A 52,270-nucleotide genomic window follows, 5' to 3' on the forward strand; every position below is an offset into this window, starting at 1 on the left:
CCACAGGGGCCACCCGCCCCCGACGACGAAAGCCGCACCGGTGGTGCGGGTGGGAAACACCTGGCCGAAGGCGAAGCCGAGGCCGGCACGCCGCGCCCCCCGGGGGGCAACCGCATCCTCGGCCTCCTGCTCGGCCTGGCCGCAGGCGACGCCGCCGGCTGGCCCGCCGCCCGCCACAGAGCCGCCCGCATGCCCGACTGGACCCGCCGCCTCACCCGCGAACTGGACACCTTCGCCGAGCAGAACGCAACCACCACCCTCCCCGTCCCCATCGCCCTCAACCAACCCCCCGAACCCCTCCGCCTGGGCCCCTCCGACGACGCGGAATGGGCTGCCTTCGCCGCAGAGGCCGTACTCCGCGCCGGAGACGACTCCGCCCTCGGCGACCTGAGCCGAGAACGCCGCACCCGAACCGCGATCGACCTGACCTGGACCGCCGTGGCCGACGAAGTCGCCGCCGCGGCGGACCGCGCCCCCGAGGTCGAGTCGGCCATCCTCCCCCTGCGCGCCCGCATCTCCGTCCGCGCCGGCCTCGGCAACCTCGCGACCGGCCTGCGCCCACCCGCCACGGGCCACGACAACCCGCACTACTTCGATGACGCCGCCTGTGTAAGGGCCTGCGTCCTCGCCGTCGCCCACCCCGGCGACCCCAAAGGCGCCGCCGACCTCGCCGAGTTCGACGCCCGCTACACCCAGGACGGCGACGGCGTGCACGGCGCGCGGGCGATGGCGGCGGCCCTCGCCCTGGCCCTGACCGGCGCGAGCACCGAGGCCTGCGTGAGAGCCGCACTCACCGAGCTCCCCGAGGAGACGGAGATCGGCCGCAACGCCCGCCACGCACTGAAGCTCGCGCAGGCCGCGGACAGCGCCTTCGCGCTCATCCCCCTCCTCGAACATCAAATCGTCGACCACGTCTACAGCTACGGCATCGCCGCCGCCGAAACGGTCCCGGTCGCCCTGGCCCTCGCGGTCGCGGCAGAAGGCCGTATCGCCGAGGCGGTCCCCGCCGCCGCGTGCCTCTCCCGGGTCGCGGACTCGGCACCGGCCCTGGCCGGCGCCCTGACCGGCGCACTCGGCGGCGGTACGGCGATCCCGGCGTCCTGGCGCGACACCTGCCGCACCCTCTCCGGCTGCGTACTCCCCCGGCTCACCGGCACCGACCTGGTGGAACTCGCCGAACTCCTGGAAGCCACGCAACCGGCCCGACCAGGAGGATGATTCGGGGCATGACGCCCAAAGCAGAAGAAAGCAGTGGACCGCGTCTCGACGAGCGGATCACCGGCGCCCTGGTCGGCGCGGCGGTCGGCGACGCCCTCGGCGGGCCGGTGGAGGGTTACTCCCCCGACCAGATCCTTCAGCGCCACGGCGGCCGCGTCCACGGAATCGTCGGCCCCTGGAACGGCGACGCGTGGCGCACCGCCCGCCCCCTCGCGCCGTACCACAAGGGCGACGGGCACGTCACCGACGACACGTTGATGACGCACGCGCTGATCCGGGTCTATGCGCGGGTCTGCGATCACCTCGACGCGTACGCGATCGCCGACCACCTGGTCCCGGACCTGATGACGACCCCGCGCTGGATCCCGGAACTGGAGTCGGAGGCCCTCCCCCTCCACCGGATCTTCCTGGCGGAGAAGTGGCTGGTGGCGCGCCTCCACTACGGCCACGTGGACCCACGAGAAGCCGGCGTCGGCAACATCGTCAACTGCGGTGCCGCGATGTACATGGCCCCGGTCGGCCTGGTCAACGCGGCCGACCCCCGAGCCGCGTACACCGAGGCCCTGGACATCGCGGGCGCCCACCAGTCGTCGTACGGCCGCGAGGCGGCGGGCGTCTTCGCGGCGGCGGTGGCCGCGGCGTGCGCTCCCGGGGCGACACCGGACTCGATCGTCACGGCCTGCCTGACGCCGGCGAAGGACGGCACGAGGGCGGCGATCGAGAAGGTCTGCGAAGCGGCGAGCCACTACACGGACTTCGAGTCGGCCCTGACCCCGCTCCGGGAGGCGGTCACCCCGTACGACACGGTGGGCCCCGACTACCGACAGCCTTCCCTCGGCGCCCGCCGCCCCTCCCGCCTGCACGCGATCGAGGAACTCCCCATCGCACTCGGCATGTTGGTCGTGGCGAACGGCGACTACCGCCAAGCGGTCCTGGGCGCGGTGAACTACGGCCGCGACTGCGACTCGATCGCCACGATGGCGGGAGCCCTGGCCGGCGCCCTGGGCTCACCGGTCCCGGAGGACTGGTCGAAGACGGTGGCGGAGGCGAGCCGCCTGGACCTCTGGGAACCGCCCCGCACCCTCACCGAGGTCACGAGGGAGATCCACGCCCGGGACGTATACCGACGCCGAGCCCACGAAGCGGCCTTCACGGAACTGGAGGGCCGAGGATGCTCCGACTGACCTGGGTCCAGCCGGAGGACCTGATCGGCCATGAGCTGCGACAGGCGGCCCTGGACGGCCGGGAACCGTCGAGGGTCGCGGAGAGGTGGCAGGCGGCCGGCGGCAGGGAGGCTCCGCTGCGGGCCGGGGCGTCGACGGAGCCGGCGTCGAGGTATCTGCGGACCCTGGCAGAGGACTTGCTGGACGAACTCGCCGACCTGCCCAGCAGGTTGGAGGAGGACGAGCCGACGGACCTGGAGAAGATCAAGTCCCTGTGCCCGAACTGGCCGAGCGATTCCCGCACCTCCACACCGCCCCCTGCACCCACCCGCTACGAAGCCGCCTGGCTGGGCCGAGCCGTCGGCTGCCTCCTCGGCAAACCCGTGGAAAAGCTCCCCCTGGAAGCCATCCGCCAACTCGCCAAAGCCACCGGCAACTGGCCCCTGACCAGCTACTTCACCGCTCGCGGCGTCCCCGAGGACCTCCTCACCGCCCACCCCTGGAACCGCCGCTCGGCCACCACCTCCCTCGCCGAAAACATCGACGGCATGCCCGAGGACGACGACCTCAACTACCCCCTCCTCAACCTCCTCCTGCTCAGCCGCCACGGCCAAACCTTCACCACCACGGACGTAGCCCACCTCTGGCTGGACGAACTCCCACCCGGCCGCACCTTCACAGCCGAACGCATCGCCCACCGCAACCTCCTCCTCGGCATCGAACCCCCGCACACGGCCCGCCACCGCAACCCCTTCCGCGAATGGATCGGCGCCCACATCCGCGCGGACGTCCACGGCTGGACCAACCCCGGCAACCCGGCCGCCGCAGCCGAACAGGCCCACCGCGACGCCACCCTCACCCACACCGCCAACGGCGTCTACGCGGCGATGTTCACGGCGGCAGTCATCGCACAGGCAGCCACAGCGACCGGCCCCCACGCCATCCACACCTGTCTGAACACCGGCCTGACGGTGATCCCCCCGGACTCCCGCCTGTCCCAGGCCATCCACCACGCCATCCAACTGGCGCAGACCCACGACGATTTCGACAGGATCGTCGACGCACTCCACGCCACCTACTCCCCCACCCACCACTGGGTCCACGCCATCCCCAACACAGCCCTGATCACCGCCGCCCTCACCCACGCCAACGGCGACTTCACCGGCTCCATCTGCCGTGCCGTATCAGGAGGTTGGGACACCGATTCCAACGGCGCGACGACGGGCAGCATCGCCGCCCTCCTCACCGGCACCCCCGCCGCCCTCCCCGACCGCTGGACGGCCCCTCTCAAGAACCGCCTCGCCACCTCCGTCGCCGACTTCAACGGCACCGGCTTCGACGCCCTGGCCCAACTCACCTACGTACTCGCCCACGACCTCCCTCACTCCCTCACCCCCTTGGAGGCCACTCGCCCATGACCGACATCGTCGTGCTCGGCAGCACGAACATGGACCTCGTCACCGACGTCGAAAAGGCCCCGCAGCGCGGCGAGACCGTGACGGGCCGGGAGTTCCGTACGATCCCCGGCGGCAAGGGCGCCAACCAGGCGATCGCGGCGGCCCGCGCGGGCGGCACCGTCATGATGATCGGCGCCGTCGGCAACGACGCCTACGGCACCCGCCTGCGCACGGCCGAGGGCCCGTCCGGCACCGCGCCCATCGTCGTGGACGACGAAGGCGGCAACGCGATCGTCGTGATCCCCGGCGCGAACGGCACACCGGACCACCTGAGCCCCGGCGACGAGGGCGTCATCGCCTCCGCCGACACGCTGCTGCTCCAGCTGGAGATCCCGCTGGCCGCCGTCCTCGCCGACGCCCAGGCGACCCACCGCCACGGCGTCCGTACGATCCTCACCCCCGCGCCCGCCCAGCCGCTCCCCCGCGAACTCCTCGCCACCATCGACCTGTTGGTCCCCAACGAACACGAGGCCACCACCCTCACCGGCCGCACCGAACCCCGCGAGGCGGCCATCGCGCTGCTCGACCAGGTCCCCGAGGCCGTCGTCACCCTGGGCGCGACCGGCAGCCTGTACGCCACCCGCGGCGCAGACCCCGTGACCGTCCCGGCGCCGAAGGTCACCGCCGTCGACTCCACCGACGCCGGCGACACCTTCGTCGACGCCCTCGCGGATGGGGGTACCCCCGCTCGAGCGAAGCCGAGAGTGGGGGAACTCGGCGAGGGACGGCCGATGCGGGAGGCCCTGGCGTGGGCGGCGGAGGCCGCGGCACTGTCGGTGCAGCGGGAGGGCGCCTCGGCGTCGATGCCGTACCGCCCCGAGATCGACGTGCGGTTCGCCTCGTGAACGCGCCCGGCACCCAGCCCCGTACCGCCCCTGCCCCTCTCCGTACCGCCGCTGCCCCTCCCCTGACCGGTCTGCGCGTCCTCGATCTCGCCACCCTCTTCGCCGGCCCTCTCGCCGCCACGATGCTCGGCGACTTCGGCGCGGAGGTCATCAAGGTCGAGCACCCCGAGAAGCCGGACCCCTCCCGCGGCCACGGCCCGTCGAAGGACGGCGTGGGCCTGTGGTGGAAGGTCCTGGGCCGCAACAAGCGCACGATCACCCTGAACCTCTCCAAGCCCGGCGGCCGCGCCACGCTCCTCCGCCTGGCCGCGACCGCGGACGTCGTCATCGAGAACTTCCGCCCGGGCACCCTGGAGAAATGGGACCTCGGCTGGCCCGAACTCTCCGCCGCCAACCCCCGCCTGGTCCTCACCCGCATCACCGGCTTCGGCCAGTTCGGCCCCTACGCCCACCGCCCCGGCTTCGGCACCCTCGCCGAGGCGATGAGCGGCTTCGCCGCGCTCACCGGCGAACCGGACGCACCCCCGACGCTCCCACCCTTCGGCCTGGCCGACTCGATCGCCGGCCTCGCGACCGCGTACGCGGTGCTGACGGCACTGGCAGCCCGCGACCGCACCGGCGAGGGCCAGGTCGTCGACATGGCGCTCATCGAGCCGATGCTGATGGCCCTCGGCCCCCAGCCGACCTGGTACGACCAACTGGGCTACGTCCAGGAACGCACCGGCAACCGCTCCGCCAACAACGCCCCGCGCAACACCTACCGCACCGCGGACGGAGGCTGGGTCGCCGTCTCCACCTCCGCCCAGTCGATCGCCGAGCGGGTGATGCACCTGGTGGGGCGCCCCGAGCTGATCGACGAACCATGGTTCGCGACAGGCGCCGACCGGGCCCGCCACGCCGACGTCCTCGACCGCGCGGTCGGCGACTGGATCGCCCGCCACACCCGCGCCGACGTCCTCGCGGCCTTCGAGAAGGCGGAGGCCGCGGTGGCCCCGATCCAGGACGTACGGGACGTGATGACGGACCCCCAGTACGCGGCCCTCGACACCATCACCACCGTCGACGACCCCGACCTGGGCCCGCTGCGCATGCAGAACGTCCTCTTCCGCCTCTCCGCCACCCCCGGCACGATCCGCTGGCCGGGCCGCCCGCACGGCGCGGACACGGACGAGATCCTCACCGATCTGGGCCTGACCCCCACCGAACTGGCGGCCCTGCGCGAGGAGGGCGCCCTGTGACGGCCTGCCCCCTCACCTGGCTGTACGCGCCGGGCGACCGGCCCCGGGTGGTGGCGAAGGCGCTCGTCTCCGGAGCGGACGTCGTCGTGATCGACCTGGAGGACGCGGTCGCCCCCGACCGCAAGGCGTACGCCCGTGAGGCCACCGCCGAACTTCTCTCCCAGCCGCAACCGGTACCCGTCCACGTCCGCGTGAACGCCCTGGACAGTCCACTGGTACCGGCGGACCTGTGGGCGGTGGCACACCTGCCGGGCGTCTCCGGCCTCCGCCTGCCGAAGGTGACATCGGCCGAGCAGATCAGCCGTATCGCGGAGACCCTCGGCAGGACACCCCCGCTGTACGCCCTCCTCGAAACAGCCGTCGGCATCGAACACGCCTACGCGATCGCCTCCGCCCATCCCTCCCTGCGCGGCATCTCCCTGGGCGAGGCGGACCTACGGGCCGACCTGGGCGCCCGAGGCGACGCCGGCCTCGACTGGTCCCGCTCCCGCGTCATCGTGGCCGCGAGGGCAGCCGGCCTGCCGCCACCGGCCCAGTCGATCCACCCGGACATCCGCGACCTGGAGGGCCTGGCGGCGTCCTGCGCCCACGGCCGCGCCCTCGGCTTCCTGGGCCGAGCGGCCATTCACCCCCGCCAGCTCCCGGTGATCGAAAGCGCCTACCTGCCCACGGAGCAGGAACTGGAACAGGCGGAAACCATCATCAAGGCAGCGGCCACAGAACACGGCGCCCAGGCCCTGCAGGACGGAACCTTCATCGACGCGGCGGTGGTGACAGCCGCCCACAGAACCCTGTCGCTGGCCCGCCGACGCTGACCCCTTCTCTTATCGCTTTCTCTTGTCGCCCCACACACGACGAGGGCGCCCGGACAATTCCGAGCGCCCTCATCACCGTAGAACCAAGCCTCACGTCTTCTTCGTGGACCCGGCCTCGTCCTTGACGTCGTCCTTCACGTCGTTCTCGGCCTCACCGTCGGAAGCCTGGTCCTCACCGTCGGAAGCCTTGTCCTCGCCGGAAGCCTCGACCTCACCGTCGGCTTCATCACCGGAGGCACCTGGCTCGACCACGGCCTCCCGGCCGGGCCGCTTCTTCGCCGACAGCACGAAGTACGTCACCGCCAGCAGGAACACGATCAGCGCGGTCCAGACGTTCAGCCGTACGCCCAGGATGTGGTGGGCATCGTCGACACGCATGTACTCGATCCACGCGCGGCCCGCGCAGTACGCGGCGACGTACAGCGCGAACGCCCGCCCGTGCCCCAGCTTGAAGCGGCGGTCGGCCCAGATCACCAGCAGGGCGACGCCGATGCACCACAGGGACTCGTAGAGGAACGTGGGGTGGTAGGTGCCGGGCACTCGCCCGTCCGTCGAGGACGTGATCTCCAGGGCCCACGGGAGGTCGGTCCGCCGGCCGTACAGCTCTTGGTTGAACCAGTTGCCCCAGCGCCCGAGCGCCTGGGCGAAGGCGATCCCGGGGGCGATGGCGTCGGCGTAGGCGGGCAGCGGGATGCCCCGGCGGCGGCAGCCGATCCACGCGCCCAGCGCGCCGAGCGCGATCGCGCCCCAGATGCCGAGGCCGCCCTCCCAGATCTTGAAGGCGTCCACCCAGTCACGGCCCTCGCTGAAGTACAGCTCGTAGTCCGTGATCACGTGGTAGAGACGTCCGCCGACGAGGCCGAAGGGCACGGCCCAGACCGCGATGTCGGCCACCGTGCCGGCCCGCCCGCCCCGGGCGATCCAGCGTTTGTTGCCGAGCCAGACGGCTACGAAGACACCGATGATGATGCAGAAGGCGTAGCCGCGCAGCGGGATGGGGCCGAGGTACAGCACTCCGCGCGACGGGCTGGGAATGTAGGCAAGTTCCATGGCAAGGTCGACGCTACCCTGCCGGGCGGCAGCGATGGCAGGCAGCCCGGCTACGGGTCCATAACGGGCAGCGCCTCGATCAGGCCCTGCGCCGCGGGAGCTTCAGCCCTTGGCGGCCTCCTCCACCATCTGCTTCAGCTTCGTCGGCGTCATCGTCTGGTCCTGGTAGATGTTCTTGTCGTTCAGCAGCACCGTCGGCGTGCCGCTGAAGCCGCCCTTCTGGAACGCCTCGTTGGACTTGTTGACCCAGCTGTTGTGCGTGCCGTCCTCGACGCACTTGCGGAAGGCGGGCGTGTCCAGGCCCTTGACCTTCTTCGCGAGCTCGAACAGCTTGCTGTTCTTGGCGAAGGCGTCGTCGATCTCCTGCGGCTGATTCCGGTACAGCACGTCGTGGTACGGCGTGAACTTCCCGGAATCCTGGGCGCAGGCCGCGGCGTTGGCGGCGTTGCGGGAGCCGGTGCCGCCCATGTTGCCGTCGATGATCGTCGCCAGGTGGTAGTCGACCTTGAGCTTGCCGGACTCCGTCAGCTCGTGGATCGTCGATCTGTACGCGTCCTCGAAGGACTTGCAGGCCGGGCAGCGGAAGTCCTCCCACACGGTGAGCGTCGACTTGGCGCTCTTCTCGCCCACCGGGATCGCGAGCCCGTCCTTGCCCTGCGCCCCCGAGGGCCCGACCACCGGCCCCGCCGAGTCACTGCCGTCGTCCTTGCCGGCGTTCGCCGCGACGACTCCGATCACCGCCGCGAGTCCCAGGACGCAGACGACGCTCGCGCCGACGATCAGCGCACGGCGCCGCTTGTCGGCGGCCTTCTGCTTCTCCCGCTCGACCGCCAGCCGCTCCCGGGCGGTCCGCTTTCCCTCACGATTCTTTTCGCTCACACCCGCAGGAACGAACCGGGGAGGCGCAACGCGCCTCCCCGGCCTCAGGTCCACCCGTTCGAGCGACTCGTACGGAATGACCTTCTTCTGAAGATGTCTCCTACGTCCGCAGGACGCCTGGAGGACGTCTCCTACGCCTGCCCGCGCACGCCCTTCGCCAAATCACCGGCGAGCGTGCGCACGGCCTCGACGCCGGCCGCGTCGTCCGGCGCGTCCAGCATCCGCTTGACGAAGGCCGAGCCGACGATCACGCCGTCGGCGAAGCCGGCGACCTCGGCGGCCTGCTCGGCGTTGGAGACGCCGAGGCCGACGCAGACGGGCAGGTCGGTGCCGGTGGCCCGGGTGCGCTCGACCAGGTCCTGGGCCTGCGCGCCCACGGACTCACGGGTGCCCGTGACGCCCATCAGCGAAGCGGCGTAGACAAAGCCGCTGCCCGCCGCGGTGATCTGCGCGAGCCGCTCGTCCTTGCTGCTGGGCGCCACGACGAAGACCGTCGCGAGCCCGTGCTTCTCGGCGTGCTCCCTCCACAGCGCCGCCTCCTGAACGGGCAGGTCGGGCAGGATGCACCCGGCGCCGCCCGCCTCGGCGAGCTCGGCGGTGAAGCGCTCGACGCCGTAGCGGTCGATGGGGTTCCAGTACGTCATGACGAGGATCGGCTTCCCGGTGGCCGCGTGGGCCTCCCGGACCGTGCGCATGACGTCCGCGATCTTGACGCCGCCGCGCAGGGCGATGTCGTCGGCGGTCTGGATGACGGGGCCGTCGAGGACGGGGTCACTGTGCGGCAGACCCACCTCCGCGACGTCCGCGCCCCCGTCGAGTGCGGCCTTGATCGCCTCGATGCCGCCGTCCACGGTCGGGAATCCGGCCGGGAGGTAGGCGATGAGGGCGGAGCGGCCCTCGGCCTTGGCGGCGGCGAGGGTGTCGGACAGCAGCTGAATGTTCCCGCTCACTTGGCGTCCCCCTCGATCTCCGCGATGTCGCTGTCGGCGTCCGCGGCGACGGTCGCGTCGGCCTCGGTGTCGTACAGGCCGAAGTAACGGGCGGCCGTGTCCATGTCCTTGTCGCCGCGCCCGGACAGGTTGACCACGATCAGCCCGTCCTTGCCCAGCTCCTTGCCGACCTCCAGGGCACCGGCGAGGGCGTGGGCGCTCTCGATGGCCGGAATGATGCCCTCGGTCTGCGACAGCAGGCGCAGCGCCTGCATCGCCGCGTCGTCGGTGACGGCGCGGTACTCGGCGCGGCCGCTGTCCTTGAGGTAGGAGTGCTCGGGGCCGATGCCGGGGTAGTCCAGGCCGGCCGAGATCGAGTACGGCTCGGTGATCTGGCCCTCCTCGTCCTGCAGGACGTAGGAGCGGGAGCCGTGCAGGATGCCGGGCTCGCCGGCGGTCAGCGTGGCCGCGTGCTCACCGGTCTCGACGCCGTGCCCGGCGGGCTCGCAGCCGATGAGGCGTACGTCCGTGTCGGGGATGAAGGCGTGGAAGAGACCGATGGCGTTGGAGCCGCCGCCGACGCAGGCGACGGCGGCGTCGGGGAGGCGGCCGGCGCGCTCCAGGAGCTGGCGGCGCGCCTCGATGCCGATCACGCGGTGGAAGTCGCGGACCATGGCGGGGAAGGGGTGCGGGCCGGCGACCGTACCGAAGAGGTAGTGGGTGTGGTCGACGTTGGCGACCCAGTCGCGGAACGCCTCGTTGATGGCGTCCTTGAGGGTGCGCGAGCCCGACTTCACGGCGATGACCTCGGCGCCGAGCATGCGCATCCGGGCCACGTTGAGGGCCTGGCGCTTGGTGTCGATCTCGCCCATGTAGATCGTGCAGTCGAGGCCGAACAGCGCGCAGGCCGTCGCCGTCGCTACGCCGTGCTGGCCGGCGCCGGTCTCGGCGATGACGCGGGTCTTGCCCATGCGCTTGGTGAGCAGGGCCTGGCCGAGCACGTTGTTGATCTTGTGGGAGCCGGTGTGGTTGAGGTCCTCGCGCTTGAGGAACACGCGGCAGCCACCCGCTTCCGCGGCGAAACGGGGGACCTCGGTGAGCGCCGACGGGCGGCCGGTGTAGTTGACCAGCAGGTCGTCGAGCTCACGGGCGAACTCGGGGTCGTGCTTGGCCTTGTCGTACTCGACGGCCACCTCGTCCACGGCGGCTACGAGGGCCTCCGGGATGAACTTGCCGCCGAACGCGCCGAAGTAGCCTTCGGCGCTCGGGATCTGACCCTCGGGGTCAGGGATGAAGAACTCGCTGGGCATGCGGAAACCTCACGGTGAGTTTGCGTTGAGTGCACTAATCGCCGTGGGGGCGGGGCTTTGTCAGTCGGCTACCGGCCGGCTGTGGCTTGTCGCGCCCACGCGGCAGAGCCGCATATCGGGCACAGTCCCGCGCCCCTAGGGGGCGCGCTGCCATCGACGGCCGTTTACCTGTCCGGGTTCGTCACCGATGACGTAGCGGACCCTCCGCCCGTGCACCCGGCGCGCAGGCGCGCGGCAGCCTCGGGGCCGGCAGCCGCGCGCGAGGCGGGCGTACGGGTCCCGGGTCGTCAGGGTGATCGGGAGAGTCATCGGGGTCAAGCCTAGCGGGTGATCAGCTTCGGCCGTGCCGCAGTGCGGGGTGCTCGCCCGCCGCCACCAGGTCGGCGACCGCTGTCTTCGGGTCCTTGCCCGTGACCAGGGACTCGCCGACCAGGACCGCGTCGGCGCCGGCGTTGGCGTACGCGATGAGGTCGTGCGGGCCCCGGACGCCGGACTCGGCGACCTTGACGAGGCCGGCGGGGATCTCGGGCGCGATGCGCTCGAACGTCCCGCGGTCGACCTCCAGGGTCTTCAGGTTCCGCGCGTTGACGCCGATGATCTTCGCGCCCGCGTCCACGGCACGCTCGACCTCGTCCTCGTCGTGCACCTCGACCAGCGGGGTCAGGCCGATGGACACGGCACGCTCGATCAGCGACTCCAGCGCCGACTGGTCCAGGGCGGCGACGATCAGCAGCACGAGGTCGGCGCCGTAGGCCCGTGCCTCCCACAGCTGGTACGACGTGACGATGAAGTCCTTGCGCAGGACCGGGATGTCCACGCGCGCGCGGACCGCCTCCAGGTCGGCCAGGGAGCCGCCGAAGCGCCGCTGTTCCGTCAGGACGGAGATGACGGCCGCGCCGCCCGCCTCGTAGTCCGCGGCGAGCCCGGCCGGGTCGGCGATCGCGGCCAGCGCGCCCTTGGAGGGGCTGGAGCGCTTGACCTCACAGATGACCTTGACGCCGTCGCCGCGGAGGGCGGCCACGCCGTCCTTGGCCGCGGGAGCCTTCGCCGCGCGCTCCTTGAGCTCGTCGAGGCTGACGCGCGCCTGCCGCTCCGCGAGGTCGGCACGGACTCCGTCGATGATCTCGTCGAGCACACTCACGCGAGCGGCCCCCTTCCAAACGGTCGGTTGTGAAAGCGGTTCAAAACCTATGGTCACTGCGATGGTATCCGGAGGAGGGCGTAGGCCTCGCATCCGGTTGACGCCGGTCCCACTACCTGGGCGTTCCCCAGTTGATCAAGGGTGCAGCCAGCCACCGAAGGGCAGGTTCCGGACAACCGTGAAGACCAGCAGCAACGCGCCCGCGGCCCACAGCTGCACTGGTCCGGGATCGATCCTGAGCGGCCGCCCGCGCGCCGCACGGACCACCCAGACGGTCCACACCACGGCGAAGAGCGCATAGCCCACCACGGCGAGCGCGTTGTCCTGGAGCGCCGCCAGGAGGTCCCCGTGGACGACCGCGTGCGCGCTGCGGAGTCCGCCGCAGCCAGGGCAGTAGATGCCGGTGTACTGCAGGAGCGGGCAGGCGGGGTAGTGGCCGGGCTCGTTCGGGTCCACGGTGCCGACGTACGCGAAGGCCCCGCCGACGGCCGCGAGCACTCCTGCCGGTCCGGCCAGACGCCCCAGCACGGCACCGGACCGGGTCGGCATCGGGTTGTCGGCGTTCACGTGTTGCATTGTGCCCTCCGAACGCGCGTGAGGGGCGCCCCCTGGCACCGCATCGGTACCGGGTCGCCCCTCCACGAAGTCGTACGACTGCTCAGCCTTCGACGGCCGCCGTCTCGCGCTCCTGCGTCATGAGCAGCGCCTTGTGAGCGTCCTTCGGCTGGCCCATGCCCATCGCGCTCATGATCCAGCCGACGACGCCGCCGAGAACCACGACGCCCATGCCGGCCCAGAAGCCCGCGGGCTGGGCCATCACCATGAAGGCGCCCGAGACGCAGAAACCGATGAAGGCGATCGTGACACCGGTCCAGGCGGCCGGGGTGTGACCGTGGCTGCTGCCCGCCATTGCTTGCTCCTCGTTGCTGTGTACGTGTTGTACGTGGTTGAGCGGACGCTCGCTGTCATTGTCCCGCACGCGTGACCATGAGGTGATCGGGGGTAGCCCTCACGGGTCACGCCGGGGACTGCAACGCCCTAAGGGGCGCGGGGCTCTGTCCGATGTGCGGCTGCCGCCGCGCGGGCGCGCCCAGCCCCCACCGGCCCGCACATTTGATCCCGGCCTCCAAGCGGAGCGCTACGCGCCGGTCGGGTCCTCGCCCCGGTCGAGGGCCTTCCAGAGCTCCTCGGGCCGGTCGGGGTCGGCCGCCGCCGGGGCCTTGCGACGCGGCCGGGGCGTGCCGCCGCGCTCGTAGCGGCCGGACATCCCGGGCCACAGCCGGCCGTAGCGCAGGGCCAGGAGCCCGGCGAGCAGGATCAGGGCCCCGCCGATGGCCGCGACGTACGGCCAGGCGGTGTGGGTGAGGGCCTGGACGGTGGCCGAGGTGTCGCCGGAGGCCTGCGCGGCCTTCTCGTCGAGCGCGGAGCTGTCGGAGGCGCCGAGCACGGCCGCGGCGACGGTGCCGGCGCCGGAGAGCGCGAGCAGGGCGGCAACCATGAAGCGGCCGGCCCGGCGGACGGCGAAGACGGCGACGAGCGCGGCGAGCCCCACTATGGCCAGGGCCGCGGGGACGCCCGTGACGTCGCTGCCCTTGGCGATCAGCGGGTACGGGCCGCCGGCCACCGTCACGGTGCCCTCCGACCAGCGCTGCCGGGTGGCAAGCAGCGCCACGGCCGCGCCGAGCGCGCCGCACAGCAGGGCAACGGCGAGACTCATACGGCCGGCCCGGGCGGAACCGGGGGCTTCGGAACGGGGGTGCGGTACGGCAGTCACGTACTCCACTATCACCCGAACCCCGAACGATCAGTCACCCGGGGTTCATATGAGAGACCCACCTGGCGCTTCACACCCACCCGCCACGCGCATCCCACACGACCGCCACCGGGACCCACGACAGGCACCAGGGCCCCGCACGACGCGCACGCAGCTTCATGTACGGCCACCACCGGGGACACACGGCAGCTACCAGGGTGCTCCGCACGAGGGACATGCGGGCTTACACACGGCCACCATCACGAATCCCCGCACGGACGCCACAGGGTTCACACCCCGACCGCCACCGCGCATCCCACGCGACCGTCTCCCGGGACACACGGCAGGCACCAGAGCACCGCCCGACGGGCACACGGCTTCCCGTACGGCCGCCACCCGGGACACACGGACAGGCAGGGTGCCGACCGGACACGCGGCCGCCACCGGGGTTCACGTACGGCCGCCACCGGCGACACATGGCAGCTACCAGGGCTCCGCACAACGGGCACGCGGGCTCACACGCGGCCACCACCACGAATCCCGCACGGAGGCGCCCGGGGTTACGCCCGGGGTTCACCCCGACCGCCACAGCGGATCCCACACGACTGCCTTCAGGGACGCACGGCAGCCCCCAGGGCCCCGCACGACGCGCACGCGGCTTCACACGCGGCCGCCACCACCGATCCCGGGATTCGCACCCGACCGCCACCGCCGGTCCCGCACGGCCGCCGGCTCGGATCCCGCACCGGGCCGCCCGGGTTCACGTGAGTCGGTTCGCCGTGTGCACCGCGCGCAGTACTGCCGCCGCCTTGTTCCGGCACTCGGTGTCCTCGGCGACCGGGTCCGAGTCGGCGACGATGCCCGCGCCCGCCTGGACGAACGCCGTGCCGTCGCGCAGCAGGGCCGTGCGGATCGCGATGGCGGTGTCGGAGTCGCCCGCGAAGTCGAGGTAGCCGACGCAGCCGCCGTACAACCCGCGGCGGGACGGCTCGAGTTCGTCGATGATCTGCATCGCGCGGGGCTTGGGGGCGCCGGAGAGGGTGCCGGCCGGGAAGCAGGCCGTCAGGACGTCGAAGGCCGTGCGGCCGGGTGCCACGCGTCCTGTCACCGTCGAGACGATGTGCATCACGTGGGAGTACCGCTCGATGGACATGAAGTCGACGACCTCGACCGAACCCGGCTCGCAGACTCGCCCCAGGTCGTTGCGGCCGAGGTCGACCAGCATGAGGTGCTCGGCGCGCTCCTTGGGGTCGGCGAGGAGTTCGTCGGCGAGGGCCTGGTCCTCCTGCGGGGTGGCGCCGCGCCAGCGGGTGCCGGCGATGGGGTGGACCATGGCCTGCCCGTCCTCGACCTTCACCAGGGCTTCCGGCGAGGAGCCGACGACGTCGAAGCCGTCGAAGCGGAACAGGTACATGTACGGGGAGGGATTGGTCGCCCGCAGCACCCGGTAGACGTCCAACGCGCTTGCCGTGCACGGCGTTTCGAAGCGCTGGGAGGGGACCACCTGGAAGGCCTCGCCGGCCCGGATGCGCTCCTTGATGTCCTCCACGGCCTCCTGGAAGTCCTCACCGCCCCAGAGCGCGGTGTACTCCGGGAGTTCGGAGGGCGGCAGGACGGCGGGCGGCTGGGCGACCGGGCGCGACAGGTCGGCCTGCATGGCGTCGAGGCGGGCGACCGCGTCCGCGTAGGCCTCGTCGACGCCGGTGTCGAGGTCGTTGTGGTTGATCGCGTTGGCGATCAGCAGGACCGAGCCCTCCCAGTGGTCCATGACGGCGAGGTCACTGGTGAGCAGCATGGTCAGTTCGGGCAGCTTGAGGTCGTCCCGCTCGCCGGGGCCGATCTTCTCCAGGCGGCGCACGATGTCGTAGCCGAGGTAGCCGACCATGCCGCCGGTGAAGGGCGGCAGGTTCAGGTCGTGGGCGAGGTCGCGCGGGGTGTGCAGGGCTTCGATGGTGGCGCGCAGGGCGGCGAGCGGGTCGCCCTCGGCGGGGAGGCCGACGGGCTGGGCGCCGAGCCAGTGGGCCTGGCCGTCCCGCTCGGTGAGGGTCGCCGCGGAGCGTACGCCCACGAACGAATAGCGGGACCAGGAACGGCCGTTCTCCGCGGACTCCAGCAGGAAGGTGCCGGAGCGCTCGGCGGCCAGCTTGCGGTAGAGCGCGACCGGGGTGTCGCCGTCGGCGAGGAGCTTGCGGGTGACCGGAATGACGCGGCGGTCGGTGGCCAGCTTGCGGAACGTCTCGAGGTCCATGGCGGCTGACCTTACTGATCCGTTGCCGGTACGCCGGAATCGGCGCCCTCGGCTTCCTTGAGCAGCACATCCACGTCGAAGCAGGTACGCGCGCCGGTGTGGCAGGCGGCGCCGACCTGGTCGACCTTGACGAGCACGGTGTCGGCGTCGCAGTCCAGGGCCACGGACTTGACCCACTGGAAGTGGCCCGAGGTGTCGCCCTTGACCCAGTACTCCCGGCGGCTGCGCGACCAGTAGGTGCAGCGGCCGGTGGTGAGCGTGCGATGCAACGCCTCGTCGTCCATCCAGCCGAGCATCAGCACCTCTCCGGTGTCGTACTGCTGGGCGATGGCGGGCAGGAGCCCGTCCGCGCTGCGCTTGAGGCGCGCGGCGATCTCGGGGTCCAGCCGACTGGGCTGACGGGGCGTGCTCGTGGTCATGCCTGCCATTGTGCCGCCTGCCACTGACAGTGACGGCCCCATGTCCATTGGATGGATAGGGCGGCGCGCAGCGCCACGATGAGGGGCGGTGGCCGGGCGACGGGTGGGCGGACCAGTTACGTGGTCGTAGGCTGACTGCATGTCGACCTTCGCCAAGCGTGAACGACTTCTTCTGGCCGACCTCTTGGAGGCCGAGGGCCCGGACGCCCCCACTCTCTGCGAGGGCTGGACGACCCGTGATCTCGCCGCGCACGTGGTGGTGCGTGAGCGCCGCCCCGACGCTGCCGCCGGCATTCTGCTCAAGCAGCTCGCGCCACGCCTGGACAGGGCGATGGAGGAGTTCGCGGCGAAGCCGTACGAGGAGCTGATCCAGCTCATCCGCACCGGCCCGCCGCGCTTCTCGCCGTTCCAGCTCAAGCAGATCGACGAGTTGTCGAACACGGTCGAGTTCTACGTCCACACGGAGGACATCCGCCGCGCCCAGCCGGACTGGACGCCGCGAGAACTCGACCCGGTCTTCCAGGACGCCCTCTGGTCCCGTCTGGAGCGCTCCGCCCGCCTGATGGGCCGCGGCGCCCCCACGGGCCTGGTGCTGCGCCGCCCCGACGGCCAGACGGCGGTCGCCCACCGGGGCACGCCGGTCGTCACGGTGACCGGCGAGCCGTCGGAGCTGCTGCTGTTCTCCTACGGCCGTCAGAGCGCCGCCAAGGTCGAACTGGACGGCGACAAGGACGCGATCTCGAAGCTGCACGAGGGCAAGCAACTGGGGATCTGAGAGGTCACTTCGGGAGTTCGGCGCGGCGCAGGCCGGGCACGCACAGGGCGATCACTCCGCCCAGCCCGCACACCGCCGCGCTGACCACGAAGACCGGGCCGGTGCCCCAGGCACCGATGGCGGCGGCGGACAGGGGCATGCTGAGCGGCGCGAAACCGAGGCTGACCAGCCCGGAGACGGCGGTGACCCGGCCCAGGTAGGCGGCGTCGGCCTGGGTCTGCAGCAGGGCGCCGCACATGGCGCCGCTGAGCCCGGCGAGCAGCCCGATGAGCAGGGCGACCCCGACGGCCGCGGCCACGCCGGGCACGAAGGCGAGGGCGCCGATCGCGACCGACCCGGCGAGGATCGCGTACCCCGCCACCTGCCCGGCGTGCGGCAGGCGTCCGCGCATGGTCAGCAGCAGGGACGCGGCGCCCGCGCCGACGCCGAAACCGGCGAGTACCCAGCCCATTCCGGAGGCACCCCAGCCCCGCTCGTCGGCGAGCAGAGTGAGGCCGACGTTGAGCGGGCCGACGAAGCCGAGGTCGCCGAGGGCGATGGCCAGCATCAGCGGAGCGAGCACCCGGTGGCGGCGGATGTAGTCGAGGCCGGCCAGCAGGTCGCGCCAGGCGGTGCCGCCCTGTGCGGCCGCCTTGTCGTCGGCGGGCAGCTCCCGCACCCGCACGGAGACCAGCAGCGGCACCGACACCGCGATGAGCAGCCCGGCGAGGCCGAACGCGGCCGCCGCGCCCCCGACCGCGACCCCGAGACCGCCGAGCGGACCGCCGACGACGCTGGCGAAACGGATCCCGAGGCCCCGCATGCCCTGCACGCGCGCGAGCTGGTCGCGTGTCGTCACGCGCGCGGGGAGCGCGCCCACGGCCGGCATGAACACGGCGTCGACGGTGCCGAAGACCAGGGCGAGCGCGGCCAGCGGCCACAGGCCCGGGGTGGTGAAGAACAGCAGCCCCGCCACCGCGAGGACGGCCGCGCACCGCACCGCGTCGCTGCCGATGACGACCCTGCGCGGCCCGAGCCGGTCGGCGATCACTCCCCCGCCCAGCATCAGCAGGGCCCGCGGCAGGGCGCTCACCGCCATGACCACTCCGGCCTGGGACGGCGAACCGGCCTGGACGGCCGCCCAGGACAGGGCGATGTAGTAGACGCTGTCGCCGATCATGGAGGAGGTGTAGGCGGCGAGCCAGCGCAGGACGTTGGGGTCGCGGTGGGCGGGTCTGTCGACGACGTCGGTCGCGGCTATGAGCGTGGCGGTCACGGTAGGGGTTTCCTCTCTCAGACGCGGAACGGGAAGCCGTACAGGTGCAGGGCGACGTTCTCGCGCCCTTCGGTCTCGCCGGCGGCCTCACGGGCGCGCCCCTGCTCGTCGTACCTCTTGAGCACGTCGTGCAGGTCCTTCTTCAGCTCGGCCAGTTCGCCGGCCGTGAGTCGCAGCAGCGACTCGGAGTCGTATGCGGCCGCGCTCCACTCCGGGCCCCAGTGGGCGCGCTCGTCGAGGTAGGTGCGGTACATCTCGGAGCGCTGTTCCTGGAAGAGCCGCGACGCCGCGAGGTGGGCGGCCACCTTCTCGGGGGCGCCCTGGAAGTCCTTGTCGCGGACGGTGACGCCCTGCGAGGCCGGCTGCCACCAGCGCTCCCGGGCGTCGCCGCTGCGCGGTTCGGCCTCCTCGACGAGGCCGTGCTCGGCGAGCTTGCGCAGGTGGTAACTGACCAGGGACACGGCTTCGTCCACCTGCTCGGCGAGCTGCGAGGCGGTCGCCGCCTCGGCCACGAACAGCAGGCGGTAGAGCTTCATGCGCAGCGGGTGCGCCAGGGCTTTGAGCGTGCCCAGGTCGGTGATCTGGCGGTTCTCCTTGCTTGCCATGACCCCCACCGTAGATACGAAAGAAAACTTGCGCAATATATTTTGCGCAACTTCTCTTTCGTATCTGCACATGAGAAAGCCCCGGCCTGTTCGACCGGGGCTCGGCTCGGGCTCCTCCTCAGCGGACCCGGTGGCCCGCCTCCCGCAACGCCTGCTTCACCTCGCCGATCCGCAGATCCCCGAAGTGGAACACCGACGCCGCGAGCACCGCGTCCGCGCCCGCCTCGACGGCCGGCGCGAAGTCGGCGAGCTTGCCGGCGCCGCCGGAGGCGATGACGGGGACGGTCACGTGCTTGCGCACCGCCTCGATCATCTCGATGTCGTAGCCGTCTTTGGTGCCGTCCGCGTCCATCGAGTTGAGCAGGATCTCGCCCGCGCCCAGCTCGGCGGCCCGGTGCGCCCACTCGACGGCGTCGATGCCGGTGCCCTTGCGGCCGCCGTGGGTGGTGACCTCGAAGGTGCCCTCCGGAGTGCGCCGCGCGTCCACCGACAGCACCAGCACCTGCCGCCCGAAGCGCTCGGCGATCTCGCGGATCAGGTCCGGGCGGGCGATCGCGGCGGTGTTCACGCCCACCTTGTCGGCACCGGCCCGCAGCAGCTTGTCCACGTCCTCGGCCGTGCGGACGCCGCCGCCGACCGTCAGCGGGATGAACACCTGCTCGGCGGTCCGGCGCACCACGTCGTACGTGGTCTCGCGGTTGCCCGACGAAGCGGTGATGTCCAGGAACGTCAGCTCGTCGGCGCCCTCGGCGTCGTACACCTTGGCCATTTCGACGGGGTCGCCCGCGTCGCGCAGGTTCTGGAAGTTGACGCCCTTGACGACCCGGCCGTTGTCCACGTCCAGGCAGGGGATGACTCGGACCGCCAGGGTCATGAAACCGGCTCCTCTAACGTCCTCTGAATGCTTCTATTTCCACTTCGACCAGGATGCGCGAGTCCACGAAACCCTCCACGACGAGCAACGTCGTGACCGGGCGCACCGTGTCGAAGAACTCCTTGTGGGCCCGGCCCACGGCGTCCACGTCCCGCGCGTGGGTCAGGTACATCCTGGTACGGATCACGGACTCGACGCCGAGTCCGAACTCGCCGAGTGCCTCCACCGCGCTGGTGAAGGCCACCTTGGCCTGCTCGTACGGGTCGCCCTCGCCGTACAGGATGTCGCCCTTGAAGGAGGTCGTACCCCCCACCAGGACGCGGTCCCCCGCCGCGACGGCACGTGCGAAACCGAAGGACTCTTCCCAGGGACTTCCGCTCTGCACGCGCCGCACGGCATCGGACGTCATGACGACACAGCCTCCAAGGCCTCTTCCAGGGTGAACGCCTTCGCGTACAGGGCCTTCCCGACGATGGAGCCCTCGACACCGAGCGGCACCAGCTCGGCGATGGCCCGCAGGTCGTCCAGGGACGAGACACCGCCGGAGGCGACCACCGGGCGGTCCGTCGCCGCGCAGACGTTCTTCAGCAGCTCCAGGTTCGGGCCCTGGAGCGTGCCGTCCTTGGCGATGTCCGTGACGACGTAGCGGGCGCAGCCCTCGCTGTTGAGGCGCTCCAGGGTCTCGTAGAGGTCGCCGCCGTCGCGGGTCCAGCCGCGGCCGCGCAGGGTCGTGCCGCGTACGTCGAGGCCGACGGCGATCTTGTCGCCGTGCTCGGCGATGACCTTGGCGACCCACTCGGGGGTCTCCAGGGCGGCCGTACCGAGGTTCACGCGCGTGCAGCCGGTGGCGAGCGCGGCGGCCAGGGAGGCGTCGTCGCGGATGCCGCCGGACAGCTCCACCTTGATGTCCATCGCCTTCGCGACCTCGGCGATCAGCTCACGGTTGTCGCCGGTGCCGAAGGCGGCGTCCAGGTCGACCAGGTGCAGCCACTCGGCGCCGGACCGCTGCCAGGCGAGGGCGGCCTCCAGGGGGGAGCCGTACGACGTCTCCGTGCCGGACTCGCCGTGCACGAGGCGGACGGCCTGGCCGTCGCGGACGTCGACGGCGGGGAGGAGTTCGAGCTTGGCCATGTCTCTACAGGGTTCCGATCCAGTTGGTGAGCAGCTGCGCTCCGGCGTCGCCGGACTTCTCGGGGTGGAACTGCGTGGCCCACAGGGCGCCGTTCTCCACGGCGGCCACGAAGGGCTTGCCATGCGTCGACCAGGTGACCTTGGGAGCCTGCATCAGCGGGTTGTGCACCTCCAGGGCCCAGTCGTGGACCGCGTAGGAGTGCACGAAGTAGAAGCGCGCGTCCGCGTCCAGACCGGCGAACAGCTCGGTGCCGGCCGCCACGTCCACGGTGTTCCAGCCCATGTGGGGCACGATGTCGGCCTGCAGCGGCTCGACCGAGCCGGGCCACTCGCCGAGGCCCTCGGTCTCGACGCCGTGCTCGATGCCCCGCGCGAAGAGGATCTGCATGCCGACGCAGATGCCCATCACCGGGCGCCCGCCGGCCAGCCGCCGCTCGACGACCCAGTCGCCGCGCGCCTCCGTCAGACCCTGCATGCAGGCCGCGAAGGCACCGACGCCGGGCACCAGCAGGCCGTCGGCGTTCATGGCCTTGTCGAAGTCACGCGTGATCTCGACATCGGCTCCCGCGCGCGCGAGGGCGCGTTCGGCGGAGCGGACGTTGCCGAAGCCGTAGTCGAAGACCACGACCTTCTTCGAGACGGTGCTCATCAGTTCCACACCTCCAGCCTCAGGATGCCCGCGACGAGACACATCGCGGCGCCGATCGACAGCAGCACGATGAGGCTCCTCGGCATCTGCTGCTTGGCGAAGGAGATGATCCCGCCGACGAGGAAGAGACCCACGACGATCAGGACCGTGGACAGGCCGTTCACAGCGCGCCCTTCGTGGAGGGCAGGATGCCGGCCGCGCGCGGGTCGCGCTCGGAGGCGTACCGCAGGGCCCGGGCCAGCGCCTTGAACTGGCACTCCACGATGTGGTGGGCGTTGCGCCCGTACGGCACGTGCACGTGCAGCGCGATCTGGGCCTGGGCGACGAAGGACTCCAGGATGTGCCGGGTCATCGTGGTGTCGTACTCGCCGATCATCGGCGCCATGTTCTCGGGCTCGGTGTGCACGAGGTAGGGGCGGCCGGACAGGTCGACGGTGACCTGGGCGAGGGACTCGTCCAGCGGGACCGTGCAGTTGCCGAATCGATAAATCCCCACCTTGTCGCCGAGCGCCTGCTTGAAGGCGGCGCCCAGCGCGAGGGCGGTGTCCTCGATGGTGTGGTGCGAGTCGATGTGCAGGTCACCCTCGGTCTTCACGGTCAGGTCGAACAGACCGTGCCGGCCGAGCTGGTCGAGCATGTGGTCGTAGAAACCGACGCCGGTCGACACATCGACCTTGCCACTGCCGTCGAGATCGATCTCGACGAGCACCGAGGTCTCCTTGGTGACTCGCTCCACGCGTCCTACGCGGTTCATGCGCTCTGCTCCTTCTTCAGTTCACGTACCGCGTCGAGGAACGCGTCGTTCTCCTGCGGGGTTCCGGCACTGACCCGCAGCCACCCCGGAATGCCGTTGTCCCGGACCAGCACACCCCGGTCGAGGATCTTCTGCCAGGCGGTGTGGGAGTCCTCGAACAACCCGAACTGCACGAAGTTCGCGTCGGACTCCACGACCGCGTATCCGGCCGCCCGCAACTCGCTCACCAGCCGGTCCCGCTCCGACTTCAGCTGCTCGACGTACTTGAGCAGCGTGTCGGTGTGCTCCAGGGCGGCCAGGGCGGTCGCCTGGGTGACGGCCGACAGGTGGTACGGCAGCCGTACGAGCTGGACGGCGTCCACCACGGCCGGGTGCGCGGCGAGATAGCCGAGGCGCAGGCCGGCCGCGCCGAAGGCCTTCGACATCGTCCGGGAGACGACGAGATTCGGCCGACCTTCGAGCAGCGGCAGCAGCGAGTCGCCGTGGCTGAACTCGATGTACGCCTCGTCGACCACGACCATCGACGGCTTGGCCGCCTGCGCTGCCTCGTACAGCGCGAGGACCGTCTCGGGCGGAACCGCGTTGCCCGTGGGGTTGTTGGGCGTGGTGATGAACACGACGTCCGGCCGGTTCTCGGCGATCGCCTTCTCGGCGGCCACGAGGTCGATCGTGAAGTCCTCGTTGCGGGGACCGGAGATCCAGCCCGTGCCGGTGCCGCGCGAGATGAGCCCGTGCATCGAGTACGACGGCTCGAAGCCGATCGCCGTACGGCCCGGTCCGCCGAAGGTCTGCAGCAGCTGCTGGATGACCTCGTTGGAGCCGTTGGCCGCCCAGACGTTCGCGAGGCCCACCTCGTGACCGGACGTGTCCGTCAGGTACTTGGCGAGCTGGGTGCGCAGCTCGACCGCGTCCCGGTCGGGGTAGCGGTTGAGGTTGCGGGCCGCCTCGCGGACGCGCTCGGCGATGCGCTCGACCAGCGGCTCGGGCAGCGGGTAGGGGTTCTCGTTGGTGTTCAGCCGTACGGGGACGTCCAACTGGGGCGCGCCGTAGGGGGACTTTCCGCGCAGCTCGTCCCGTACGGGGAGATCGTCGATCCTCACGTCGCTCACTTGCTCTCGGGCACCTTCCAACCGAACCTCGCCTTGATCGCCGCGCCGTGCGCGGGCAGGTCCTCCGCCTCCGCCAGCGTGACCACGTGATGCGCGACGTCGGCCAGCGCGTCCTTCGTGTAGTCGACGATGTGGATGCCCCGGAGGAAGGACTGCACGGACAGCCCGGAGGAGTGGCAGGCGCAGCCGCCGGTCGGCAGCACGTGGTTGGACCCTGCGGCGTAGTCGCCGAGCGAGACCGGTGCCCAGGGGCCGATGAAGATCGCGCCGGCGTTGCGCACCCGGTCGGCCACGGCGGCCGCGTCGGCGGTCTGGATCTCCAGGTGCTCGGCGCCGTACGCGTCGACGACCCGCAGGCCCTCGTCGATGCCGTCGACGAGGACGATCGCGGACTGCTTGCCCTTGAGGGCCGGGACGATCCGGTCGTCGATGTGCTTGCTGGCCGCGACCTGCGGCTCCAGCTCCTTCTCCACCGCGTCCGCGAGCTCGACGGAGTCGGTGACGAGGACGGCGGCGGCGAGCGGGTCGTGCTCGGCCTGGCTGATCAGGTCGGAGGCGACGTGCACCGGGTCGGCGGTGGAGTCGGCCAGGATCGCGATCTCGGTCGGGCCCGCCTCGGCGTCGATGCCGATCTTGCCCGTGAAGTAGCGCTTGGCGGCGGCGACCCAGATGTTGCCGGGGCCGGTGACCATGTTGGTGGGCGCGCAGGACTCGGTGCCGTACGCGAACATCGCGACGGCCGTGGCGCCGCCGGCGGCGTACACCTCGTCGACGCCGAGCAGCGCGCACGCGGCGAGGATCGTCGGGTGCGGGAGGCCGCCGAAGTCGGCCTGCGCCGGGGAGGCGAGGGCGAGGGACTCGACGCCGGCCTCCTGGGCCGGGACGACGTTCATGATCACGGAGGACGGGTAGACGGCCCGCCCGCCGGGCGCGTACAGCCCGACCCGGTCGACCGGCACCCACTTCTCGGTGACCGAGCCGCCGGGCACGACCTGGGTGGTGTGCGTCGTACGGCGCTGTTCGCGGTGGACGAGACGCGCGCGCCGGATGGACTCCTCCAGGGCCGCGCGCACGGCCGGGTCGAGCTCCTCCAACGCGCGCGTGAGCGCCGCGGCCGGCACCCGCACCTGGTCGAGCCTGACCCCGTCGAACTTCTCGGCGAAGTCGATCAGCGCCGCGTCGCCCCGATGATGCACGGCCTCGCAGATCGGACGCACCTTCTCCAGGGCGGTCGATACGTCGAAGTCGGCTCGGGGCAGCAGGTCGCGCAGGGCGGGGCCCTCGGGAAGGGCGTCGCCGCGCAGATCGATTCGGGAGATCACGGGCTCAATTCTCTCAGACCCGGGTCGCGAGCCGTCCGCGCATTCCAATGGCTGATACGCGGCGCCGCAGGAACCCGGAAGATCCCCTTCACGTCTAGCGTTCGGGGCGTTACTCAGCGGGCATGAACGGTTGTACGAAGGCAAATGACCCGCGAGTAGCCGGGGAGGAAGGAAAAGTTGTGACCGAGGGGGCCGGCATCCCGGACGGGGACGGGGACCTGCCGGACGGACTGACCGCTGCCGAGGCAGGCATGTGGCAGGCCTTCCGCAACGGCAGCGTGTACGACCTGAGCAATGGCGACACGGTCGTCGACGATCCGCACGGCGGGCATCCGTGGGGAGAGGAGCGGACCGTACGCGCGCGGATCATCTGCTGGCTGCTGCTGGACGGACCGCCGGCCCTCGCGGGCCGGGTGTCCTCGCTGAAGCTGGTCGGCGTGCGGATCAGCGACACGATGGACCTCGCGGGCGGCACGGTGGTGCCGTACGTCGAGATGCGCGGCTGCCGCTTCGACCGGGAGATCCGGCTGCCGGAGGCCCACCTCACGACCGTACGGCTGGTGGACTGCTCGGTACCGCGCCTGGAGGCGGCCCGCGTGCACACCGAGGGCGACCTGCATCTGCCGCGCTGCCGCTTCCACAACGGCATCCGGCTCACCGACGCGCAGATCGGCACGGATCTGCTGCTCAACCAGGCGATCGTGTACCGCGACCGCAGCGGCCGCTCGATCGCCGCGGACGGCATCAGCGTCGGCCAGGACCTGCAGGCCGAGATGCTGGAGTCGCACGGCGAGCTGAGCCTGCGCGGCGCCAGCATCGGCGTGTCGCTCAGCCTGCGGGGCGCGCGGCTGGTCAACCCGTACACCCGGCTCGCGCTGAACGCCCCCCAGCTGACCGTCGGGCGCACGCTGTATCTGACCCCGGCGGGCGTCGGCAGTCCGCTGCTGAGCGGCCGCACCCCCGCGCGCGGGACGCGCATCCAGCGGTTCGCCTGCCAGGGCGGGGTGCGGCTGGACGACGGGCGGTTCGGGGACGCGGTCGACCTGGAGCGGGCCCGGTTCACCTTCAGTGACGAGCAGGGGCTGTCCCTGCGCCGCATCCAGACGCCCGAGCTGCGCTTCCTCGGGGAGCGGCCGGAGCGCGGCCGGGTGGTGCTGTCGGGGGCGCGGGTCGTCAACCTGATGGACCGGGCCGACGCCTGGCCGGGCCCGGGCCTGCTGCACATGGGCGGCTTCACCTACGAGAACCTCGTGCCGCGCGGCCCGTTCCCGCTGGAACGACGGCTGGAGTGGGTGGCCGCGGCGACCGCCGAGTACAACCCGGAGCCGTACGAGCTGCTGGCCACCGTCCTGCGCAACGGCGGTGAGGACGAGGACGCGCGCGAGGTGCTGCTCGCCAAGCAGCGCCGGCGCCGCGAGACGCTGCCGCCCGCGGCCAAGCTGTGGGGGTACGCGCAGGACTGGATGGTCGCCTACGGCTATCGGCCGGGCCGCGCCGCCGTGTGGATGGCGGTGCTGTGGGCGGCGAGTTCGGTGGCCTTCGTGTACGCCGACCCTCCGCCCCTGAAGGGCGGCGAGCATCCGACCTGGAGCCCGGCCCTGTTCGCCCTGGACCTGCTGCTGCCGGTCATCGACCTGGGCCAGGTCGGGTTCTGGCAGCTGAGCGGCGCCTGGCAGTGGCTGGCCGCGGCGATGATCCTGCTGGGCTGGATCCTGGCGACGACGGTGGCGGCGGGGGCGACACGCACGCTGCGGCGGAGCTGACACGGCTGAGGTGAATGCCGGACTGTTGTTGAACAGTTGACCTTTACCCGTTCTTGACCGATCCGTGTACAACTTTCCGCGGGTTGCCCGTTCCCTCTGGCGCGGGCGCGACCAGCGGACTTTCAATGGTCGACACCATGGCTCTGCCGCTCCCGTTCGGCCGTGCGTCCCGGCCGACAAGGACCATAGAACACCCCGCCGTCGGGCTCCCCGCCGACGCCGAGGTGCTCCTCGACGCGCCCGACGACCGCCTCGGACCCGCGCTGGTCGCGGCCGGGCAGGGTGCGTACGAGGTCGCCGCGGAGTTGCTCGCGGCCACGCGGCTGAAGGCGCAGTGGGAGCGCCGCGACGGGTATGCCCTGCGCCTGGCCGCCTTCGCGCGCTCGCGGCCGGAGTGGCTGGAGGCCTGGTGCGCGGCCGCACCGCACGATCCGGACGCGCTGCTGGTCCGGGCCCAGCTGGCGGTGGACCGCGCCTGGCAGTCCCCTGCCCGGGCCGAGCTGCTGCGCGGGGTGAGCCCTCTGATCACCGCCGCCGCCCGCGCCGACGACCGCGACCCGGTGCCGTGGCGGATCGCCCTGGACCACGCGCGCGGCTCACGCGCCGGGCACACGTACTTCGGGGAACTGTGGGAGGCGGCACTGCGCCGCGCTCCGCTCCACTACGGCTGCCATGTGGCGGCCCTGCGCTACCTCGCCTCGTCCTGGCACGGCTCCCACCGGGAGTGCCTCGACTTCGCCGACCGGGCCGCGCAGGACGCCCCGGCCGACTCCCTCGTACAGGCGCTGCCGACCCGGGCCGTCCTCGCCTACCTGAACGACGGCTGCGGTCCGGGCGTGCCGCCCGAGCGGCTGGCCACGGCGGCCGACCGCGCGATCGCGCTCTCCGCCCGCTTCCCGGCCGCCGACCTCTGGCCGGCCGCGGTCCGCAACAAGCTGACGTACGTCCTGGTACGGCTGGGCCGCTGGGAGGACGCCCTGGAGCAACTGCGCCTGATCGGCCCGTACGCAACCTCCTTCCCGTGGATCCGGTTCTCGGACGATCCGCTGGGCCGGTTCCTGGAGGTGCGCGACGAAGTGCGACAGCAGACGGCCTCCGCTCCGCCCCGGAGTGAGAGCGCCGGTCATCCACGGAGTGGGCGCGCCGGACGCGTTCACTCCGGCGACCACTAGGCTTTGGCGCCGTGACCGTCCGCCTTCCGCTCTTCCCCCTGAACTCGGTGCTGTTCCCGGGCCTCGTCCTCCCTCTGAACGTCTTCGAGGAGCGCTATCGCGCCATGATGCGCGACCTGCTGAAAACCCCGGAGGAGGAACCGCGCCGTTTCGCCGTCGTGGCGATCCGTGACGGCCACGAGGTGGCCCAGAGCGCTCCCGGCATGCCGGACCCCACCTCCGTCCCCGAGCGCGGCCCGGCGGCGGGCTTCGGCCCGGACCCGCTCAAGGCCTTCCACGGGGTGGGCTGTGTGGCGGACGCCGCGACGATCCGGGAGCGGGCCGACGGCACGTTCGAGGTGCTGGCGACGGGAACGACTCGCGTACGCCTGCTCTCGGTGGACGCGTCCGGCCCGTTCCTGACGGCGGAGCTGGAGGAACTGACGGAGGAGCCGGGCGACGAGGCGGGAGCGCTGGCGGAGGGGGTACTCCGCGCCTTCCGCCAGTACCAGAAGCGCCTGGCGGGCGCCCGCGAACGCTCGCTGTCCAGCACGGCCGACCTCCCCGACCAGCCCTCGGTCGTCTCCTACCTGGTGGCGGCCGCGATGATGCTGGACACCCCGACGAAGCAACGCCTGCTCCAGGCTCCGGACACCGCGTCCCGCCTGCGCGACGAACTGAAACTCCTTCGCACCGAGACCTCGATCCTCCGTACTCTGCCGTCGCTGCCGGCGTCGGACCTGACGCGCGGCCCGACGAGTCTCAACTGACATACGACCTCTGGGGAACCGGCCACCATGGCGAAGAAGTCGAAGAAGAACCAGCAACAATCGGGCGGCACCCCTGCGACAGTGGCGCTGTCGGCCGCGGGCGTCGAGTACACGATCCACGCCTACGACCACGACCCCTCCCACCCTTCCTACGGCGAGGAGGCGGCGGAGGCAATGGGCGTCTCCCCGGACAGGGTCTTCAAGACACTAGTGGCGGACGTGGACGGCACCCTCACCGTGGCGGTGGTCCCGGTGGCGGGCCAACTGGACCTCAAGGCCCTGGCGTCGGCGGTCGGCGGCAAGCGCGCAGCCATGGCCGACCCCGCCCTGGCCGAACGCACCACGGGCTACGTCCGGGGCGGCATCTCCCCGTTGGGCCAGCGCAAGAAACTCCCGACGGTCCTGGACGCCTCGGCCTCCGCCCACCCGACCATCTGCATCTCGGCGGGCCGCCGCGGCCTCGAGGTCGAACTCTCCCCCGACGACCTGACCAAGCTCACGAACGCGACCCTGGCCCCCATCGGACGTGCGTGACCCCTCGACGAACCCGGTCCCCTCGGTTAAGTACGAGGGACATGTCGAAGAAAACGCGGAAACGCAAGTGGCGCACCAAGAAGGGCCGCTCGAACCACGGACACCGCCCGGCGTAAACACCAACAGGTCCAGAGGGCTGCGGATCAGTCCAGATCTTGCAGCCCGCCCGCCAAGCGGCGCCTCCCGAGGCCGAGGCCGTACCGTCCCGAGCCCCCACCCACCCGGCTGGGGGCTTCACCTCTCGGGTGCCTCGCTACCCAGCACCGGCCATCACTTCTCAGCGCCGGTCCGCATCATCTAGCCCGTCCGGCGTTTGAGGACGAGGCCCGTTCAGGGCCGAAGCGGGGGTCTGGGGGCCGCAGGCCCCCAGGGACCGGGGTCGAAGGGGCGGAGCCCCTGGGGGATGGGACGGGTAGGGGCGGCGGGGGCGAGAACCCTCCGCGCAACCACCACCCACCGAAGCCCTACGCCGGCGGCGGCCCGTACGGCCCCTGCTGACCCGCCGGAGGCTGCAGCTGATACGGATCCGCATCCCGAGGCCCGAACAACGCCGTCAACCCCAGATGCACCACCAACGCCGCCAGCGGCCACGCGAGCCACGCCCCCTTGGCCCCCAGCTTCAGCGGCGCAGAGAACGTAACCCCCTTGCCCACTTCCTTCGCGTGGCCGATCACATCCTCCGCAGGCCCGAGCCACACCCCGACCCGCCAGGCCAGCAACGACCCGAGAAACCCCCCGACGGCCAGCGCCACCACCAGCGGCACACCCCCACGCCGCCGCCAGAGAAAGACGCCAACCGCACTCACCAGCCCGAACACGAGCGCCAGCAGAGTGAACGTTCCGTCCACTCCGACCGCCTGCTCCCCCTCGGTGTCCTTGAAGTAGACGACCCAGCTCTTGTCCACGACATCCCCGACCAGTGGCACGCTCGGCGCCAGCCACCACCACAGCACCCCGAGCAGCGCCCCGAAGAGCGCCACCACGACCGCGACCACGGCGGCCTCTCGCACTTCGGTCTTCATTCCAGGACCGTCCTGTTCGTACGAGCCATATATGCCGTACGTGCCGTGAGAGCCGTGTGGGCCTTGTGCCCCGGGAGGAGCGCCGTACACGGCGTCATGCGGCCCGGAACCCGCATGCCCGGCACCGGGCTGCTGCCACGCATGGTGGGGAGACTGGTCACGGGGCGGCGGCGGAGGAGTCAGCGGAGCGGTCACCCTGCCATCGTGCCAGGCCGGCCTGTGCGGCGCGTCACCGGACGGCAGCCCGGCGGTACGCCCAGGTGGCGACGGCCAGCGAGACGACGCCGACCACCCCGCACACGGCGAGGTCACCCAGTACGAAGGCCCAGTCGGGATGCGGTCCGAAGGTCCGCGCAAAGGCTTCCACGCCGTACGTCGACGGCAGCAGATCCCGCGTGAACCGCACCGCCTCCGGCATCCGGTCGGCCGGCAGCACCCCGAGCAGCAGTGCCGCCGACATCCCCAACTGCCCGAGCAGGGTGGCCAGTTCCGGCCGCGGCGCGAGCAGCCCGAGCGCCGCTCCCAGCCCCGCGAGCGCCGCCCCGGCCAGCGGAATCACCGCGGCCAGCACCCACAGATGCGTCACCGGCAGCCCGAACAGCACACACCCGAAGAGCGCCGTCACCACGGTCCCCGGCACGGTGAAGGACGCGTACGCCCCCGCCGCCCCGAGCACCACCGCGGCCGGCGGCACCGGCAGCGTGGCGTAGTGGTCGAGCCCTCCGCTGGCCCGCAGCTGCCCGAAGTACTGCGCGAGCAGGTTCAGCGCGACGAAGGCGACCACGAGCACGGCCGACCCGGCCACCACGGCCTGCGCCTCGGCCCCGCCGTCCACGACCCCGCGCATCAGGATCATGATCCCGATCGACTGGAAGGTCGCCACGAACAGCAGCGGAATGCGCGCGACCCGGGCACGGGAGAGCTGCGCCCGGTACACGGCGCACAGCGACGGCCACAGCCGCGCCCGCGGCCCGAGCTCGGCCGCGGCCGGACGGGCCGTCTCGTCCAAGGCCAGGGCGCTGCCCGGCAGAACCTCGGCGGGTACGACACTCACGTGGCGCTGCTCCCTTTCACACGGGGGACCACCGGGGCGGTGGCCCTGTCCCGTACGGATACCGATACGGATGCGACGGTCTGCGTGCTCAAGCCTTCACCAACCCCTGCTGCGCGGCCCCGCCCAGCGCCAGATAGACGTCCTCAAGGCTCGGCGTGGCGAGCGTGAAGTCGTCCAGCGCGGCAAAGGCGGCCCCACCGGTGACGGTGGCGACGACCGCGCGGGCCTCCTCGGGGGCGAGCCGCAGCGTCCAGCGCCGCCCGGACTCCACGACCCGGTCCTGCAGCGCGGCGACCTCGGGCACGTCCAGGGGCGCCCGGTCCCGCCACAGCAGCTCGACCCGCACCTCCCCGGCGACGCGCTCCTTGAGTCCGGACGGGGTGTCACAGGCGATCACGCGGCCCCGGTCGAGCACCGCGACCCGGTCGAGCACGGTCTCGGCCTCGATGACGTTGTGGGTGACGAGCAGCACGGTCGTCCCGCGCTCGGCCCGCCGCCGGTCCACGGCCGACCACACGGCCCGTCGCGCCACCGGGTCCATCGCGGTGGTCGGCTCGTCGAGCACGAGCAGCGGCCGCTCCCCGACCAGCGCGGCGGCGAAGCAGGCCAGCCGGCGCTGCCCGCCGGACAGCTTCTTGATCGGCCGCCCGGCAAGCGGCCCGAGGCCCAGCTCGTCGAGTACGGCGTCCCGCTCGTGCCGTGCCTGCCGTACGTCCAGACCGCGCAGCCGACCGGTCGTCTCGGCGGCCAGCGACACGGTCAGTTCGTCGAGGGCGGTCGACTCCTGCCCGAGGTAGGCAAGGATGCGCGCGGCCCGCTCCGGGTGTCGCACGATGTCGTGCCCGAGGATCTCCACGTTGCCGCCGTCTGGCCGCATCAGCCCGGTGAGCTGTCGTACGAGGGTGGTCTTGCCGGCGCCGTTCGGGCCGAGCAGTCCGAAGATCTCGCCGCGCCGGATGTCCAGCCGTACGTCGTCGGTGGCCCGCACCTCGGGGGTTCCGGGCGCCCCGCGCCGCCCCCGTACGGCCGGGTAGGTCTTGGTCAGCCCGCGCACGGCACACACGACATCCCCACTGTGCCGAAGTGCCTGTCCCGCGCGCGTACTCACAAGGGACGAGACTACGGGGTCCGGAACCCCGATCCGCCCTCGGGTCGGCCACTCGGCACAAACCACCTGCTCGCCGTAAGAAATCCGCCGGTAGCCCCAAATCCGCCGCAACGGCGCTCAACCCCGACGACACATCCCGGCGGTGCCGAGCTCATCTCAGCCCGCGTCATTCACCCGCAGGCGCATGCTCCGCGGCCGTCCGGACATCGATCTCCCGCCAGAACCCGGCCCGGATCGCGTACCGATCATGCTCGTCGATCTGGTCGTCCTTGTGCGCGAGCAACCCGAACCGGGCCGCGTACCGCAGCAGCTCCCCGTCGATCCGATGCGGGATCCGCGGATACATTCCGGACAGTTTCTGCAGATGGCTCTGCTCTCCCAGCCGCTCCATCCACCGCCGTGCGAAGACCTGACCCACCTCGTACGGATCGCCGCCGACGGTGGTGATGTCCTCCTCCCGGTCGGCCCACCGCTGCTCCGCCGTGGTCAGCTGCGCGAGCGTCGGCATCGAGGCGGCATCGGGCGGTTCGGCCGCGACGCCGGGCCGGTCGACCCACCCCTTGTCCGAGGACCAGCGCAGCGTCGCGCTCGCGGGGGGCTGGGCCGGCTGCACGCCGGGCGCGCGCAGGGCGGCGAGGTCCTTGGGCGTGGGTACGCCCTTGGGTGCCGGCACCCGCTCCTGCGTGCCGTTCTCCGAGACGGAGGCGGCCGGGGCGTGCCCGCCCTCGTCGGCGGGCCGCTCGGTCCTCGCGCCGAGCGCGGAGTCGGGCAGCGGCGCGGACAGGATCGCGGCGATCTCGGGCCGCGGCACGGGCGGCGGCGCACAGATCCCGCCGAGCTCCTTGGCGCGTACGGCCTTGGTGATCCACGTACGGTCCAGCACGCGCCGTTCGTCGGCCTCGGCGACCAGATCCTCCGACTGGTTGTAGTCCCCGTCGGCGGCCTGCACCGCCCACAGGTGTACGGCGACGCCGTGCTCCTTGGCGGCCATCATGCCCGGCAGCAGATCGCCGTCGCCGGTCACCAGCACCACGTCCGAGCAGGCGCGGTTGCGGGCCAGCTCGGTGAGCTCGGCGTGCATCGCGGCGTCCACGCCCTTCTGGGCCCAGCGGCCGTCGCTGCGGGTCAGGGCGCCCAGCCGGACGGTGACCCGGGGCATCACACGCAGCCTGCGGTGCTCGGGCTGCGGGACGCGGTCGGGGGCGCCGTCGAACCAGTAGATGCGCAGCAGGGGCTGCTGCGTATCGGACTCGGCGCGTTCGCGCAGGCCCTGGATGAGGGCGGCGTGGTCGACGGTGATCCGGGACCGGGAGGGCTCCCCGGCCAGGAGGCTCGCGGCGGCCCCCAGCAGATACCCGGCGTCCACCAGGACGATGCAGCGGTCCACGCGACTCACCCTCTTCCTGGGAGGTTTGCTTCGGGGCTTCCTTCGAGTCTGCCCGACCGCGCGGGGGTTAACGGGGCGAACTCGATCTTCGGCGTGGCGTTTCGAGGCATCGCCGCTGCGGCGCGCCATGCCTCACGCCCCGACAACCCCCGTTACACACGGTAATTATCCGAAATGCGCTCGTTGTCAGCCTATGTGAATCTGGTCCCGGCCCTGGCCCCTAGATCCCCCACAGGAGGCATCACCATGGCCAAGAACAAGAAGCAGGACCGGAAGCAGCCGCAGTCCGAGCGTGGTCAGCAGCAGGCCCAGCAGTCCTCGATGGAGACGCAGGCCGAGCAGCGCATCACGCAGGTGACCCCGGGCGACATGGCCCGCAAGGGTCGGCAGAAGCGCTTCGGTCACAACTGACATCTGCATAACGGGTTTTGAGACCCGGGCACATGAAGAGGGGCGCACCCCATACGGGGTGCGCCCTTCTCGCGCTTCCGACGCCGAGGCGCGCGGCGGCCGGGTCGGCCGGTCAGCCCGCCAGGCAGGACGGGCCGAGCAGCACCTTCAGGTCACCGAACAGCGCCGGGTCGGGCTTCACCCGGTGCCGGTCCAGGCGGAGCACCGTCGTCTTGGTCGGGCCCTGGAGCTTGATACGGACCTCGCTGTCGCCCTTGTGGTGGCTGAGGATCTCGCCGAGGCGGTTGATCATCGGCGGGGTGACCCTGGTGGCCGGGATGGTGAGGATCACGGGCGCGTTGGTGCCCGCGTTCGACAGGTCGGGGACCTGGAGCTCCATCGCGACCAGCCGCGGCACGTCCTCGCGCTTGTCGAGGCGGCCCTTGACGAACACGACGGCGTCCTCGACGAGTTGGGTCGAGACGAGCTGGTACGTCGCGGGGAAGAACATGCACTCGATGGAACCGGCGAGATCCTCGACGGTGGCGATCGCCCAGGCATTGCCCTGCTTGGTCATCTTGCGCTGGAGACCCGAGATGATGCCGCCGATGGTGACGACCGCGCCGTCCGCGTGCTCACCGCCGGTGAGCTGGGCGATGCCCGCGTCGGCCTTGTCGGACAGCACGTGTTCCAGGCCGAAGAGCGGGTGGTCGGAGACGTACAGACCGAGCATCTCCCGCTCCTGGGCGAGCAGATAGGTCTTGTCCCACTCGTCGTCGGTGAACTGCACGTCGAGTCCGAAGCCGGGCTCGTCGCTCTCCTCCTCGCCCATGCCGCCGAAGAGGTCGAACTGGCCCTCGGCCTCCTTGCGCTTGACCGCGACCACATTGTCGATCATCGGCTCGAAGTGTGCGGTGAGGCCCTTGCGGGTGTGCCCCAGGGTGTCGAACGCGCCCGCCTTGATCAGCGACTCTGTGGTGCGCTTGTTGCAGGCGACCGCCTCGACCTTGTCGAGGTAGTCGGGGAAGGAGGCGTACTTGCCCTTGGCCTTGCGGCTCTTGATGATCGACTCGACGACGTTCGTGCCGACGTTGCGCACGGCTTCGAGGCCGAAGAGGATCACGTCGTCGCCCTGGGCGGCGAAGTTGTGCACCGACTCGTTGACGTTCGGCGGGAGCACCTTGATGCCCATGCGGCGGCACTCGTTGAGGTAGACGGCCGACTTGTCCTTGTCGTCCTTGACGGAGGTCAGCAGCGCGGCCATGTACTCGGCGGGGTGGTTCGCCTTGAGGTAGGCGGTCCAGTACGAGACCAGGCCGTACGCGGCCGAGTGCGCCTTGTTGAAGGCGTAGCCGGCGAAGGGGACCAGCACGTCCCACAGGGCCTGGATGGCTTCGTCGCTGTAGCCCTTCTTGCGGGCGCCGTCCTGGAAGAGGACGAAGTTCTTCGCCAGTTCCTCGGGCTTCTTCTTGCCCATCACGCGGCGGAGGATGTCGGCCTCGCCGAGCGAGTACCCGGCGATGATCTGGGCGGCCTTCTGCACCTGCTCCTGGTAGACGATCAGGCCGTAGGTGACGTCCAGGACCTCCCTGAGGGGCTCTTCGAGCTCCTTGTGGATCGGGGTGATCTCCTGGAGCTTGTTCTTGCGCAGCGCGTAGTTGGTGTGCGAGTCCATGCCCATCGGGCCCGGACGGTAGAGCGCGGAGACGGCGGAGATGTCTTCGAAGTTGTCGGGCTTCATCAGGCGCAGCAGCGAGCGCATGGGACCGCCGTCGAACTGGAAGACACCGAGGGTCTCGCCGCGCTGGAGCAGTTCGAAGGTCGTCGGGTCGTCCAGCGGGAGGCTCAGCAGCTCCAGGTCGATGCCCTTGTTGGACTTCACCATCTTGACGGCGTCGTCCATGATCGTCAGGTTGCGCAGGCCGAGGAAGTCCATCTTCAGCAGGCCGAGCGACTCACAGCTCGGGTAGTCCCACTGGGTGATGGTCACGCCGTCGGTGTGCCGGACCCAGACGGGTACGTGCTCGGTGATGGTCTCGCTGGACATGATCACGCCGGCGGCGTGCACACCCATCTGCCGCACCAGGCCCTCGACGCCCTTCGCGGTGTCGATGACCTTCTTCACATCCGGCTCGTTCTCGTACATCGCCCGGATCTCGCCCGCCTCGCTGTAGCGGGGGTGCGAGGGATCGGTGATGCCGTTGAGGTCGATGCCCTTGCCGAGGACGTCGGCGGGCATGGCCTTGGTGAGGCGGTCGCCCATGGCGTACGGGTAGCCCAGCACGCGCGCGGAGTCCTTGATCGCGTTCTTCGCCTTGATCTTGCCGTAGGTGCCGATCATGGCGACCTTGTCGGCGCCGTACTTCTCCGTCACGTACCTGATCACCTCGACGCGCCTGCGCTCGTCGAAGTCGATGTCGACATCGGGCATCGAGATGCGCTCGGGGTTGAGGAACCGCTCGAAGATCAGGCCGTGCGGGATGGGGTCGAGGTCGGTGATGCCCATGGCGTAGGCGACGATCGAACCGGCCGCGGAGCCTCGGCCGGGGCCGACCGCGATGCCGTTGTTCTTGGCCCACATGATGAAGTCGGCGACGACGAGGAAGTAGCCGGGGAAGCCCATCGAGATGATGACGTCCATCTCGTACTCGGCCTGCTTCTGACGGTCCTCGGGGATGCCGCCGGGGAAGCGGCGCTCCATGCCCCGGCGGACCTCCTCCTTGAACCAGGTGACCTCGGTATAGCCCTCGGGGATGTCGAACTTCGGCATCAGGTTCCGGGACTCGAACATGCCGGTGGTGTCGACCATCTCGGCGACGAGGAGCGTGTTGGCGCAGCCCTGCTGCCAGGCGTCCGAGGAGTCGATGGCGTACATCTCGTCCGTGGACTTCAGGTAGTAGCCGGTGCCGTCGAACTTGAAGCGGTCCGGGTCGGAGAGGTTCTTGCCGGTCTGGATGCACAGCAGGGCGTCGTGGGCGGTCGCCTCGTGCGCGTAGGTGTAGTGCGAGTCGTTGGTGACCAGCGGGGGGATGCCGAGCTTCTTGCCGATCTCCAGGAGGCCGTCGCGGACCCGGTGCTCGATGTCGATGCCGTGGTCCATCAGCTCCAGGAAGTACTTGTCCTTGCCGAAGATGTCCTGGTAGTCGGCGGCCGCCTTGAGGGCCTCCTCCTCCTGACCCAGCCGCAGCCGGGTCTGGACCTCGCCGGAGGGGCAGCCGGTGGAGGCGACGATCCCCTCGGACCACTGGGCGATGGTCTCCTTGTCCATCCGGGGCCACTTCTGCAGCCAGCCCTCGGCGTACGCGTCCGACGACAGCCGGAAGATGTTGTGCAGACCCGTCTTGTTGACGGCCCACATCGTCTTGTGGGTGTAACCACCGGAACCGGAGACGTCGTCCCGTTTCTGGTGCGGCTGGCCCCACTGGATCTTGCGCTTGTTGCGCCGCGACTCGGGCGCGACATATGCCTCGATACCGATGATCGGGGTGATTCCGGCCTTCTTCGCGGAATGGAAGAAGTCGTACGCCCCATGGAGGTTGCCGTGGTCGGACATGGCGATGTGCGTCATGCCCATCTCGTTGCACGCGTTGAACATGTCCTTCAGCCGCGCGGCACCGTCCAGCAGCGAGTACTGGGTGTGGACGTGCAGGTGCGTGAACGGCGGCTTTGACACGGTGTGGCCTCCAAAGGAAACGCTCGGCAACAGCTGGCGGACAGTCTTGGGGTCAGCGTCGAAGTCTATGCCTCGGGACTGACACTCCGCGGGCTCCCCCGCGTACCGTCACAGCGAGGGTCGCGGGCACTTCCGGGTGCCCTCGTCCGTTGAAGACGACAGAAACGCTGTCGTACACGTTCATGCACCAGGAGGCACCCAGCGATGTCGGTCCCCCAGCTCAACGACGAGCAGCGCGGCGACGAGATCCTCGCCGTCTTCGACACCGCCTTCGGCGAGCTCCTGGCCGCCGACCCGGCCGCGTTCCGCGTGAAGTTCCGCAAGATGGCGGCCTCGGCGTTCGCGTTCTACCGCGGCACTGCGTGCCTCTTCTACCACGACCTGGACGCAGAGAAGCGCGGCGGACCCTACCTCGACGAGCGGACGTCCCGCGTCTGGATCCACGGCGACCTGCACGCCGAGAACTTCGGCACGTACATGGACGCCACCGGCCGGCTGATCTTCAACGTCAACGACTTCGACGAGGCGTACGTCGGCCCCTTCACCTGGGACCTCAAGCGCTTCGCCGCCTCGGTCGCCCTCATCGGGTACGCCAAGGCGCTCAGCGACGAGCAGATCACCGAGCTGGTGCAGATCTACGCGGGCGCGTACCGCGAGCGCGTGCACGCCCTGGCCACCGGCGCCAAGCGGGACGAGGTCCCGCCGTTCACGCTGGACACCGCCCAGGGCCCGCTGCTGGACGCGCTGCGGGACGCCCGGGCGCTGACCCGCTTCGGGCTGCTGGAGTCGATGACCGAGATCCGTGACTTCGAGCGGCGCTTCGCCGGGGGCGGCGGCTCCATCGAGCTGGACGCGGCCACGCGCTACAAGGTGCTCGCGGCCTTCGACGGCTATCTGGAGACGTTGCCGGACGCCTCGCTGGCCCGCCCGGACTCGTACCGGGTGAAGGACGTGGTCGGCCGCCGCGGCATCGGCATCGGATCGGCCGGGCTGCCGTCGTACAACATCCTTCTGGAGGGCCACAGCGACGCCCTGGAGAACGACGTCGTGATCTACATCAAGCAGGCCCAGACCCCGGCCGTCTCCCGCCACATCACCGACCCGGCGATCCGCGAGTACTTCCAGCACGAGGGTCACCGTACGGTGATCTCCCAGCGTGCCCTGCAGGCGCACGCCGACCCGTGGCTGGGCTGGACCGAGCTGGACGGCGCGGGCCAGCTGGTCGCCGAGGTCTCGCCGTACGCCGTGGACCTGGACTGGGGCGACATCGACGACCCGGAGGAGATCGCGGCGGTCGTCGCCGACCTCGGCCGGGCCACGGCCACGATGCACGCGGCGGCGGACGACACCTCCGGTGAGTCCCTGGTGCCCTTCTCCACCGAGCGGGCCATCGACGCGGCGATCGCGGCCGACGAGGACGGTTTCGCGGACCTCCTGGTCGACTTCGCACACGGCTACGGCGCACGCGCGCGTGCCGACCACCAGATCTTCGTGGACCTCTTCCGCAACGGCCGGATTCCGGGTCTGTGACGGAAAGGCCGCGCACAGGCACCCTTTAGGGGTCCCTTACCGGCCCACGTGACAGACTCTCCTCCGCTATGGACATATCCGGGATCCAGCTACGAGCCGTACGCGCGGCATTGTTCACGGCACTCGTCGTGACGCTCAGCACCGCGTCGCACGTGCTGCTGTCCCGGGTCCCGCTGCCGCTCAGCACGGTGGCCGTGGTCGCGGCCGCCGTGTTCGTCGTCGCTTTCGCCCTGGCCGGCCGCGAGCGGAGCTTCGGGCGAATCGCCGCCCTGCTGATCCCGCTGGAGCTGGCCGCGGACACCGTCTTCACCACCGGTCAGCACGTCTGTTATGGCGAGGCGGGCGGCCCGGTCGCGGGCCCGCTGCGCTCCGTCGGCTTCGACGTGCTGTGCGGTGACAACACCGCTGTGGGCGCCCCGCTGGCCCGGGTGACCGGTACCGCCGGCGACCGCCTCGCGCTGCTGCTCGCCCACTCCGGCCCGTCGACGACCGCCTGGCTGCTGCTGGGCGCCCATGTCGGGGTCGGCCTCCTCGCGGCCGCCTGGCTGCACCGGGGCGAGCGGGCGCTGGCCCAGCTGCTGCGGGCGGTGACGGCGACGACGTTCCGCCCGCTGCTGCTCGCGGTCGCGGCGGTCACGGTGCGGCCGGCTCCGGCGGTACGCCGCCCGCGGCGGCCCGTGCGCCGTACGGCCACCGCCCTCGACCGGATCCTCGTGCACTCCCTGGGACGGCGCGGACCGCCGTGCTCGCTCGCCTTCGCCTCCGCGTGAACGGCCACTGAGCACACGTAAGTCCACCCGTACGTATCCCGCGCACCCGACGTGCGCGCGTCTCCCATGGAGAACACCATCATGAGCAAGCGGAACACCCAGGCGGCGAAGACGGCGGCCCGTGAGCGGCTGCGCATCGAGCGCGAGCGCGAGGCCAAGCGGGCGAAGGTCAAGCGGCAGGCCATCGTGGCCGGTTCGGTCGTCGCCGTGCTGGCGCTGGCCGGCGGCATCGGCTACGCGGTCGTGCAGGGCAACAAGCCCAGCGAGTGGGAGGCCGCGGTGGACGCCAAGATCGTCGCGCCGGCCAACACCACGGGCGAGAACGGCACGACCGTCGTCATCGGCGAGAGCAGCGCGAAGAAGACCCTCAAGCTCTACGAAGACCCGCGCTGCCCGATCTGCGCCCAGTTCGAGCAGACCGTCGGCTCGACCGTCAAGAAGGACTGGGACGAGGGCAAGTACAAGATCCAGTTCATCGGCGGAACGTTCCTGGACGGGGACACCAATGACGACGGGAAGCTCGCGGTCGGCTCCCGGGGTGAGGGCTCCAAGAACGCGATGAGCGCCCTGGGCGCCGCGCTGAACGTGAGCCCCGAGGCCTTCCTGGAGTACAAGGAGGCGCTCTACTCGGCAAAGTTCCACCCCGAGGAGTCGGACGACAAGTTCAAGAGCGACGACTACCTGATCGAGGTGGGCGACTCGGTCGACGCCCTGAAGGGCAACAAGAAGTTCCAGGACGCCGTCAAGAACGGCACGTACGACGCGTGGGCGCTGGCCATGTCGCAGACGTTCAACACCAACAAGGACGACGTCAGCGGCACGCCGAGCCTCGTCATGGACGGCAAGAAGCTCACGGGTTCGGACGGCCAGAACGCCCCGATGACGGTCGCTGAATTCAACACGGCGATCGACAACGCGCTCAAGTCCTGACGGGCCCTCCAGTCGGTTCACGAGGGCATTTAGTTCCCAACTCCTTTTATTTCCATATGAGTTGACGGTCCAAGATCCGCTGGCATATACGTGATCACGACCACGGAAACTTTACAAAGGGGGTAGAACCATGTCCTTTCGCATGAAGACGCTGGGCGGCGCTCTGGCCGCGGGGGCCGCGGCCGTGATGTTCGCGGCCGGCCCGGCGGTCGCCGGCACGGACAGCTACGTGAACACGACGGACCCGTTCAACGGCGGCGCCGCGGGCTTCGTGGCGAACGGCGAGATATTCACCGTCTGCGACAACCGGTCCGACGGCATGCGGGCCAGCGCCCACATCGGCTGGATCGACTCCAGCGCCTCCCACTGGATCAAGCTGGAGGACGCCAACGGCTCCGGCAACTCCTGCGCGAAGCTGAACCTGGCCATCGGCGAGGGCGAGGCGGTGACCATCGAGGTCTGCCTCAAGGACGGGGCCAACGGGACGCCGCGGTACTGCGCCACCGACCGCAGCGGCAGGGCGTAGCCACCCGGACGCCGGCCAGCAGACGAAGAGCGGGCGAACTTTCACGAGTTCGCCCGCTCTTGTTCATACCGATCAGTAACCTGATCGTCCGTGACCAGTCGATACAGATCATCCGAGCAGCTCAATTCCCTTACCCCTCGCCGCCGTACGGTCGTCAAGGCCGCGGCGGCGACGGCCGTCCTGGCCGCCCCACTCGCCGCCGCCCTGCCCGCCCGGGCCGCCGATCCCGCCCCCGCCTTCCTGCACGGCGTCGCCTCCGGCGATCCGCTGCCCGACGGCATCCTGCTGTGGACCCGGGTGACGCCGACGCCCGAGGCGATACCCGGTTCCGGGTTCGGCCCGGACACCGAGGTCAGCTGGATCGTCGCCCGGGACAAGGCTCTGACGGCCGTCGTCGCCAAGGGCTCCCTCACCGCCACCGCCGCCTCCGACCACACCGTCAAGGCGGACATCCGCGGCCTGGAGCCTGCCACCGACTACTGGTTCCGCTTCTCCGCCGGCGGCACCGACTCCCCCGTCGCCCGCACCCGCACCGCGCCCGCCGCCGACGCCGCCGTCACGGGCCTGCGCTTCGGCGTGGTCTCCTGCGCCAACTGGGAGGCCGGCTACTTCTCCTCGTACCGCCATCTCGCGAACCGGAGCGACCTGGACGCCTGGCTGCACCTCGGCGACTACATCTACGAGTACGGCACCGGCGAGTACGGCACCCGCGACAAGGTCGTACGGCCGCACGCGCCGACCCACGAGATCCTCACCCTCGCCGACTACCGCACCCGGCACGGGAAGTACAAGACCGACCTCGATCTCCAGGCCCTGCACACGAAGGCGCCCGTCATCGCGATCTGGGACGACCACGAGATCGCCAACGACGCCTGGTCGGGCGGCGCCGAGAACCACACCGAGGGCGCCGAGGGCACCTGGGCCGCACGCCAGGCCGCCGCCAAGCAGGCCTACTTCGAGTGGATGCCGGTGCGCCCGGCGATCGCCGGCACCACCTACCGCCGCCTGCGCTTCGGCAAGCTCGCCGATCTCTCCCTGCTCGACCTGCGCTCCTTCCGCTCGCAGCAGGTCTCGGTCGGCAACGGCGAGGTCGACGACCCGGACCGTACGCTCACCGGGCGGGCCCAACTGGACTGGCTGAAGGCGGGACTGACGTCCTCCGACACCACCTGGCGGCTGGTCGGCAACTCGGTGATGATCTCGCCGTTCGCGATCGGCTCCCTCACCGCGGACCTGCTCAAGCCGCTCGCCAAGCTGATGGGCCTGCCGCAGGAGGGCCTCGCCCTCAACCCCGACCAGTGGGACGGCTACACGGACGACCGCCGGGAGCTGCTCGCCCACCTGCGCGCGAACGCGATCCGCAACACCGTGTTCCTGACCGGCGACATCCACATGGCATGGGCCAACGACGTACCCGTGAACGCCGGTACGTACCCGCTGTCCGCCTCCGCCGCCACGGAGTTCGTCGTCACGTCGGTCACCTCCGACAACCTCGACGACATCGTCAAGGTCCCCGAGGGCACGGTCTCCGCGATCGCCGCACCGATCATCAAGGCCGCCAACCGGCATGTCCACTGGGTCGACACCGACCGCCACGGCTACGGCGTCCTGGACATCACGGGCGACCGGGCGCAGATGGACTACTACGTCCTGTCCGACAAGACCAAGAAGGACGCGACCGCCTCCTGGGCGCGTTCGTACCGCACACGCAGCGGGACGCAGAAGGTCGAGCGGACGTACGACCCCGTGTAAGAGCTGTGCCCAAGGGTCGCTTTTCAGCCAATCCTGGCTCGTTCGAGGGGCGTTAACCGGAGATCACATCGCTACGGCGGGTGGTGCGAGTCGCGGTTCGAATCCGGACACACCACCCGCCCGGGCAGCGGAACCCGTTACGCCGCGATCTCACACTCCGGACTGTTGATCATTCACTTACCCCAATTGCCCATATTTGCCGGGTAATTGATTGGGCCTGATCGATTCTCTTCGGACATGAACATGTCCACGTAATCTCCGGGCGGCGGCCAGGAAGACCCCTGCGCCTCTCTCCCCAACGCATCAGCTAGGAGTCAGCATGCGTGCGCCTGCCCGGATATCCCCCCTTACGCGCAGACGTGTTCTCGCCACGACCGCCGTGGCCGGAACCCTGATGTTCGCTCCCCTCTCGGCACCCACCACAGTCGCGGCGGCCCAGACTCCGGCCGCCGACTGCGTCGAGGAGGCCGGCCACTCCGCGGCCCGCGAGGCCCACCCCGGACACGACGGCGAGGCCGTCGCCGAGCCCAACGAGATCAGCGCCGCCAAAGCCCAGGCGATGGACGCCGATCTGAAGAAGAAGCTCGACAAGCTGCCCGCCACAGGCAACCGCAGCCTCGCGGCAGCCGCCTCGACCACCGTCCCGGTCTACTTCCACGTCATTCACGACGGCGCGACCGGGCAGCTCAGCTCCGCCGACATCAACGCCCAGATGAGCGTCCTGAACGCGGCCTACGCCGGTCAGGGCACCGGAAGCGCCGACTCCGGCTACCAGTTCACGCTGGCCGGCACCGACTACGTCGACAACGCCGCCTGGTACAACGTCGGTTACGGCTCGGCGGAGGAGAAGGCGATGAAGTCGGCCCTGCGCAGGGGCGGGGCGAACGCGCTCAACATCTACACCGCCAACCTCGGCGACGACCTCCTCGGCTGGGCCACCTTCCCCAGCTCCTACAAGTCCAGCCCGTCCATGGACGGCGTGATGCTCCTCGACGCCTCACTGCCGGGCGGCTCGGCCGCCAACTACAACGAGGGCGACACCGCGACGCACGAGGTCGGCCACTGGATGGGCCTGTACCACACCTTCCAGGGCGGTTGCAACGGCAACGGCGACTACGTCGAGGACACCCCCGCCGAGAAGAGCGCCGCCTACCAATGCCCTGAGGGCCGGGACACCTGCGCCCGCAAGGCGGGCGTGGACCCGATCCACAACTTCATGGACTACACGTACGACTCCTGCATGTACCAGTTCACCGGGGGCCAGGTGACGCGTATGCAGCAGAACTGGGCGGCGTACCGAGCGGCCGGCTGAGCCGCCCGGTAAACCCCCTACAGCGAGTCGAGGAAGCCGAGCGCCACCCGCCAGGTGGCCTCGGCGGCCTCCTCGTCGTAGTCCGGCAGGTCGGGGTCGGTGTAGAGGTGGCCGGCCCCGGCGTATCTGTACACCTCGACGTCGGCGCCCGCCCTGCCCATCTGCAGATACCAGGCGCTCAGCCAGTCGTCCGTCTCGAACGGGTCCGGCTCGGCGACATGCAACTGCACCGGCAGCTCGTCCACCGAGGCGTTCGCCGCGATGTCCGACGTGCCGTGCAGGAGCAGCACCCCACGCGCCTTCTCGTCGCCGAGCGCGAGGGTCTGGGCGATGGAGGCGCCGAGCGAGAACCCGGCGTACACCAGGCCTCGCTCCGAGTAGGGCGCGGCGGCGAGCACGGCCCGCTTCAGCAGCTCGTCCTTGCCGATCCGGTCGTTGAACTCCATGCCTTCCTCGACCGTCTCGAAGGTGCGTCCTTCGAACAGGTCCGGCGTCCACACCTCGTGTCCGGCGGCGCGCAGCCGGTCCGCGGCCTGGCGCACCGCGGGCCTGAGGCCATAGGTCGAGTGAAAGAGCATGATGTTCATGAGGCCATGGTGCCAGCCGGGTACGACAGCGCCGTGACCACCGCCTCACCGGCGCACATGTTCATGACCCCCCTCGGGTGGTTACGTTCGGGGGATGGAGAACATACTCCGACCGCTGATCGTGATCGGTGGCTCGGTCCTGCTCACCCTGGTCATCGGGTGGGCCACCGACCGCCTGATGCGCAAGGCCGACGAACGGCACAGTGAGACACCGCTGTGGGATCTGCTGCGCCGCGCCCGCGTCCCCTACCAGCTCGTCCTGTGCGCTGCCCTGCTCAGAGGGTCGTACGACGAGTCGGAGCTGCTTCAGGAGCACAAGGTCGCCGTCGGCCGGGTGCTGACGCTGGTGCTGATCGGGGCGGCGGCCTGGCTGGCGATCCGTATCGCGGCGGCGGTCGTCGAGACGACGTACAGCCGCTACGCACGCGTGCACCGCGATCCGGCCCGGGTCCGGCGGGTGCGCACCCAGGTGACGCTGATCATGCGTGTGGTGTCGGCGGTGGTCGGCGTGGTGGCCGTGGCGACCATGCTGCTGACGTTCCCGGCGATGCGCGCGGCCGGCGCCTCGCTGCTCGCCTCGGCCGGCATCCTCGGCATCGTCGCCGGTGTCGCGGCCCAGTCCACGCTGAGCAACATGTTCGCCGGGTTCCAGATCGCCTTCGGCGACATGGTGCGCCTGGGGGACACGGTGGTCGTGGACGGCGAGTGGGGAACCGTCGAGGAAATCACGCTGACGTTCCTGACGGTGCGGACCTGGGACGAGCGCCGGATCACGATGCCCGTGTCGTACTTCACCTCGAAGGCGTTCGAGAACTGGTCGCGCGGCGGTGCCCAGATGACCGGCACCGTCTTCCTCCACGTCGACCACTCGGCACCGATGGAGAAGATGCGCGAGCGCCTCCGCGACATCCTGCGCACCTGCCCGGCGTGGGACGGCCGCGACTACGGCCTGGTCGTCACGGACTCGACACCGAGCACCATCGAGGTGCGGGCCCTGGTCACGGCGAAGGACGCGGACGACCTGTGGACCGTGCGGGTCACGGTGCGCGAGCAGCTCATCAGCTGGCTGGCCGAGCAGCACCCGTACGCGCTGCCGCGCGTCAACGCGACGGACGCGGCCCTGCCGCCCGGCTTCCCCGTCCCCGGCGCCCCGCCCGGCCGCATCCCGGCCCGCCGCAGCCACCAGCACGACCACCAGCCGACGGCGCGGCCCGACCGCACTTGACCGGCTCAGTGGCCGCGCTCGGCCCCGCCGTTGACCTGGATGATCTGCGAGGTGATGTGCCCGGCGCCGTGGGACGCCAGCCAGTGCAGGGTCGCGGCGACGTCCCCCGGCGTGGCGGCCCGCCCGGTCGAGGTCTCCGCGACGAGCCGCTCGTGCCGCTCCTCGTCCATCGTGTCGCCGAAGAAGTCGGTGTCCTCGACATAGCCGGGCGCGACCACGTTCACGGTGATCCCGCGCGGCCCCAGCTGCCGGGCCAGATCATGGGCGTACGGGTGCAGCGCCGCCTTGGACGCCGCGTACGCCCCGCTGCCCGACCCCCGGAACGCGGCGATGGAGCTGAGGAACAGCACCCGCCCTCCCGGGTCGGCGAGCCGGTCCTTCAGCGCCTCGGTGAGCAGGGCCGCGGTCAGGGTGTTGAGGCCGAAGTTGAGGGTCCAGTTGTGCAGGACGACGTCGAGGGGCTCGTCGCTGTCCACCTTGGGCTCCAGGTGGCCGGCGCCTCCGGCACTGTGGATCAGTACGTCCACGGTGCCGAACTCCGACGCCACGAACCGCTCCACGCCCCGCACGCCGCGCGGCTTGCTCAGGTCCGCCGCATAGCTGAGGGCCCCGGGCACGTCGGCCTGCTCCAGCACCTCGGCGCGCCGCCCGAGCAGCAGCACCTGATCCCCGTCCGCCGCGAACAGCTGCGCCGCCGCGAGTCCGATCCCCGTACCGCCACCACTGATCACCACGTTGCGAGCCATGATCCGACCCTACAAAGGGATGCGGGACATGCCTCGCAAAAGGACGCGGGACATGCCTCGTCCGTTCACACGACTGCCAGGGAGATCACCGCAGACTGCGCACGTCCAGACGCCGCAGCACCCGGTCCACCACCTCGGGATCGGCCCCCGGCTCACTGCGCGCCGCCAGTACCTCGTGCCGCGCCGCACTCGCATCAGCAGCGGGTGCGGCGGATCCAGGGCGAGCTGCTCCTCCCTGCGCTCCTCCTCGCCCATCTCCGGGCTGATCCGCACCCCCATCTCGAACGCCCGCCGCAGCATCTGCTCGGACAGTTCCTCCGGCAGGCCTCGACGGCCTCGATCTCCCGCAGCCTCCGCTTCGCCGCCTTGGCCGCCCGCACCGCCAGCTGCTATCACCCCGAAAGCGATGAACACGATCTCGTCCCGGTCGGGAAAGCCGGCGCCTGAATCCGTCTGAAGCGGAATGGCCAGCGCCAGGGCGACCGAGGCGACGCCCCGCATCCCCGACCACCGCATCACGATGGTCTCGCGCCGGCTGACCGGGATCTCCTCGTCGTAGTCCCGTTTCGCGTGCATCCGCTTGGTCAGCCAGGTGGCCGGCAGCAACCACAGCAGCCGCACCAGCCCGGCGAGCCGCGTCATCACGTCGTCGGCGTCGGTGGCGTATTCGGCGAGGAACAGGGCGGTGACCAGCACGGCGAGCACGCCGGAGCCGTGGAGTTCCTCGGCCGGCACGTACGAGGCGTACGGCACGAGCAGTGTGAGCCCGATCTGCAGGGTCGGGTCCCCCAGCAGATCCATCAGCTTGTTGGCACCCCACCCCAGGGCGAGCCCGACGGCCAGCGCCACCACGGCGGAGAGCACCAGATCCAGCCCGGCCTCCCACGGCGAGAAGCTGCCGCTCACGGCTGCCGCGATCGCCACGTGGTACAGCACGATGGCCGTCACGTCGTTGAAGAGCCCCTCGCCCTCCAGGATGGACACCAGCCGCCGCGGCAGCCCGAGTTGCCCGGCGACAGCGGTCGCCGCGACCGGACCGGGCGGCGCGAGGAGCGCGCCCGGCGCCACGGCGGCGGCGAGCGGCAGCCCCGGCACGATCGCGTGGGCCACCGCGGCCGCGTACAGCAACGGCGGCAACAGCTTCAGCGGCAGGATCAGCTCGGGCGGAATGTCGACATTGGGCACGAAATCGAGGAGCGCGAGGACGATCCCGAGCAGCGTCATCAGCACCGGCGCCGGCAACCCGACCCGGTTCCCCCATCGGGACACTCACCACGGCCCCGAGCAACAGCACGAACAGCAGGGCCAACTGATCCACGGTCAGCGCTCCGGTGACGTCGGCTTCCACAAGGCATACCTCGAGCCTGCCAGGCCGCCCTTCTCACCAGCGCGTTCGGGCAATTCGGCTACAGAACGCGCCGCATCGCCCGGTGCGGTATCCCCGCGTCGGGGAACTCCGGCCCGTACGCCACGTACCCCAGCCGCTCGTAGAACCCCAGCGCATGCGTCTGCGCGTGCAGGTTCACGGCCGCGAGCCCACGCGCGCGTGCCGCCTCCTCGATGGCCCGCACCAGCGCGGCGCCGACGCCGAGGCCACGCGCCGCCTTCGTCACCGCGAGCCGCCCCAGTGACCCCACCGACGGATCGCCGTCGACCTTCGCCGCGGCCGCCTCCCCGTACAGCAGCCGCCCGGTGCCGAGCGGCACCCCGTCCGCCCGGACGGCCAGCACATGCACGGCGACGGTGTCGTACGCGTCGTACTCCAGATCCTCGGGAACGCCCTGCTCCCCGACGAAGACCTCCTTGCGCACCGTGAAGCACATCTCACGGTCGGCGGGGTCGTCGGCGACCCGCACCGCATACGACGGCGACGGCGACGGCGACGGCAGGCTCACGCGTACGTCTCCTCGCGGACCTGGTCCAGAGCCTCCTGCAGGTCGGCCGGGTAGTCGCACGCGAACTCCACCCACTGCCCGTCCCCGGGGTGCTCGAAGCCGAGCCGTACGGCGTGCAGCCACTGGCGGGTCAGGCGCAGCCGCTTGGCGAGCGTCGGGTCGGCGCCGTACGTGAGGTCGCCCACGCAGGGGTGCCGGTGGGCGGCCATGTGGACGCGGATCTGGTGGGTGCGGCCGGTCTCCAGCTTCACATCGAGCAGGGAGGCCGCGCGGAACGCCTCGATGAGGTCGTAATGCGTGACGGACGGCTTGCCGTCGGCCGTGACCGCCCACTTGTAGTCGTGGTTGGGGTGGCGGCCGATGGGGGCGTCGATGGTGCCGCTGGTCGGGTCGGGGTGGCCCTGGACGAGCGTGTGGTACCGCTTGTCGACCGTGCGCTCCTTGAACTGGCGCTTGAGCGACGTGTACGCGTACTCGGACTTGGCGACGACCATCAGCCCGGACGTGCCCACGTCGAGCCGGTGCACGATGCCCTGGCGCTCGGCGGCGCCGGAGGTGGAGATGCGATAGCCGGCCGCGGCCAGCCCACCGATGACCGTCGGACCGCTCCAGCCCGGCGACGGATGCGCGGCCACGCCGACCGGCTTCACGATCACGACCACGTCATCGTCGTCGTGCACGATCTCCATGCCCTCGACCGGCTCGGCCACGACCTGCACCGGCGCGGGCGCCTGCGGCATCTCCACCTCGAGCCAGGCCCCACCGTGCACCCGCTCGGACTTTCCGACCACCGAGCCGTCGACCGTGACCTTCCCCGCCGCGGCGAGCTCGGCGGCCTTCGTACGGGAGAAGCCGAACATGCGGGAGATGGCGGCGTCGACGCGCTCGCCCTCCAGGCCGTCGGGCACGGGCAGGGTACGGATCTCGGGAATCGTGCTCACCCGACGAGTATGCAGGACGGGGCCGACAGCCCCGTACCGAGCCTGTGGACAACCCTTCCGGACCCTGCCGGACCCTCCCCGGCCCTTGCGGGCCTCAGTCCTTGTGGACGGTCCCGTCCGGGTCCAGCCCCTTGAACGACAGCAGCACGATCAGGATGCCGCCGCACACGATCGCCGAGTCGGCCAGGTTGAACACGGCGAAGTACTTGGGCGCGATGAAGTCCACGACCGCGCCCTCGAAGACGCCCGGCGAGCGGAAGATCCGGTCGGTGAGGTTACCGAGCGCACCGCCGAGCAGCATGCCGAGCGCGATCGCCCAGGGCAGGCTGTACAGCTTGCGGGCGAGCCGGGCGATCACCACGATCACCGCCGCCGCGATCACCGTGAAGATCACGGTGAAGGCCTCGCCGAAGCCGAAAGCCGCGCCCGCGTTGCGGATCGCCTCGAACTTCAGCCAGTCCCCGATGATCTCGATCGGCGGGTGGTGCTCCAGCTTGGCGACCACGAGCATCTTGCTGACCAGGTCGAGGGCGTAGGCGAAGGCGGCGACCCCGAACAGCACGGCGATGCGGCGCCGGCCCCGGGGCCGCTCGGCCGCGGCTTCCTTCGCGTTCTCGTCGGACTGCTCCGGCTCGGCTCCCGCCGCCTCTGGGGTATCCGGCGTACCGATGATGCGCTCCGCCTCTGCCACGTGAGTCCTTCAACCTAGGTACCTGACTGAGGACGAGAGTACGACACGTCCGGCGGCACCCGAATACCGGTCAGTACCGGCGTTCTTGCTTCTGCTTGCATTCGACGCACAGCGTCGCGCGCGGGAAGGCCTGCATGCGCGCTTTACCGATCGGGTTGCCGCAGTTCTCGCACAGGCCGTAGGTGCCCGCGTCGAGCCGCTCCAGGGCCCGCTCGGTCTGCGTGAGCATCTCGCGCGCGTTGGCGGCGAGCGCCAGTTCGTGCTCGCGCGTGATGTTCTTGGCGCCGGTGTCCGCCTGGTCGTCGCCGGCGCCGTCCCCGGAGTCCCGCATCAGGCCGACCAGGGACTGCTCCGACGACGTGAGCTCCTCGCGCAGCCGCATCACCTCGGCCATCAGCTCGGCTCGTGCCTCCTCGACCTCCTCGGGGGTCCACGGGTCCTCGCCGGGGCGCACCGCGAGCTCGCCGGGCTCCACCGCGGCGATGCGTGCGTTGGGAACGGCGGTCTTCGCCGCCGTGGCTGTGCCAGAAGTCTTCTTCGCAACCACCGTCGTGGCTCCTGTCTGCTCCGCGGCCTGCGCCGCGCCCGCCTTCTTGGCCCTGCTCTCGGTGACCGCCCTCTTCCCTGCCGCGGCCCTCTTGGACGTGGCGCTCGCCCTGGACGCACTCCTCTCCGAGGCCCTCGCCCCGGAGCCCCCCTTCGCCACAGCACCGCCCGCCACCACACCGACGCCCTTCTTCCCGGCCGCCGTCTTCCCGGCCGCCCTCTCTCCGGCCGCTTTCTCCCCGGCCGCCGCCTTGCCGACCCCTTCCTTCCCAGCCGCCCTCTCCCCGGCCCTTTTCTCCCCGGCTGCCCTCTCCCCGACCCCTTCCTTCCCGGCCGCCTTCTCCCCGGCCGATGCCTTCCCGGCCGTTCCCTTCCCTACGGCCACCTTCACTACCGGCTTCTTGGCGGCACCTTCCTTGGCCACGGCCTTCTTGCCCGCGCCTCCCTTAGCCCCGCCTCCCTTGCCCGCGCCTCCCTTGCCCGCCGCCTTCCTGGCCGCGCTTTCCCTCGATGCCGTCTTCTTCGCGCCCGCCTTCTCCGCCGCCGCCTCTTGGGCCGCCGCCCCCTTGGCTCCCTTGCCCCCGGACAGGGCCTTCTTGGACACCGCCTTCTTGGCCGCAGCTTCCGTGGTCGTCGCCTTCGGGGCCGCGGACTCCTTTCCGGCCGCCTTAGAAGCCGCGGACTCCTTTGCCGCCGCCTTCTCGGCAGCCGACTCCTTGACCGCCACCTTCCTCCCGGCGGACTCCCGCCCAGCCGCCCGTCCCTCGGCCCCCTTCTCGACCGCCTTCCTCGCAGGAGCCGCCTCGGGAGCGGTCGCCTTCTTGGCCGCGCCTTTCTCGATGGCGCCCTTCTCGATAGCGCCCTTCTTTGCGCCGGCCTTCGATACGGCCGCCTTCCCACCGGCCGTCTCGGGAGCCACCGTCCTGCCAGTGGCTGCCTTCTTGGCGGCCGCTTTCGTGCCCGTCTTCTTCCTTGCCGTCTCCGCCCCACCCCCGGCAGTCCCCCGCACCGTCTTCACCGGCTTCCCG

At 70.9% G+C, this 52,270-nt stretch carries 51 protein-coding genes and 1 pseudogene; 19 read left to right on the top strand and 33 right to left on the bottom strand.

Annotation, left to right across the window (positions count from 1 at the left end; genetic code table 11):
* The 6 genes from ADL12_RS35290 to ADL12_RS35315 form a co-directional block, all read left to right on the top strand.
* Positions 1–1,218, top strand: a 1,218-nt coding sequence (locus ADL12_RS35290) for an ADP-ribosylglycohydrolase family protein (RefSeq protein ID WP_062710071.1), incomplete at its 5' end; no start/stop codon positions are given.
* An 8-nt stretch (positions 1,219–1,226) separates the two neighbouring features.
* Complete coding sequence (locus tag ADL12_RS35295) at positions 1,227–2,402, top strand: ADP-ribosylglycohydrolase family protein (RefSeq protein ID WP_062710075.1); 1,176 nt, start codon at positions 1,227–1,229, stop codon at positions 2,400–2,402.
* On the top strand, positions 2,390–3,799 hold the full coding sequence (locus ADL12_RS35300; protein ID WP_062710079.1) for an ADP-ribosylglycohydrolase family protein: 1,410 nt from the start codon (positions 2,390–2,392) through the stop codon (positions 3,797–3,799). Before ADL12_RS35295 ends, ADL12_RS35300 begins: the two co-directional genes overlap by 13 nt.
* Positions 3,796–4,683: a ribokinase gene (locus ADL12_RS35305; RefSeq protein ID WP_062710082.1), complete on the top strand. Its 888-nt coding sequence runs from the start codon at positions 3,796–3,798 to the stop codon at positions 4,681–4,683. The genes ADL12_RS35300 and ADL12_RS35305 overlap by 4 nt, the downstream gene beginning before the upstream one ends.
* On the top strand, positions 4,680–5,921 hold the full coding sequence (locus ADL12_RS35310; RefSeq protein ID WP_062710085.1) for a CaiB/BaiF CoA transferase family protein: 1,242 nt from the start codon (positions 4,680–4,682) through the stop codon (positions 5,919–5,921). Before ADL12_RS35305 ends, ADL12_RS35310 begins: the two co-directional genes overlap by 4 nt.
* Positions 5,918–6,736: an HpcH/HpaI aldolase/citrate lyase family protein gene (locus ADL12_RS35315; protein WP_062710088.1), complete on the top strand. Its 819-nt coding sequence runs from the start codon at positions 5,918–5,920 to the stop codon at positions 6,734–6,736. The genes ADL12_RS35310 and ADL12_RS35315 overlap by 4 nt, the downstream gene beginning before the upstream one ends.
* A gap of 90 nt (positions 6,737–6,826) precedes the next feature.
* Here the strand turns inward: ADL12_RS35315 and lgt are convergent, their stop codons facing one another.
* From lgt to hisI, 11 genes are all read right to left on the bottom strand, one after another.
* The gene (lgt, locus tag ADL12_RS35320) at positions 6,827–7,786 is read right to left on the bottom strand and encodes a prolipoprotein diacylglyceryl transferase (protein ID WP_079052453.1); all 960 of its coding nucleotides are present in this window, start codon (positions 7,784–7,786) and stop codon (positions 6,827–6,829) included.
* 102 nt (positions 7,787–7,888) lie between these two features.
* Positions 7,889–8,665, bottom strand: a complete 777-nt coding sequence (locus ADL12_RS35325; RefSeq protein ID WP_062710094.1) for a DsbA family protein — start codon at positions 8,663–8,665, stop codon at positions 7,889–7,891.
* 131 nt (positions 8,666–8,796) lie between these two features.
* Positions 8,797–9,615 carry a tryptophan synthase subunit alpha gene (gene trpA, locus ADL12_RS35330; RefSeq protein ID WP_062710097.1) on the bottom strand — a complete coding sequence of 273 codons (819 nt, stop codon included), beginning with the start codon at positions 9,613–9,615 and terminating at the stop codon, positions 8,797–8,799.
* A complete protein-coding gene (gene trpB / locus ADL12_RS35335) occupies positions 9,612–10,904 on the bottom strand; it encodes a tryptophan synthase subunit beta (protein ID WP_062710101.1) in 1,293 nt (430 codons plus the stop codon). The genes trpA and trpB overlap by 4 nt, the downstream gene beginning before the upstream one ends.
* A gap of 135 nt (positions 10,905–11,039) precedes the next feature.
* On the bottom strand, positions 11,040–11,213 hold the full coding sequence (gene trpM, locus ADL12_RS58635) for a tryptophan biosynthesis modulator TrpM (RefSeq protein WP_107120106.1): 174 nt from the start codon (positions 11,211–11,213) through the stop codon (positions 11,040–11,042).
* A gap of 22 nt (positions 11,214–11,235) precedes the next feature.
* Positions 11,236–12,045 carry an indole-3-glycerol phosphate synthase TrpC gene (trpC, locus tag ADL12_RS35340; protein WP_062710104.1) on the bottom strand — a complete coding sequence of 270 codons (810 nt, stop codon included), beginning with the start codon at positions 12,043–12,045 and terminating at the stop codon, positions 11,236–11,238.
* A 135-nt stretch (positions 12,046–12,180) separates the two neighbouring features.
* Positions 12,181–12,621 carry a DUF2752 domain-containing protein gene (locus ADL12_RS35345; protein ID WP_062710107.1) on the bottom strand — a complete coding sequence of 147 codons (441 nt, stop codon included), beginning with the start codon at positions 12,619–12,621 and terminating at the stop codon, positions 12,181–12,183.
* A gap of 82 nt (positions 12,622–12,703) precedes the next feature.
* Complete coding sequence (locus ADL12_RS35350) at positions 12,704–12,955, bottom strand: HGxxPAAW family protein (RefSeq protein ID WP_062710110.1); 252 nt, start codon at positions 12,953–12,955, stop codon at positions 12,704–12,706.
* 228 nt (positions 12,956–13,183) lie between these two features.
* The gene (locus ADL12_RS35355; protein WP_062710112.1) at positions 13,184–13,828 is read right to left on the bottom strand and encodes a TIGR02234 family membrane protein; all 645 of its coding nucleotides are present in this window, start codon (positions 13,826–13,828) and stop codon (positions 13,184–13,186) included.
* Between the two features lie 730 nt (positions 13,829–14,558).
* The gene (locus ADL12_RS35360) at positions 14,559–16,046 is read right to left on the bottom strand and encodes an anthranilate synthase component I (RefSeq protein ID WP_062710115.1); all 1,488 of its coding nucleotides are present in this window, start codon (positions 16,044–16,046) and stop codon (positions 14,559–14,561) included.
* Positions 16,047–16,057: 11 nt separating this feature from the next.
* On the bottom strand, positions 16,058–16,474 hold the full coding sequence (hisI, locus tag ADL12_RS35365; RefSeq protein ID WP_062710118.1) for a phosphoribosyl-AMP cyclohydrolase: 417 nt from the start codon (positions 16,472–16,474) through the stop codon (positions 16,058–16,060).
* Between the two features lie 130 nt (positions 16,475–16,604).
* Here hisI and ADL12_RS35370 point away from each other — a divergent pair, with 130 nt between their 5' ends.
* Complete coding sequence (locus tag ADL12_RS35370) at positions 16,605–17,240, top strand: TIGR03085 family metal-binding protein (RefSeq protein WP_062710121.1); 636 nt, start codon at positions 16,605–16,607, stop codon at positions 17,238–17,240.
* Positions 17,241–17,244: 4 nt separating this feature from the next.
* On the opposite strand, the gene ADL12_RS35375 is transcribed toward ADL12_RS35370, so the two are convergent.
* From ADL12_RS35375 to hisD, 10 genes are all read right to left on the bottom strand, one after another.
* Positions 17,245–18,495 carry an MFS transporter gene (locus tag ADL12_RS35375; RefSeq protein ID WP_062710124.1) on the bottom strand — a complete coding sequence of 417 codons (1,251 nt, stop codon included), beginning with the start codon at positions 18,493–18,495 and terminating at the stop codon, positions 17,245–17,247.
* Between the two features lie 17 nt (positions 18,496–18,512).
* Positions 18,513–19,100, bottom strand: coding sequence for an ArsR/SmtB family transcription factor (locus tag ADL12_RS35380; protein WP_062710126.1), 588 nt, complete (start codon positions 19,098–19,100; stop codon positions 18,513–18,515).
* A 118-nt stretch (positions 19,101–19,218) separates the two neighbouring features.
* Positions 19,219–19,974, bottom strand: coding sequence for an imidazole glycerol phosphate synthase subunit HisF (hisF, locus tag ADL12_RS35385; protein WP_062710129.1), 756 nt, complete (start codon positions 19,972–19,974; stop codon positions 19,219–19,221).
* Between the two features lie 13 nt (positions 19,975–19,987).
* Positions 19,988–20,383, bottom strand: coding sequence for a RidA family protein (locus ADL12_RS35390; protein ID WP_062710132.1), 396 nt, complete (start codon positions 20,381–20,383; stop codon positions 19,988–19,990).
* Positions 20,380–21,105: a bifunctional 1-(5-phosphoribosyl)-5-((5-phosphoribosylamino)methylideneamino)imidazole-4-carboxamide isomerase/phosphoribosylanthranilate isomerase PriA gene (gene priA / locus ADL12_RS35395; protein WP_062710134.1), complete on the bottom strand. Its 726-nt coding sequence runs from the start codon at positions 21,103–21,105 to the stop codon at positions 20,380–20,382. The genes ADL12_RS35390 and priA overlap by 4 nt, the downstream gene beginning before the upstream one ends.
* Positions 21,106–21,109: 4 nt before the next feature.
* Positions 21,110–21,754, bottom strand: a complete 645-nt coding sequence (hisH, locus tag ADL12_RS35400) for an imidazole glycerol phosphate synthase subunit HisH (RefSeq protein ID WP_062710138.1) — start codon at positions 21,752–21,754, stop codon at positions 21,110–21,112.
* Positions 21,754–21,918 (bottom strand): hypothetical protein, encoded by a 165-nt coding sequence (locus tag ADL12_RS55155; protein ID WP_062710143.1) that lies wholly within the window; start codon positions 21,916–21,918, stop codon positions 21,754–21,756. Before ADL12_RS55155 ends, hisH begins: the two co-directional genes overlap by 1 nt.
* Complete coding sequence (gene hisB / locus ADL12_RS35410; protein WP_015661105.1) at positions 21,915–22,508, bottom strand: imidazoleglycerol-phosphate dehydratase HisB; 594 nt, start codon at positions 22,506–22,508, stop codon at positions 21,915–21,917. The genes ADL12_RS55155 and hisB overlap by 4 nt, the downstream gene beginning before the upstream one ends.
* Positions 22,505–23,617, bottom strand: a complete 1,113-nt coding sequence (locus tag ADL12_RS35415; protein ID WP_062710146.1) for a histidinol-phosphate transaminase — start codon at positions 23,615–23,617, stop codon at positions 22,505–22,507. The genes hisB and ADL12_RS35415 overlap by 4 nt, the downstream gene beginning before the upstream one ends.
* The gene (gene hisD, locus ADL12_RS35420; protein ID WP_062710149.1) at positions 23,614–24,939 is read right to left on the bottom strand and encodes a histidinol dehydrogenase; all 1,326 of its coding nucleotides are present in this window, start codon (positions 24,937–24,939) and stop codon (positions 23,614–23,616) included. Before hisD ends, ADL12_RS35415 begins: the two co-directional genes overlap by 4 nt.
* Before the next feature lie 179 nt (positions 24,940–25,118).
* On the opposite strand from hisD, the gene ADL12_RS35425 reads away from it, so the two are divergent.
* The 4 genes from ADL12_RS35425 to ybaK all read left to right on the top strand — a co-directional run bounded on the left by ADL12_RS35425 (position 25,119) and on the right by ybaK (position 29,157).
* Positions 25,119–26,702 carry a hypothetical protein gene (locus ADL12_RS35425; protein ID WP_062710152.1) on the top strand — a complete coding sequence of 528 codons (1,584 nt, stop codon included), beginning with the start codon at positions 25,119–25,121 and terminating at the stop codon, positions 26,700–26,702.
* Positions 26,703–26,827: 125 nt separating this feature from the next.
* Positions 26,828–27,874: a hypothetical protein gene (locus tag ADL12_RS35430; protein ID WP_062710155.1), complete on the top strand. Its 1,047-nt coding sequence runs from the start codon at positions 26,828–26,830 to the stop codon at positions 27,872–27,874.
* An 11-nt stretch (positions 27,875–27,885) separates the two neighbouring features.
* Positions 27,886–28,623, top strand: a complete 738-nt coding sequence (locus tag ADL12_RS35435) for an LON peptidase substrate-binding domain-containing protein (protein WP_062710159.1) — start codon at positions 27,886–27,888, stop codon at positions 28,621–28,623.
* A 27-nt stretch (positions 28,624–28,650) separates the two neighbouring features.
* Positions 28,651–29,157: a Cys-tRNA(Pro) deacylase gene (ybaK, locus tag ADL12_RS35440; protein ID WP_062710162.1), complete on the top strand. Its 507-nt coding sequence runs from the start codon at positions 28,651–28,653 to the stop codon at positions 29,155–29,157.
* 464 nt (positions 29,158–29,621) lie between these two features.
* On the opposite strand, the gene ADL12_RS35445 is transcribed toward ybaK, so the two are convergent.
* The 4 genes from ADL12_RS35445 to ADL12_RS35460 all read right to left on the bottom strand — a co-directional run bounded on the left by ADL12_RS35445 (position 29,622) and on the right by ADL12_RS35460 (position 33,728).
* A complete protein-coding gene (locus tag ADL12_RS35445; RefSeq protein ID WP_063806773.1) occupies positions 29,622–30,374 on the bottom strand; it encodes a DUF2567 domain-containing protein in 753 nt (250 codons plus the stop codon).
* A gap of 34 nt (positions 30,375–30,408) precedes the next feature.
* Entirely contained in the window at positions 30,409–31,233 is an 825-nt protein-coding gene (locus tag ADL12_RS35450; RefSeq protein WP_062710168.1) for an ABC transporter permease, read from the bottom strand.
* Between the two features lie 88 nt (positions 31,234–31,321).
* Positions 31,322–32,296, bottom strand: coding sequence for an ABC transporter ATP-binding protein (locus tag ADL12_RS35455; protein WP_062710169.1), 975 nt, complete (start codon positions 32,294–32,296; stop codon positions 31,322–31,324).
* 211 nt (positions 32,297–32,507) lie between these two features.
* On the bottom strand, positions 32,508–33,728 hold the full coding sequence (locus tag ADL12_RS35460; RefSeq protein ID WP_062710172.1) for an NYN domain-containing protein: 1,221 nt from the start codon (positions 33,726–33,728) through the stop codon (positions 32,508–32,510).
* Between the two features lie 246 nt (positions 33,729–33,974).
* Between ADL12_RS35460 and ADL12_RS55160 the strand changes: the two genes are divergently transcribed.
* Positions 33,975–34,139, top strand: coding sequence for a hypothetical protein (locus tag ADL12_RS55160; protein WP_167364451.1), 165 nt, complete (start codon positions 33,975–33,977; stop codon positions 34,137–34,139).
* A gap of 112 nt (positions 34,140–34,251) precedes the next feature.
* Here the strand turns inward: ADL12_RS55160 and dnaE are convergent, their stop codons facing one another.
* Positions 34,252–37,791: a DNA polymerase III subunit alpha gene (gene dnaE, locus ADL12_RS35465; RefSeq protein ID WP_062710175.1), complete on the bottom strand. Its 3,540-nt coding sequence runs from the start codon at positions 37,789–37,791 to the stop codon at positions 34,252–34,254.
* Between the two features lie 204 nt (positions 37,792–37,995).
* On the opposite strand from dnaE, the gene ADL12_RS35470 reads away from it, so the two are divergent.
* From ADL12_RS35470 to ADL12_RS35495, 6 genes are all read left to right on the top strand, one after another.
* A complete protein-coding gene (locus tag ADL12_RS35470) occupies positions 37,996–39,321 on the top strand; it encodes a DUF2252 domain-containing protein (RefSeq protein WP_062710178.1) in 1,326 nt (441 codons plus the stop codon).
* A gap of 68 nt (positions 39,322–39,389) precedes the next feature.
* Positions 39,390–40,091: a hypothetical protein gene (locus ADL12_RS35475; RefSeq protein WP_062710181.1), complete on the top strand. Its 702-nt coding sequence runs from the start codon at positions 39,390–39,392 to the stop codon at positions 40,089–40,091.
* 81 nt (positions 40,092–40,172) lie between these two features.
* Positions 40,173–41,021 (top strand): thioredoxin domain-containing protein, encoded by an 849-nt coding sequence (locus ADL12_RS35480; protein WP_062710212.1) that lies wholly within the window; start codon positions 40,173–40,175, stop codon positions 41,019–41,021.
* Positions 41,022–41,151: 130 nt separating this feature from the next.
* Complete coding sequence (locus ADL12_RS35485; protein ID WP_159053384.1) at positions 41,152–41,547, top strand: hypothetical protein; 396 nt, start codon at positions 41,152–41,154, stop codon at positions 41,545–41,547.
* A 90-nt stretch (positions 41,548–41,637) separates the two neighbouring features.
* Complete coding sequence (locus ADL12_RS35490; RefSeq protein ID WP_062710187.1) at positions 41,638–43,299, top strand: alkaline phosphatase D family protein; 1,662 nt, start codon at positions 41,638–41,640, stop codon at positions 43,297–43,299.
* Between the two features lie 319 nt (positions 43,300–43,618).
* Entirely contained in the window at positions 43,619–44,611 is a 993-nt protein-coding gene (locus ADL12_RS35495; protein ID WP_062710189.1) for a zinc metalloprotease, read from the top strand.
* A gap of 17 nt (positions 44,612–44,628) precedes the next feature.
* On the opposite strand, the gene ADL12_RS35500 is transcribed toward ADL12_RS35495, so the two are convergent.
* Positions 44,629–45,198 (bottom strand): dienelactone hydrolase family protein, encoded by a 570-nt coding sequence (locus ADL12_RS35500; protein ID WP_062710192.1) that lies wholly within the window; start codon positions 45,196–45,198, stop codon positions 44,629–44,631.
* Between the two features lie 94 nt (positions 45,199–45,292).
* On the opposite strand from ADL12_RS35500, the gene ADL12_RS35505 reads away from it, so the two are divergent.
* A complete protein-coding gene (locus tag ADL12_RS35505) occupies positions 45,293–46,423 on the top strand; it encodes a mechanosensitive ion channel family protein (RefSeq protein ID WP_062710195.1) in 1,131 nt (376 codons plus the stop codon).
* Positions 46,424–46,428: 5 nt separating this feature from the next.
* Here ADL12_RS35505 and ADL12_RS35510 read toward each other — a convergent pair whose 3' ends face one another.
* The 6 genes and pseudogenes from ADL12_RS35510 to ADL12_RS49305 form a co-directional block, all read right to left on the bottom strand.
* Complete coding sequence (locus ADL12_RS35510; RefSeq protein ID WP_062710199.1) at positions 46,429–47,169, bottom strand: SDR family NAD(P)-dependent oxidoreductase; 741 nt, start codon at positions 47,167–47,169, stop codon at positions 46,429–46,431.
* An 85-nt stretch (positions 47,170–47,254) separates the two neighbouring features.
* Positions 47,255–48,487: pseudogene (locus ADL12_RS35515) on the bottom strand (cation:proton antiporter).
* 88 nt (positions 48,488–48,575) lie between these two features.
* On the bottom strand, positions 48,576–48,992 hold the full coding sequence (locus tag ADL12_RS35520; RefSeq protein WP_062710215.1) for a GNAT family N-acetyltransferase: 417 nt from the start codon (positions 48,990–48,992) through the stop codon (positions 48,576–48,578).
* A gap of 68 nt (positions 48,993–49,060) precedes the next feature.
* Entirely contained in the window at positions 49,061–50,005 is a 945-nt protein-coding gene (locus ADL12_RS35525) for an RluA family pseudouridine synthase (protein WP_062710202.1), read from the bottom strand.
* A gap of 94 nt (positions 50,006–50,099) precedes the next feature.
* Positions 50,100–50,696: a signal peptidase II gene (lspA, locus tag ADL12_RS35530; protein ID WP_062710205.1), complete on the bottom strand. Its 597-nt coding sequence runs from the start codon at positions 50,694–50,696 to the stop codon at positions 50,100–50,102.
* 70 nt (positions 50,697–50,766) lie between these two features.
* Positions 50,767–51,831, bottom strand: a complete 1,065-nt coding sequence (locus tag ADL12_RS49305) for a TraR/DksA family transcriptional regulator (RefSeq protein WP_425265181.1) — start codon at positions 51,829–51,831, stop codon at positions 50,767–50,769.
* Positions 51,832–52,270: the final 439 nt, after the last annotated feature.

The sequence above is a fragment of the Streptomyces regalis genome, from assembly GCF_001509475.1.
Taxonomy (GTDB): Bacteria; Actinomycetota; Actinomycetes; order Streptomycetales; family Streptomycetaceae; genus Streptomyces; species Streptomyces regalis.

Excerpts from the sequence above, each read along its gene's own strand:
- hisB (WP_015661105.1), bottom strand. The coding sequence starts at position 22,508 with ATGAACCGCGTAGGACGCGTGGAGCGAGTCACCAAGGAGACCTCGGTG.
- ADL12_RS35475 (WP_062710181.1), top strand. The coding sequence starts at position 39,390 with ATGGACATATCCGGGATCCAGCTACGAGCCGTACGCGCGGCATTGTTC.
- ADL12_RS35370 (WP_062710121.1), top strand. The coding sequence starts at position 16,605 with ATGTCGACCTTCGCCAAGCGTGAACGACTTCTTCTGGCCGACCTCTTG.
- ADL12_RS35300 (WP_062710079.1), top strand. The coding sequence starts at position 2,390 with ATGCTCCGACTGACCTGGGTCCAGCCGGAGGACCTGATCGGCCATGAG.
- ADL12_RS35350 (WP_062710110.1), bottom strand. The coding sequence starts at position 12,955 with ATGGCGGGCAGCAGCCACGGTCACACCCCGGCCGCCTGGACCGGTGTC.
- hisF (WP_062710129.1), bottom strand. The coding sequence starts at position 19,974 with ATGACCCTGGCGGTCCGAGTCATCCCCTGCCTGGACGTGGACAACGGC.
- ADL12_RS35295 (WP_062710075.1), top strand. The coding sequence starts at position 1,227 with ATGACGCCCAAAGCAGAAGAAAGCAGTGGACCGCGTCTCGACGAGCGG.
- ADL12_RS35480 (WP_062710212.1), top strand. The coding sequence starts at position 40,173 with ATGAGCAAGCGGAACACCCAGGCGGCGAAGACGGCGGCCCGTGAGCGG.
- ADL12_RS35380 (WP_062710126.1), bottom strand. The coding sequence starts at position 19,100 with ATGGCAAGCAAGGAGAACCGCCAGATCACCGACCTGGGCACGCTCAAA.
- ADL12_RS35470 (WP_062710178.1), top strand. The coding sequence starts at position 37,996 with ATGTCGGTCCCCCAGCTCAACGACGAGCAGCGCGGCGACGAGATCCTC.
- trpM (WP_107120106.1), bottom strand. The coding sequence starts at position 11,213 with ATGACTCTCCCGATCACCCTGACGACCCGGGACCCGTACGCCCGCCTC.
- ADL12_RS35390 (WP_062710132.1), bottom strand. The coding sequence starts at position 20,383 with ATGACGTCCGATGCCGTGCGGCGCGTGCAGAGCGGAAGTCCCTGGGAA.
- hisI (WP_062710118.1), bottom strand. The coding sequence starts at position 16,474 with ATGGCAGGCATGACCACGAGCACGCCCCGTCAGCCCAGTCGGCTGGAC.
- ADL12_RS55160 (WP_167364451.1), top strand. The coding sequence starts at position 33,975 with ATGGCCAAGAACAAGAAGCAGGACCGGAAGCAGCCGCAGTCCGAGCGT.
- ADL12_RS35360 (WP_062710115.1), bottom strand. The coding sequence starts at position 16,046 with ATGGACCTCGAGACGTTCCGCAAGCTGGCCACCGACCGCCGCGTCATT.
- priA (WP_062710134.1), bottom strand. The coding sequence starts at position 21,105 with ATGGCCAAGCTCGAACTCCTCCCCGCCGTCGACGTCCGCGACGGCCAG.
- ybaK (WP_062710162.1), top strand. The coding sequence starts at position 28,651 with ATGGCGAAGAAGTCGAAGAAGAACCAGCAACAATCGGGCGGCACCCCT.
- ADL12_RS35505 (WP_062710195.1), top strand. The coding sequence starts at position 45,293 with ATGGAGAACATACTCCGACCGCTGATCGTGATCGGTGGCTCGGTCCTG.
- ADL12_RS35520 (WP_062710215.1), bottom strand. The coding sequence starts at position 48,992 with ATGTGCTTCACGGTGCGCAAGGAGGTCTTCGTCGGGGAGCAGGGCGTT.
- lgt (WP_079052453.1), bottom strand. The coding sequence starts at position 7,786 with ATGGAACTTGCCTACATTCCCAGCCCGTCGCGCGGAGTGCTGTACCTC.
- ADL12_RS35510 (WP_062710199.1), bottom strand. The coding sequence starts at position 47,169 with ATGGCTCGCAACGTGGTGATCAGTGGTGGCGGTACGGGGATCGGACTC.
- ADL12_RS35485 (WP_159053384.1), top strand. The coding sequence starts at position 41,152 with ATGTCCTTTCGCATGAAGACGCTGGGCGGCGCTCTGGCCGCGGGGGCC.
- ADL12_RS35345 (WP_062710107.1), bottom strand. The coding sequence starts at position 12,621 with ATGCAACACGTGAACGCCGACAACCCGATGCCGACCCGGTCCGGTGCC.
- ADL12_RS35495 (WP_062710189.1), top strand. The coding sequence starts at position 43,619 with ATGCGTGCGCCTGCCCGGATATCCCCCCTTACGCGCAGACGTGTTCTC.
- trpB (WP_062710101.1), bottom strand. The coding sequence starts at position 10,904 with ATGCCCAGCGAGTTCTTCATCCCTGACCCCGAGGGTCAGATCCCGAGC.
- ADL12_RS35305 (WP_062710082.1), top strand. The coding sequence starts at position 3,796 with ATGACCGACATCGTCGTGCTCGGCAGCACGAACATGGACCTCGTCACC.
- ADL12_RS35500 (WP_062710192.1), bottom strand. The coding sequence starts at position 45,198 with ATGAACATCATGCTCTTTCACTCGACCTATGGCCTCAGGCCCGCGGTG.
- hisH (WP_062710138.1), bottom strand. The coding sequence starts at position 21,754 with ATGAGCACCGTCTCGAAGAAGGTCGTGGTCTTCGACTACGGCTTCGGC.
- ADL12_RS35430 (WP_062710155.1), top strand. The coding sequence starts at position 26,828 with ATGGTCGACACCATGGCTCTGCCGCTCCCGTTCGGCCGTGCGTCCCGG.